The sequence below is a fragment of the Actinokineospora pegani genome (assembly GCF_009745975.1).
Taxonomy (GTDB): Bacteria; Actinomycetota; Actinomycetes; order Mycobacteriales; family Pseudonocardiaceae; genus Actinokineospora; species Actinokineospora pegani.
Window position 1 is genome coordinate 57,284 of the sequence record NZ_WHOL01000121.1, and the last position, 57,128, is coordinate 114,411.

At 72.6% G+C, this 57,128-nt stretch carries 51 protein-coding genes (2 of these 51 running past the window's edge); 16 read left to right on the forward strand and 35 right to left on the reverse strand.

The genetic code is table 11. The annotated features are described in order from the left end of the window. The 3 genes in view from GCL84_RS26375 to GCL84_RS26385 are tightly spaced (at most 2 nt apart) and all read left to right on the forward strand, a layout consistent with a single transcriptional unit that may run on beyond the window. Positions 1–1,315, forward strand: the 3' end of a protein-coding gene (locus GCL84_RS26375; RefSeq protein ID WP_156758263.1) for a DEAD/DEAH box helicase. It extends 1,745 nt beyond the left edge of the window; the window shows 1,315 of its 3,060 coding nt (coding positions 1,746–3,060); its start codon lies off the left edge, out of view; it ends in the stop codon at positions 1,313–1,315. 2 nt (positions 1,316–1,317) lie between these two features. Then, on the forward strand, positions 1,318–2,166 hold the full coding sequence (locus GCL84_RS26380) for an SWIM zinc finger family protein (protein ID WP_156758264.1): 849 nt from the start codon (positions 1,318–1,320) through the stop codon (positions 2,164–2,166). Further along, the gene (locus tag GCL84_RS26385; protein ID WP_156758265.1) at positions 2,163–3,221 is read left to right on the forward strand and encodes a DUF2293 domain-containing protein; all 1,059 of its coding nucleotides are present in this window, start codon (positions 2,163–2,165) and stop codon (positions 3,219–3,221) included. The genes GCL84_RS26380 and GCL84_RS26385 overlap by 4 nt, the downstream gene beginning before the upstream one ends. Before the next feature lie 176 nt (positions 3,222–3,397). Here the strand turns inward: GCL84_RS26385 and GCL84_RS26390 are convergent, their stop codons facing one another. From GCL84_RS26390 to GCL84_RS30380, 6 genes are all read right to left on the reverse strand, one after another. Beyond that, positions 3,398–4,210: a neutral zinc metallopeptidase gene (locus tag GCL84_RS26390; protein WP_197523521.1), complete on the reverse strand. Its 813-nt coding sequence runs from the start codon at positions 4,208–4,210 to the stop codon at positions 3,398–3,400. Between the two features lie 811 nt (positions 4,211–5,021). Further along, positions 5,022–5,450: a cytotoxic translational repressor of toxin-antitoxin stability system gene (locus tag GCL84_RS26395; RefSeq protein WP_156758267.1), complete on the reverse strand. Its 429-nt coding sequence runs from the start codon at positions 5,448–5,450 to the stop codon at positions 5,022–5,024. Next, positions 5,447–5,863, reverse strand: a complete 417-nt coding sequence (locus tag GCL84_RS26400; protein ID WP_156758268.1) for a prevent-host-death protein — start codon at positions 5,861–5,863, stop codon at positions 5,447–5,449. The genes GCL84_RS26395 and GCL84_RS26400 overlap by 4 nt, the downstream gene beginning before the upstream one ends. 170 nt (positions 5,864–6,033) lie before the next feature. Continuing rightward, positions 6,034–8,850 (reverse strand): vitamin B12-dependent ribonucleotide reductase, encoded by a 2,817-nt coding sequence (locus tag GCL84_RS26405; RefSeq protein WP_156758269.1) that lies wholly within the window; start codon positions 8,848–8,850, stop codon positions 6,034–6,036. 160 nt (positions 8,851–9,010) lie between these two features. Next, positions 9,011–9,484, reverse strand: a complete 474-nt coding sequence (nrdR, locus tag GCL84_RS26410; protein ID WP_156758270.1) for a transcriptional regulator NrdR — start codon at positions 9,482–9,484, stop codon at positions 9,011–9,013. A gap of 517 nt (positions 9,485–10,001) precedes the next feature. After that, on the reverse strand, positions 10,002–10,502 hold the full coding sequence (locus GCL84_RS30380; RefSeq protein ID WP_156758271.1) for a LysM peptidoglycan-binding domain-containing protein: 501 nt from the start codon (positions 10,500–10,502) through the stop codon (positions 10,002–10,004). 289 nt (positions 10,503–10,791) lie between these two features. Here GCL84_RS30380 and lexA point away from each other — a divergent pair, with 289 nt between their 5' ends. Then, the gene (gene lexA, locus GCL84_RS26420; protein WP_197523522.1) at positions 10,792–11,487 is read left to right on the forward strand and encodes a transcriptional repressor LexA; all 696 of its coding nucleotides are present in this window, start codon (positions 10,792–10,794) and stop codon (positions 11,485–11,487) included. Positions 11,488–11,493: 6 nt separating this feature from the next. Here lexA and GCL84_RS26425 read toward each other — a convergent pair whose 3' ends face one another. The 5 genes from GCL84_RS26425 to GCL84_RS26445 all read right to left on the reverse strand — a co-directional run bounded on the left by GCL84_RS26425 (position 11,494) and on the right by GCL84_RS26445 (position 16,604). Continuing rightward, on the reverse strand, positions 11,494–12,525 hold the full coding sequence (locus GCL84_RS26425) for a hypothetical protein (RefSeq protein ID WP_156758386.1): 1,032 nt from the start codon (positions 12,523–12,525) through the stop codon (positions 11,494–11,496). A 70-nt stretch (positions 12,526–12,595) separates the two neighbouring features. Further along, positions 12,596–14,047 (reverse strand): GTPase HflX, encoded by a 1,452-nt coding sequence (gene hflX / locus GCL84_RS26430; protein WP_235926742.1) that lies wholly within the window; start codon positions 14,045–14,047, stop codon positions 12,596–12,598. Between the two features lie 95 nt (positions 14,048–14,142). Then, positions 14,143–14,982 (reverse strand): diaminopimelate epimerase, encoded by an 840-nt coding sequence (dapF, locus tag GCL84_RS26435; protein WP_156758274.1) that lies wholly within the window; start codon positions 14,980–14,982, stop codon positions 14,143–14,145. 9 nt (positions 14,983–14,991) lie between these two features. Beyond that, complete coding sequence (gene miaA / locus GCL84_RS26440) at positions 14,992–15,891, reverse strand: tRNA (adenosine(37)-N6)-dimethylallyltransferase MiaA (protein ID WP_156758275.1); 900 nt, start codon at positions 15,889–15,891, stop codon at positions 14,992–14,994. After that, a complete protein-coding gene (locus GCL84_RS26445; protein ID WP_156758276.1) occupies positions 15,888–16,604 on the reverse strand; it encodes a class III extradiol ring-cleavage dioxygenase family protein in 717 nt (238 codons plus the stop codon). The genes miaA and GCL84_RS26445 overlap by 4 nt, the downstream gene beginning before the upstream one ends. A gap of 238 nt (positions 16,605–16,842) precedes the next feature. Between GCL84_RS26445 and GCL84_RS26450 the strand changes: the two genes are divergently transcribed. Next, the gene (locus tag GCL84_RS26450) at positions 16,843–18,285 is read left to right on the forward strand and encodes a DUF349 domain-containing protein (RefSeq protein WP_235926744.1); all 1,443 of its coding nucleotides are present in this window, start codon (positions 16,843–16,845) and stop codon (positions 18,283–18,285) included. A gap of 99 nt (positions 18,286–18,384) precedes the next feature. Here the strand turns inward: GCL84_RS26450 and GCL84_RS26455 are convergent, their stop codons facing one another. After that, a complete protein-coding gene (locus GCL84_RS26455) occupies positions 18,385–18,849 on the reverse strand; it encodes an Rv2732c family membrane protein (RefSeq protein ID WP_156758277.1) in 465 nt (154 codons plus the stop codon). After that, a complete protein-coding gene (gene miaB / locus GCL84_RS26460) occupies positions 18,846–20,318 on the reverse strand; it encodes a tRNA (N6-isopentenyl adenosine(37)-C2)-methylthiotransferase MiaB (protein ID WP_156758278.1) in 1,473 nt (490 codons plus the stop codon). Before miaB ends, GCL84_RS26455 begins: the two co-directional genes overlap by 4 nt. 55 nt (positions 20,319–20,373) lie before the next feature. Between miaB and GCL84_RS26465 the strand changes: the two genes are divergently transcribed. Beyond that, a complete protein-coding gene (locus GCL84_RS26465) occupies positions 20,374–21,309 on the forward strand; it encodes a TAXI family TRAP transporter solute-binding subunit (protein ID WP_156758279.1) in 936 nt (311 codons plus the stop codon). Here the strand turns inward: GCL84_RS26465 and GCL84_RS26470 are convergent. Together GCL84_RS26470 and GCL84_RS26475 are read right to left on the reverse strand one after the other, a co-directional pair. Further along, the gene (locus GCL84_RS26470) at positions 21,306–22,703 is read right to left on the reverse strand and encodes a sensor histidine kinase (protein WP_156758280.1); all 1,398 of its coding nucleotides are present in this window, start codon (positions 22,701–22,703) and stop codon (positions 21,306–21,308) included. The two genes, GCL84_RS26465 and GCL84_RS26470, sit on opposite strands and share 4 nt — an antisense overlap. A 31-nt stretch (positions 22,704–22,734) precedes the next feature. After that, positions 22,735–23,415 carry a response regulator transcription factor gene (locus tag GCL84_RS26475; RefSeq protein ID WP_156758281.1) on the reverse strand — a complete coding sequence of 227 codons (681 nt, stop codon included), beginning with the start codon at positions 23,413–23,415 and terminating at the stop codon, positions 22,735–22,737. A 202-nt stretch (positions 23,416–23,617) separates the two neighbouring features. On the opposite strand from GCL84_RS26475, the gene GCL84_RS26480 reads away from it, so the two are divergent. The 4 genes from GCL84_RS26480 to GCL84_RS26495 all read left to right on the forward strand — a co-directional run bounded on the left by GCL84_RS26480 (position 23,618) and on the right by GCL84_RS26495 (position 26,933). Further along, entirely contained in the window at positions 23,618–24,346 is a 729-nt protein-coding gene (locus tag GCL84_RS26480) for an amino acid ABC transporter ATP-binding protein (RefSeq protein WP_156758388.1), read from the forward strand. A gap of 80 nt (positions 24,347–24,426) precedes the next feature. Then, on the forward strand, positions 24,427–25,308 hold the full coding sequence (locus GCL84_RS26485; protein ID WP_156758282.1) for a glutamate ABC transporter substrate-binding protein: 882 nt from the start codon (positions 24,427–24,429) through the stop codon (positions 25,306–25,308). 84 nt (positions 25,309–25,392) lie between these two features. Next, positions 25,393–26,043, forward strand: a complete 651-nt coding sequence (locus GCL84_RS26490) for an amino acid ABC transporter permease (protein WP_156758283.1) — start codon at positions 25,393–25,395, stop codon at positions 26,041–26,043. After that, positions 26,040–26,933: an amino acid ABC transporter permease gene (locus tag GCL84_RS26495; RefSeq protein WP_156758284.1), complete on the forward strand. Its 894-nt coding sequence runs from the start codon at positions 26,040–26,042 to the stop codon at positions 26,931–26,933. Before GCL84_RS26490 ends, GCL84_RS26495 begins: the two co-directional genes overlap by 4 nt. A gap of 67 nt (positions 26,934–27,000) precedes the next feature. Here GCL84_RS26495 and GCL84_RS26500 read toward each other — a convergent pair whose 3' ends face one another. The 7 genes from GCL84_RS26500 to GCL84_RS26530 form a co-directional block, all read right to left on the reverse strand. Beyond that, positions 27,001–27,750 (reverse strand): succinate dehydrogenase/fumarate reductase iron-sulfur subunit, encoded by a 750-nt coding sequence (locus GCL84_RS26500; protein ID WP_156758285.1) that lies wholly within the window; start codon positions 27,748–27,750, stop codon positions 27,001–27,003. Positions 27,751–27,753: 3 nt separating this feature from the next. Then, positions 27,754–29,652 (reverse strand): fumarate reductase/succinate dehydrogenase flavoprotein subunit, encoded by a 1,899-nt coding sequence (locus tag GCL84_RS26505; protein WP_156758286.1) that lies wholly within the window; start codon positions 29,650–29,652, stop codon positions 27,754–27,756. Between the two features lie 19 nt (positions 29,653–29,671). Then, positions 29,672–30,454, reverse strand: coding sequence for a hypothetical protein (locus tag GCL84_RS26510; RefSeq protein WP_156758287.1), 783 nt, complete (start codon positions 30,452–30,454; stop codon positions 29,672–29,674). A gap of 110 nt (positions 30,455–30,564) precedes the next feature. After that, positions 30,565–30,849 (reverse strand): hypothetical protein, encoded by a 285-nt coding sequence (locus GCL84_RS26515; protein ID WP_156758288.1) that lies wholly within the window; start codon positions 30,847–30,849, stop codon positions 30,565–30,567. A 432-nt stretch (positions 30,850–31,281) separates the two neighbouring features. Further along, complete coding sequence (locus GCL84_RS26520; protein WP_156758289.1) at positions 31,282–31,902, reverse strand: regulatory protein RecX; 621 nt, start codon at positions 31,900–31,902, stop codon at positions 31,282–31,284. 11 nt (positions 31,903–31,913) lie between these two features. Next, a complete protein-coding gene (gene recA, locus GCL84_RS26525) occupies positions 31,914–32,966 on the reverse strand; it encodes a recombinase RecA (protein ID WP_156758290.1) in 1,053 nt (350 codons plus the stop codon). A gap of 169 nt (positions 32,967–33,135) precedes the next feature. After that, positions 33,136–33,330 carry a DUF3046 domain-containing protein gene (locus tag GCL84_RS26530; protein ID WP_156758291.1) on the reverse strand — a complete coding sequence of 65 codons (195 nt, stop codon included), beginning with the start codon at positions 33,328–33,330 and terminating at the stop codon, positions 33,136–33,138. On the opposite strand from GCL84_RS26530, the gene GCL84_RS26535 reads away from it, so the two are divergent. Next, complete coding sequence (locus tag GCL84_RS26535; protein ID WP_156758292.1) at positions 33,323–33,505, forward strand: hypothetical protein; 183 nt, start codon at positions 33,323–33,325, stop codon at positions 33,503–33,505. The two genes, GCL84_RS26530 and GCL84_RS26535, sit on opposite strands and share 8 nt — an antisense overlap. Positions 33,506–33,512: 7 nt before the next feature. On the opposite strand, the gene GCL84_RS26540 is transcribed toward GCL84_RS26535, so the two are convergent. The 6 genes from GCL84_RS26540 to GCL84_RS26565 form a co-directional block, all read right to left on the reverse strand. Beyond that, entirely contained in the window at positions 33,513–35,369 is a 1,857-nt protein-coding gene (locus GCL84_RS26540; protein WP_156758293.1) for an Hsp70 family protein, read from the reverse strand. Between the two features lie 76 nt (positions 35,370–35,445). Further along, positions 35,446–37,410 (reverse strand): Hsp70 family protein, encoded by a 1,965-nt coding sequence (locus GCL84_RS26545; RefSeq protein ID WP_156758294.1) that lies wholly within the window; start codon positions 37,408–37,410, stop codon positions 35,446–35,448. 156 nt (positions 37,411–37,566) lie between these two features. Further along, the gene (locus GCL84_RS26550; RefSeq protein ID WP_156758295.1) at positions 37,567–38,538 is read right to left on the reverse strand and encodes a glycine betaine ABC transporter substrate-binding protein; all 972 of its coding nucleotides are present in this window, start codon (positions 38,536–38,538) and stop codon (positions 37,567–37,569) included. A 1-nt stretch (position 38,539) separates the two neighbouring features. Then, positions 38,540–39,256: an ABC transporter permease gene (locus GCL84_RS26555; protein WP_156758390.1), complete on the reverse strand. Its 717-nt coding sequence runs from the start codon at positions 39,254–39,256 to the stop codon at positions 38,540–38,542. A gap of 35 nt (positions 39,257–39,291) precedes the next feature. Then, on the reverse strand, positions 39,292–40,494 hold the full coding sequence (locus GCL84_RS26560; protein ID WP_235926746.1) for an ABC transporter ATP-binding protein: 1,203 nt from the start codon (positions 40,492–40,494) through the stop codon (positions 39,292–39,294). Further along, on the reverse strand, positions 40,487–41,134 hold the full coding sequence (locus GCL84_RS26565) for an ABC transporter permease (RefSeq protein WP_156758296.1): 648 nt from the start codon (positions 41,132–41,134) through the stop codon (positions 40,487–40,489). Before GCL84_RS26565 ends, GCL84_RS26560 begins: the two co-directional genes overlap by 8 nt. A 148-nt stretch (positions 41,135–41,282) precedes the next feature. Between GCL84_RS26565 and GCL84_RS26570 the strand changes: the two genes are divergently transcribed. Together GCL84_RS26570 and GCL84_RS26575 are read left to right on the forward strand one after the other, a co-directional pair. Further along, complete coding sequence (locus tag GCL84_RS26570; RefSeq protein WP_156758297.1) at positions 41,283–45,857, forward strand: ATP-dependent helicase; 4,575 nt, start codon at positions 41,283–41,285, stop codon at positions 45,855–45,857. A gap of 72 nt (positions 45,858–45,929) precedes the next feature. Beyond that, the gene (locus GCL84_RS26575) at positions 45,930–47,171 is read left to right on the forward strand and encodes a PIN-like domain-containing protein (protein WP_156758298.1); all 1,242 of its coding nucleotides are present in this window, start codon (positions 45,930–45,932) and stop codon (positions 47,169–47,171) included. Between the two features lie 88 nt (positions 47,172–47,259). Here GCL84_RS26575 and GCL84_RS26580 read toward each other — a convergent pair whose 3' ends face one another. The 5 genes from GCL84_RS26580 to GCL84_RS30385 all read right to left on the reverse strand — a co-directional run bounded on the left by GCL84_RS26580 (position 47,260) and on the right by GCL84_RS30385 (position 51,270). Then, positions 47,260–48,126 carry an SGNH/GDSL hydrolase family protein gene (locus GCL84_RS26580; protein ID WP_197523523.1) on the reverse strand — a complete coding sequence of 289 codons (867 nt, stop codon included), beginning with the start codon at positions 48,124–48,126 and terminating at the stop codon, positions 47,260–47,262. Between the two features lie 91 nt (positions 48,127–48,217). Next, positions 48,218–48,916 carry a VOC family protein gene (locus tag GCL84_RS26585; protein ID WP_156758299.1) on the reverse strand — a complete coding sequence of 233 codons (699 nt, stop codon included), beginning with the start codon at positions 48,914–48,916 and terminating at the stop codon, positions 48,218–48,220. A gap of 355 nt (positions 48,917–49,271) precedes the next feature. Further along, positions 49,272–50,027 carry a VOC family protein gene (locus GCL84_RS26595; protein WP_156758300.1) on the reverse strand — a complete coding sequence of 252 codons (756 nt, stop codon included), beginning with the start codon at positions 50,025–50,027 and terminating at the stop codon, positions 49,272–49,274. A 104-nt stretch (positions 50,028–50,131) separates the two neighbouring features. Further along, entirely contained in the window at positions 50,132–50,899 is a 768-nt protein-coding gene (locus GCL84_RS26600; RefSeq protein ID WP_156758301.1) for a maleylpyruvate isomerase family mycothiol-dependent enzyme, read from the reverse strand. Next, positions 50,896–51,270, reverse strand: coding sequence for an SAV_6107 family HEPN domain-containing protein (locus GCL84_RS30385; RefSeq protein WP_235926747.1), 375 nt, complete (start codon positions 51,268–51,270; stop codon positions 50,896–50,898). Before GCL84_RS30385 ends, GCL84_RS26600 begins: the two co-directional genes overlap by 4 nt. 1,273 nt (positions 51,271–52,543) lie before the next feature. Here GCL84_RS30385 and GCL84_RS26610 point away from each other — a divergent pair. Continuing rightward, positions 52,544–53,065 (forward strand): YbaK/EbsC family protein, encoded by a 522-nt coding sequence (locus GCL84_RS26610; RefSeq protein WP_156758302.1) that lies wholly within the window; start codon positions 52,544–52,546, stop codon positions 53,063–53,065. Then, on the forward strand, positions 53,062–53,631 hold the full coding sequence (locus GCL84_RS26615; protein ID WP_197523524.1) for a GNAT family N-acetyltransferase: 570 nt from the start codon (positions 53,062–53,064) through the stop codon (positions 53,629–53,631). Before GCL84_RS26610 ends, GCL84_RS26615 begins: the two co-directional genes overlap by 4 nt. A gap of 297 nt (positions 53,632–53,928) precedes the next feature. On the opposite strand, the gene GCL84_RS26620 is transcribed toward GCL84_RS26615, so the two are convergent. Further along, positions 53,929–55,623, reverse strand: a complete 1,695-nt coding sequence (locus tag GCL84_RS26620) for a DUF885 domain-containing protein (RefSeq protein WP_156758303.1) — start codon at positions 55,621–55,623, stop codon at positions 53,929–53,931. Between the two features lie 89 nt (positions 55,624–55,712). Here GCL84_RS26620 and GCL84_RS26625 point away from each other — a divergent pair, with 89 nt between their 5' ends. Next, entirely contained in the window at positions 55,713–56,411 is a 699-nt protein-coding gene (locus GCL84_RS26625; protein ID WP_156758304.1) for an LppM family (lipo)protein, read from the forward strand. On the opposite strand, the gene metF is transcribed toward GCL84_RS26625, so the two are convergent. Beyond that, a protein-coding gene (gene metF, locus GCL84_RS26630; RefSeq protein ID WP_156758305.1) for a methylenetetrahydrofolate reductase [NAD(P)H] crosses the window boundary here: on the reverse strand, positions 56,408–57,128 show its 3' portion. The gene runs 164 nt beyond the window's last position; 721 of the gene's 885 nt are visible here — the last part of the coding sequence; the start codon falls outside the window, past its right edge — the gene reads right to left on this strand; the stop codon is at positions 56,408–56,410. The two genes, GCL84_RS26625 and metF, sit on opposite strands and share 4 nt — an antisense overlap.

Consider the following 57,128-nt stretch of genomic DNA (forward strand, 5'->3'; position numbering starts at 1 on the left):
CGCGCTGGAGGCGCTGTGCCGCCATGGGCGCTCGCGGCCGCCGACGCTGCTGGTCTGCCCGATGTCGTTGGTGGGCACCTGGTTGCGGGAGGCCGAGCGGTTCACCCCGGGGCTGCGGGTGCACGTGCACCACGGCGCCGACCGGGCCGCCGGGTCGGCGCTGGCCGAGCGGATCGACGGCGTCGACCTGGTGATCACCACCTACACCACCGCCACGCGCGACGCCGAGGAGCTCGCGGAGCTGCGGTGGGACCGGGTGGTGCTCGACGAGGCGCAGAACATCAAGAACAGCGCGGCCAGGCAGTCGCGGGCGGTGCGGACGCTGCCCGCGCGGCACCGCGTCGCGCTCACCGGCACCCCGGTGGAGAACCGGCTGGCCGAGCTGTGGTCGGTGCTGGACTTCGCCAACCCGGGCATGCTCGGTCCGCTGCACACCTTCCGCGCCCGGTACGCGGTGCCGGTGGAGCGCCACGGCGACGAGGAGGCGGCCGGGCGGCTGCGGCGCATCACCCGGCCGTTCGTGCTGCGGCGGGTCAAGACCGACCCGACGGTGATCTCCGACCTGCCGGACAAGCTGGAGATGAAGCAGCTCTGCACGCTGACCGCGGAGCAGGCGTCGCTGTACAAGGCCGTCGTGGACGACATGATGTCCCAGGTCGACGAGAGCGAGGGCATCCAGCGCAAGGGCCTGGTGCTGGCGACGATGAGCAAGCTCAAGCAGGTGTGCAACCACCCGGCGCAGTTCCTCGGCGACGGGTCGCGGGTCGCGGGCCGGTCGGGGAAGCTGGCCCGCTTGGAAGAGCTGTTGGATCAGGTGCTCGCCGACGGGGACCGGGCGCTGTGCTTCACCCAGTTCGCGGCGTTCGGCGGGATGCTGGTGCCGCACCTGGCCGCCCGGCTGGACACCGAGGTGGCGTTCCTGCACGGCGGCACGCCGGCGCGCCAGCGCGACCGGATGGTGGAGCGGTTCCAGTCCGGCAAGGGGCCGTCGGTGATGCTGTTGTCGCTCAAGGCCGGTGGCACCGGGCTGACGCTGACGGCGGCGAACCACGTGCTGCACCTGGACCGGTGGTGGAACCCGGCGGTGGAGGACCAGGCGACCGACCGGGCGTTCCGCATCGGGCAGCGGCGGGCGGTGCAGGTGCGCAAGTTCGTCTGCGTCGGCACGCTGGAGGAGCGCATCGACACGATGATCGAGCAGAAGAAGGCGTTGGCGCGGATGGTGGTCGGCGCGGGCGAGTCCTGGCTCGGCGACCTGTCCACAGCGGAGATCCGGGAACTGGTCGCCCTCTCGAGCGAAGCGGTGGGTGAGTAGCCGTGCCCGACGACGAGTGGTGGCGCGACGACCCGCCGAGCCCGGCGATCCGGGTCGAGGGCGGGGTGCGGGCGCGCAGCCAGCGCGGCGAGATCGCCCGCACCTGGTGGTCGCGGCGGTTCCTGTCGGTGTTGGAGTCCCTGGGCCTGGCCGGGCGGCTGGACCGGGGTCGCCGGTACGCGCGGCAGGGCCAGGTGCTGAGCATGAACCTGTCGACCAGCATCGTGGTGGCGCAGGTGCAGGGGTCGCGGCCGGAGGCCTACCGGGTGCGGATCGGGATGCGGGCGTTCACCCCGGAGCAGTGGGCGGAGGTGGAGAAAGCGCTTGCGGGCCAGGCGTTGTTCCTGGCGAAGCTGCTGGCGGGCGAGATGCCCGAGGACATCGAGGCGGTCTTCGCGCAGGTCGGCCTCACGCTGTTCCCCAACGACGTGCGGGACCTGTCGATGGACTGCTCGTGCCCGGACTGGCAGGTGCCCTGCAAGCACCTCGCCGCGGCGACCTACCTGCTCGCCGAGTCCTTCGACGCCGACCCGTTCGAGTTCCTGGCCTGGCGGGGCCGCCGCCGCGGTGAGCTGCTGGACAACCTGCGCGCTCTGCGCGACCAGGCGCCCGCCACACCGCAGGATGAGCTCGAACGGCCGCTGTCGGCGCTGGTGGACGAGTTCTGGGGCGCGCCCGCCACTGCCCCGCCGCCCCCGGCCCCGGCCCTCGCCACCGCGCCGGACGCGGTGCTCGACCAGGTCGACGCGCTGCCCGTGACAGCGCGCGGCAGGCCGTTCGTGGACTGGTTGCGCCCGGCGTACCGGGCCATGACGACAGATCCCGAGGTGGAAGGGACGACGGACGGGTGAGTGGCCGGTTGGCCCGGCGGGTTGCCGAGGTCGCGGAGGAGTTGTTGGGGCGCAAGGGGGTTGTCACACCGCTGGACGTGCTCAACGGCCTGGGTTGGTTGAGCAGCCGCGTGGTGCGGTCCTGGGAGCTGGGGGCGGTCCCGGTGCTGGACGCGACCGCGGCCGTGCCCGCGGAGCGGATCGCCGAGGCCGTGGCGAGCCTGCACGAGTGGGCAGCCGGACGTGGGCTCACGGTGTCGGAGGCGGAGTTCGTCGCGGCGACCCGCGACCGCAGGGCGCTGCGGTTCACCGACGGGGGCGACGAGCGCCGGTTCCACGTGCGCTGGGTCGATCCCGGCCTGTCGGGGGCGAAGCTGGCGAGGGCGACCGCGCCGAAGGCCCCCGAGCTGATGGTGCTCATCGCCGAGCGCGGCTGGCACTGCGGCCTGTGCGGGGAACCCGGCGCTGCGGACGGGCACCACTTCGTGGAGGACGAGAAGCCGGTCTGCCTGGACTGCGCCGACTTCGGGCACCTGGTCTTCCTGCCCTCCGGCGACGCCGCACTGACCAGGCGGGCGCGCAAGGCCACCGGCCTCGCCGCCGTGGTCGCCAGGTGGAACCGCTCGCGCAAACGCTTCGACCGGCGGGGCCTGCTGGTCGAGCAGGCGGCGCTGGAGGAAGCCGAGCGTTCCTGCCTGGCCGACGAGGACGCCAGGGAGCGCCGTCGCGAGCGCGACCGGGTGCGCCGCGCGGCCGAGGACGTGGACTTCCAGGCCGCCTTCGCCCTGCGCATCGCCGAACTGTTCCCCGCGCTGGAGCGCTCCCGCGCCCACGCCATCGCCGAGCACGCGGGCACCCGGGGCAGCGGCCGCGTCGGCCGGTCGGCACAGGGCCGCGCCCTCGACGAGCACGCCGTCACCCTGGCCGTGGTCGCCGCCATCCGCCACGAGGAGACCGACTACGACGCCATGCTCATGGCGGGCGTCCCCCGAGCTGAGGCCAGGGAACGCATCCGCGACGAGATCGACCGCGTGCTCGTCCGGTGGCGCGAAGGTCTCGTTCGACGAGGGTCGTGATCGGTGCCGTCAGCGGTCGCTCTGGCGCGGCTATCGCAGGCAGGGCTTGAGGCGTTTGCCCGGTATCCGCGGTTCCACAGCACTGCTGGGCGGGTGCCGGGAGGATCGAGTACTGGTTCCCCGGCAACCCGGCCAGGCGGGTCGCGACGGGGTGGGCGTCCTGGCTGGGCCGGCCGCTAGCTGACCTCGTGGTCGGGAGCGGACCAGGTGTCGCAGCCCGCGGGGGTGGCCGACCGCTTGCCCGCCGCCGCCCAGTGGACCTGGTTCTCGGCGGAGCCGTGGGAGTCGCTGCTGGTGGTGTCGGCGAAGCTGCTGTCGGCGTCGTCGACCAAGTTGGGGGCGAGTCGCGCCGCGGCGAGAAACACGCCCGCCAGGCAGTTGGCCTGGAGTTCGGCGCGTCTGCTCACCTCGGCGGCGCCTGCCTCGTCCAGGTCGAACTCCAGGAGCGCGGCGTCCTCGAGGATGCCGCTGAGCAGTTGGAGGTGGTGGCCGTACTCGTGGGCCAGGACGGCGAGGTGGTAGCCGGCGTTGTCGTCCGCGGTGCGGATCATGCGGCTGTGCGGCATGGCGATCATGCGGTCGCCGGGGCAGTAGAACGCCAGCGCCTCGTCCTCGGCTGGGGTGAACCCGCAGCGGGTCGACGACCACTCGGTGACCGTGACCCTGGGGACGGTGAACGGCACGCCGCGCGCTGCGAGGACCGGCCGCCACGTCGCGTCGAGGCAGGCCAGGGCAGCCTGGTAGAAGGCCAGCAGCCCCGGCTCGGTGGTGTCGATCGCGGGCAGGGGGCAGTCACCCCGGGGCGCCGGGGCGCCCTCGGCCATCAGCTTGTTGGCCGCGAGGTCGTCGAGGGTCACCGCGCCGGGGCGCGAGCGGGCCGACCGCTCCCCCACCGCGAACGCCTGACCATAGACAACGGTCGTCTTGCCGCCGTTGATGATCCGCCCGGCGGCGCCGATCGAGAAGACCGACACGGCCAGAATGACCATCACGGCCACGATCACGAACGGGTTGTTGCCCTTGTGATCCGGGGCGGGCCCGATCATCCCTGCGACTTGCACAGGCGGGACGGGCGCGCGGCGGGCTCGAGCGCCGGAGCGCCCTCCCCCGCACTCACCTGCGGATCAGGCCAGGCCAAGCTCGCCATCACCAGGCTCACGGTCATCTCGATATCCTCCCAGTCACGTGCTCTGGACGCCATCGTGGCACCGCGCACCGACAAGCCGCGAGAGTTTTCCGCCCGGGAGCCAGCGGATTCACGAAAATCTCCGCAGGTACCCCATTTCAGGTGGGGATAACCCAACTTTGGGGTCGATCCGTCACCACGTCCAGACGCCGCTGCGCCAGTGGCGTGCGCTCCAGTGTCCACAACGGTCCAACGAAGCCTGCCACGCTCTCTTCGAGTTCAGCCGGGGATCTCTCGGTTCATGCGGCAAGCGGTTGTCCGCAGCAGCGACCTGGTCTGCGGTGGGGGCATTGTCCGGGTCTGTGAGCCACTGCAAGGCCACCCCGACGAGCAGCGAATAGTCTCGTCCAGTCCTGCGAATGCGGCGGCAAGGGCCTCACGGGAACGGCGAACGCGCTCGGCGCGTTCCTCGGCAGCCGCGCGCGGGTTAATGGAGGATCGGATGCCGGAAGGGATGCCACGGTCGGATCGTCGGCGCAGGATCGCCGCGGGCGCCGCGATCCTCGCCGGCTTGGGGGCGTCGAGCGCGTCGGCGGACCGCCACCAATGCCTGACCGGCTCAGCCGAGGGCTTGGTGGAGCAACGTTCCCCAAGCCAGGGTTACCGCCGCGTGGTCAACCGGCCTCTGTCCAATAGCGCTGGAGCCTGGCGACCGCCTCGTCCTTGCTCATCACCGCCACCTCGGACTCGTCGAGGCCGACGCGTGAGATCAACATATGCACGAGGTCGGCGGGTAGCGCTTGCGTTGGCGGGTCAGGCGTTCCACGAGGTGGTTTGACACCGTCCTGGGCGCAAGCCCAGAAAGCTGGCTCTTCGACGTCGAGTTGATCGCGGAGGATGTGCTTCCACAGGTCCTGCCCGTAGTCGCTGCGGTCTACCGGGTGCGAAATCCGAGTGCGCAGGACTCTGCCGTCGGGGAGGTCGAGCTCGTAGGTGACGTGATGCGTGCCGGTTCGCCCCCGCGCGTCGCGCACCTTCCGCCACTCTTCGTTCTGGCAGAACGCGTCGTGGGCCTTGCGCGTCGGCTGCGGCCAGGAAGTCACCGCGCGGCACCAACCAGCCACTCGCGCAACTGGTCGTCGTCGCTGAAAACGATCAAGTGCACCAGACCCCAGTTGTCACGGTGGTTCGGAGCGTTGAGGAGGCGTTCCTGCCAGTCGTCGGCGTACTCCCGCAACGCGCCGACCATCTCGGCGATCGCTTCATCGAACGACGCCCCGTCAGCCGACACCGGCAGCCCTGGGATGAACACCGACCAACCGCCAGTCTCCGGCACGACCTGCGCGCGCGAGGGGACGATCGAGGCGAGAAAGTGGCGCAGTCGTCGGACGTCCACGACGGCGCTAATGGCGGAGTCACGTCGGACGGTGGCGGTCACCCCCTTCTCGGCGGCGTTCAGCAGGTCTTTGAGATGCGCGCGGGCCTCGGTGAAGCTGTCGTAGTGAACAGCGGTCATGCCAGCCTCCTGGAGTGGTCCGCGTTCAGAGTGCCACACAAGTCCAAGTACGTCAAGTACGTCAAGTACTTACACGGCGGATCTTGCCGAGACAGAAACGGCTCTGGCCGGGTGGATGACGGGAGGTCATCCACCCGGCCAGTGTCCCTGGACCGGAGTCGCGTTCAGGCTCAGCTGCAGCCGGAGGTGGAGCCGCAGCCCTCGCACAGGTAGCAGGAGCCCGCGGGGCGCATCTTGGTGCCGCAGGTCATGCAGAGCGGAGCGTCGGCGGCCTTGCCGAGGTGGAGTTCCAGCAGCTCGGTGGAGCTGTGGGCCTCGGTGGGCTTGGCCTTGGCCTCCTCGATGGCGGGAGTGGCCGGGGAGGCCTCCACCGAGGTGCGCAGGCCCTCCAGGTCGTAGTCGGTGGAGCCGCCGCCGTATTCGGCCTCGACCATGGCGGTGCGCTCGTTGGCGGTGAAGATGCCCAGTTCGGCGCGGCGGTCGTAGCTCAGGTAGTCCAAGGCCAGCCTGCGGAACAGGTAGTCCATGACACTGGTCGCCATGCGGACGTCCGGGTCGTCGGTCATGCCCGCGGGCTCGAAGCGCAGGTTCTGGAACTTCGAGACGTAGAACTCCAGGGGGATGCCGTACTGCAGGCCGACCGAGATCGACATGGAGAACGCGTCCATCACCCCGGCCAGGGTCGAGCCCTGCTTGCCCAGCTTGACGAAGATCTCGCCGAGGCCGTTGTCGGGGTAGGAGCCCGCGTGCAGGTAGCCCTCGGCGCCGCCGACGGTGAAGGAGACGGTCTGGCTGGGGCGCTTCTTGGGCAGGCGCTTGCGGATCGGCTTGTACTCGACGATCTTCTCCGGCTCGGCCTCGGCCTTGGCCGCGTTGCCCTTGCCCGCCGACAGCGGCTGGCCGACCTTGCAGTTGTCGCGGTAGATGGCCAGGGCCTTGATGCCCAGCTTCCAGCCCTCGTAGTAGATCTCCTCGACGTCGGCGACGGTGGCCGACTCCGGCATGTTGACCGTCTTGGAGATCGCGCCGGAGACGAACGGCTGCACCGCGGCCATCATCTTCACGTGGCCCATGGGCGCGATGGAGCGCTCGCCCATGGCGCAGTCGAACACCTCGTAGTGCTCGGTGCGCAGGCCGGGGGCGTCCACGACGTGGCCGTGCTCGGCGATGTACTCGACGATGGCCTCGACCTGCTCGGCCTGGTAGCCCAGGGCGGTCAGCGCGCGCGGCACGGTCTGGTTGACGATCTGCATCGAGCCGCCGCCGACCAGCTTCTTGAACTTGACCAGCGCCAGGTCCGGCTCGATGCCGGTGGTGTCGCAGTCCATCATCAGGCCGATGGTGCCGGTGGGGGCGATGACCGAGGCCTGCGCGTTGCGCCAGCCGTTGGCCGCGCCGATCAGCAGGGCGTTCTGCCACTCGCGGGTGGCCGCCTTCTGCACCTCGGTGTCGATGTGGTCGAGGGTGCGGATCGCGTCGTTGGCCGCGGCGTGCTTGCGGATGACCCGCTGGTGGGCGTCGGCGTTGCGGGCGTAGCCCTCGTACGGGCCGACGACCCCGGCCAGCTCCGCGGAGCGGCGGTAGGAGGCGCCGGTCATCAGCGAGGAGATCGACGCGGCCAGGGCGCGGCCGCCGTCGGAGTCGTAGGCGTGGCCGGTGGCCATCAGCAGCGCGCCGAGGTTGGCGTAGCCGATGCCCAACTGGCGGAACTTGCGGGTGGTCACGCCGATCGGGTCGGTGGGGAAGTCGGCGAAGCAGATGGAGATGTCCATCGCGGTGATGATCAGCTCGACGGCCTTGGCGAAGCGGCGGGCGTCGAAGGTGCTGTCCTCGGTGAGGAACTTCATCAGGTTCAGCGACGCCAGGTTGCAGCTCGAGTTGTCCAGGTGCATGTACTCGCTGCACGGGTTCGACGCGGTGATCCGGCCCGACTCCGGGCAGGTGTGCCAGTCGTTGATCGTGTCGTCGTACTGGATTCCGGGGTCGGCGCACTCCCACGCGGCCTGGGCGAGCTTGCCGAACAGCGCCTTGGCGTCGACCTTCTCGATGACCTCGCCGGTGGTGCGCGAGCGCAGGCCGAACTCCCCGCCGGAGGTGACCGCGTTCATGAACTCGTCGGAGACGCGGATGGAGTTGTTGGCGTTCTGGTACTGCACCGAGGTGATGTCGGAGCCGCCCAGGTCCATGTCGAAGCCCGCGTCGCGCAGCACGCGGATCTTCTTCTCCTCCTTGGCCTTGGTCACGATGAACTCCTCGACGTCGGGGTGGTCGACGTCGAGCACGACCATCTTCGCCGCGCGCCGGGTGGCGCCGCCGGACTTGATGGTGCCCGCGGACGCGTCGGCGCCGCGCATGAACGAGACCGGGCCCGACGCGGTGCCGCCGGAGGACAGCAGCTCCTTCGACGAGCGGATGCGCGACAGGTTCAGGCCCGCGCCGGAACCGCCCTTGAAGATCAGGCCCTCTTCCTTGTACCAGTTGAGGATCGAGTCCATCGTGTCGTCGACCGCCAGGATGAAGCAGGCGCTGACCTGCTGCGGCGAGGACGTGCCGACGTTGAACCAGACGGGCGAGTTGAAGCTGAACACCTGGTGCAGCAGCATCCAGGTCAGCTCGTGCTCGAAGACCTCGGCGTCGGTGTCGGACTCGAAGTAGCCGTGCTCCACACCGGCCCTGACGTACTTGCCGACGACGCGGTCGATGAGCTGGCGCAGGGAGTTCTCGCGCACCGCGGTGCCCACCGCGCCGCGGAAGTACTTGCTGGTGACGATGTTGGTGGAGTTGATCGACCAGAACGACGGGAACTCCACGCCGCGCTGTTCGAAGTTGACCGTCCCGTCGCGCCAGTTGGTCATCACGACGTCGCGGTGCTCCCAGGTCACCTCGTCGTAGGGGTGCACGCCCTCGGTGGTGTGCACGCGCTCGACCCGCAGGCGGCCGCGCGCCGCCCCGTCGCGTGTGGCCGTGGTCTCGACGGTCTCGGTCATGACCGTTCCCTCTCGTTCGTCAATCCGCTGCTGTGCCGTGGCCACGGCCGTGCTCGCCGTCCGCTGCGACCCCGTGGGTTCTGTGCTCTTGCTGCCCGTCTTCGCCCCGCGCTCGAACCGGGGGCGCGACGGCTCGAGCCGTCGCTTCTTGCCGCTCTTGCTACTCATCCTGGTGCGCCTCTCCGCCCGCCATGGCGGCGCGGAGGTCGGCGATCTCCTTCTCGAAGTCCTCGACAGAAGAGAAAGACCGGTAGACGCTCGCGAACCGGAGGTAGGCCACGCCGTCGAGCTCGCGCAGCGGCCCCAGGATCGCCAGCCCCACCTCGTGGCTGGGGATCTCGGCGCTGCCGCCCGCGCGGATGCTCTCCTCGACCTTCTGCGCGAGCAACTGCAACTGGTCCTCGTCGACCGGCCTGCCCTGGCAGGCCCGCGCGACGCCGCGCACGACCTTGTCGCGGCTGAACGGCTCGGTCACCCCCGACCGCTTGACCACGGCGAGCACCGCCTCCTCGACCGTGGTGAAGCGCCTGCCGCACGCGGAGCAGGAGCGCCGCCTGCGGATGCCCTGGCCGTCGTCGACCTCGCGCGAGTCCACGACCCGCGAGTCGCCGTGCCTGCAGAACGGACACCGCACCGGACGTCTCCCCTTCCTCGTGCCGAACACCTGGTGGCGACCACGGCAGCCACCACGCATGGTGATCAAACTGTGGACAACCCTGTGCATAGCCGGTGGATAACAAACCCCAACCTGTGGACTACCCATGATAGGGGAACCACCAGATGTTGTGGTGAACAGTAGAGCTCGACCCCAGCGGAGACAAATCGACGCGCCGCCCCGAACCGGGCCGAAAAATCACCCAGCGTGATCAACGACGAAGGGGTGAGCACCAGGTGAACGCGCGGAACCGCGACACCACGGCGGGAACGCACACCGTGGACGGGCTGTCGCCCGCAAAGCCCGCACCGACTAGGCGCCCAGGGTCCCGCGGGCGGGCGACCACGCACGGTGAGTCAGGCCAAAAGTGACTCCCGCCACTTCACCCGACCGGTGGCGACGATCATGCGGAGCGCCGCGGCGCGTCCTCGGTGGACGGCTCTCGGTGGACGGCTCTCGGTGGACGGCTCTCGGTGGACGGCTCTCGGTGGACGGCTCAGCGCTCGAAGGGGACGGTCAGCGGCTGCCCGGCCCGGACGGCGCCGCCGGGAAGGCGGTTCAGCTCGCGGATCTTGGCGACGACCGCCTCGACGTCGTGGCCGGGGGCCATCCGCTGGGCGAGTTCCGAAAGGGACTCGCCGGGGCCCACGCGGACCACCGTCGTCGTCTGCGGCACGTCGGGGCCCGACACCGCCCCCGCGAAGAGCCCGAGACCGTAGACCGCCCCGGCGACCAAGGCCGCGAGCCCGAGCAGCAGGGCCGTCGGGATCGGCCGCCTGCGGGCGCAGTGGCGGGTCTCGAGCACGTGCGGGGCGCCGGGCAGCGGACGGCGGGTGGGCGGGCGCACCCCGCCCCGCCCCGCGCGCCTGCGCTCCAGCGGGCCGTGGGCCGGCGGGCTCGCCGGTATGGCGTGCGGTGGGGCGACCGGCGCGGACAGGCCGCCGCGCTCGTCCTCCGTCAGCTCCGAACCCCTGGCCGCCGCCACCGGTGCTGCCACCGCCGCCTCCTCGAACCGCTCTCGACCTGCTGTGACGTCGTTCCGAGCCCGCTTGCCGAGCCCTTCGATCGAACTCGCGTTCGATCGAACGTCCGTGCGAATGTCTACCACCACCGACCGATGGATTCCAGACTTGTCCGGCGTGTCGCTCGAACAGGTGTTTGATCTCCGCAGGTCGGCGGGCTACCGTCAGTGACGCAGTTGATCGACAGGAGGCGGAGCAGTGGCAGGCACACCAGGTCGGAAGCCCGCGGGGGCGCCGAGGCGCAAGCCGTTGACGGGAGGCACCGTGCGCAGCTTCCCCGATCTCGCGCAGACGGCCGACGGGCAGGAGCTGCCGCTGCGCCAGCGCCAGGTCCTGGAGGTCATCCGAAGCTGGGTGCAGCGCTTCGGGTACCCGCCCAGTGTGCGCGAGATCGGCGAGGCGGTGGGCCTGACCTCGACGTCCTCGGTCGCCTACCAGCTCCGCGCGCTCGAGGAGAAGGGGTACCTGCGCCGCGACCCGAACCGGCCGCGCGCGATCGGCGTGCTGCCCGCGGACGCCACCCCGGCGCAGCTTCGCGGCGAGCAGGTCGACCCGGCCGCGGTCGAGCAGACCGCCGCGGGCCCGCTCCCCACCTACGTCCCGATGGTCGGCCGGATCGCCGCCGGTGGGCCGATCCTGGCCGAGCAGGCGGTGGAGGAGGTCTTCCCGCTGCCCAAGGAGCTGGTCGGCGAGGGCTCGCTGTTCATGCTCAAGGTCGTCGGCGACTCGATGAAGGACGCCGCGATCACGAACGACGACTGGGTCGTGGTGCGCCAGCAGCAGACCGCCGAGCAGGGCGACATCGTGGCCGCGATGATCGAGGGCGAGGCGACGGTCAAGACCTTCAAGCGCCGCGACGGCCATGTCTGGCTGATGCCGCACAACGACGCCTTCGAGCCGATCCCCGGTGACGAGGCGACCATCCTGGGCAAGGTCGTGGCGGTCCTGCGCAGGCTCTGACCGGCGTCAGGCGCGCCGCTTGGCCCTGCGGTGCATCACGAGCAGCACCCCGCCGACGACCACGGCGCTGATGCCGAGCGCGGGGATGGTGGCCATGCCGTTGTCCGACTCGGCCGCGGCGGTGGTGTCCTCGGCGGTGGTGTCCTCGGCGCCTGCCTGCGGCGCGTCCTCGGTGCCCGCGGCCCGCTGACCGGGCGAGGGCGCGAGCGCGGCCGCGCCCTCGACCAGGCGGATGGGCTCGCCGGTGCCCTCGGACGCGGAGACGAGCGTGCCGTCCGGCTCGAAGGCGATGGCCTCGCCCTGCTTCTCAGCGGGCAGCGGCACGCGCGCGGGCGTGCCCTTGGTGAGCGCGGTGGCGATGTCGCCGTCGGGGGCGGAGAACAGGTACGCGTCGGTGTAGGTGCGCAGGGCGACGACCGCGCCGTCCGCGCTCACGGCGCCACCGGTGATGGTCATGGACCCGACCATTTGGTTGATGGGCCCGCCCTGGGTGTCGGTGCTCTTGATCTGGACCGTGCCCACGTTCTCCAGCGGGGTGGGTCCGGGGCTGGCCAGCGGGCCGGTGGGCCGGAAGATGTCGGAGACGCCGAACACGCTCTTGGTGACCAGGTAGGGCACGCCGTCGCGGTCGAGCAGCAGGGCCTCGGTGTCGCGCGGGCGGTCGGGGTAGGTCAGCCGGTACAGCGTTGTCTCACCCGAGGGAGTGAGGGCGATGAGGGCGACGGACTCCCGCTGGGCCCGGTTGTCGCCGGTGTCGGCGAGCCAGAACGTGCCGTCGGCGCCGCGCGCGAGGTCCTCGACGTCGTAGGGGTCGGTCGGGCCGTTGATGACCCGCTCGACCGCGCAGGTGGTCCGGTTCAGGACGTAGACCGTGGTGCGGGTGCCCCCGTCGTTGACCGCGTACCAGCGCTTGCCGTCGGAGACCAGGCCGGACAGCTCGGCCAGGCGCTTGTCGGTGACCGCGCAGACATCCCGGGGCGCGGGCTGGGCCGCCGCCGTCCCGGGCGTGAGCCCGAGGACGGCGGCGGCGACGGCCAGCGCCGTCCCGGGCGTGAGCCCGAGGACGGCGGCGGCGACGGCCAGCGCCGGGAGGAGCTGGCGCACCTGGTTACGCGGTGGTGCCGTGGACGGCGAACCGCTCCAGGGCGCCCGCCAGGTCCGGCTTGACCATGGCGCGCAGCTCGGTGCCCGCCTCGGTGTGCCGCTCGACGAGCACCTCGCCCTCCTGGTAGACCCGGGCCACGAACTCGCCCCGGTCGTAGGGGACGAGGATGTCGACCTCGTGGTCGGGGCGGGGCAGCAGCTCGGCGATCCGCACGCGCAGCTCGTCGAGGCCCTGCCCGGTGCGCGCGGAGACGAACACCGCGCCGGGCAGCAGGTGCCGCAGCCGGGCCAGCGCCAGCTCGGAGGCGGTGTCGACCTTGTTGACCACCACCAGCTCCTGCGGCATCGCCGTCTCGTGGCGCTCGCCGATCTCGTTGAGCACCTCGCGCACGGCGGTGACCTGCCACTCGGGCATCGGGTCGGACCCGTCCACCACGTGCACCACCAGGTCGGCGTCGGCGACCTCGTCCAGCGTCGAGCGGAACGCCTCGACGAGCTGGTGCGGCAGGTGCCGGACGAACCCGACCGTGTCGGTGAGCGTGTAGGTGTTGCCCTCCGGGGTCTCGGAGCGCCGCGTGGTCGCGTCGAGGGTGGCGAACAGCGAGTCCTCCACCAGCACACCCGCGCCGGTCAGCGCGTTGAGCAGGCTCGACTTGCCCGCGTTGGTGTACCCGGCGATGGCCACGCTGGGCACCTCGTTGGCCACCCGGCGCCCGCGCTTGGTCGCGCGGACGGTGGCCATGTCCTTGATGTCCTTGCGCAGCTTGGAGATCTTGGTCCGGATCCGGCGGCGGTCGGTCTCGATCTTGGTCTCACCGGGACCGCGCAGACCCACACCGCCGTTGGCGCCGCCCGCGCGGCCACCGGCCTGCCGGGACAGCGCGGAACCCCACCCGCGCAGGCGCGGCATCAGGTACTGCAACTGCGCCAGCTCGACCTGGGCCTTGCCCTCCCGCGAGCGGGCGTGCTGGGCGAAGATGTCCAGGATCAGCGCGGTGCGGTCGATGACCTTGACCTTGAGCCTGGCCTCGAGCTGCTGCAACTGCGACGGCGAGAGCTCGCCGTCGGCGATGACGGTGTCCGCGCCGGTGGAGCGCACGACCTCGGCCAGCTCGTTGACCTTGCCGGAGCCGATGTAGGTCGCCGGGTCGGGCCGGTCGCGGCGCTGCACGAGGCCGTCGAGCACCTCGGAGCCCGCGGTCTCGGCGAGCCGGGCGAGCTCGGCCAGCGAGCTCTCCGACTCCAGCGCGGTGCCCTCGGTCCACACCCCGACCAGGACGACGCGCTCCAGGCGCAACCGCCGGTACTCGACCTCGGTGATGTCCTCGAGCTCGGTCGACAGGCCGACGACCCGGCGCAGCGATGAGCGCTCCTCGAGCTCGAGTTCACCCAGGGAGAGCTCAGCCGGATCGGTCGCGCTGCCAGGGATCTCGTGCTGGAAGCTGTCCTCTGTCACGTGGTGAACCCGTCCTCTGCCTCGGGGGAGCAGCCCGCGGTCGCGAGCGTGCCGTGCACCCATGTTCCCACGTCACAACGCCCATTTCGACCTGGTTATTCCAGACCGTCCCACCACGCCCGCGACAGCTCGCCCTCGGCGACGAAGACGGCGGGACCGGTCAAGGTGCTCCCGACCTGCGTGATCTCGACGGTGACGGCCCCGCCGGGGATGTGCACGACGCGGGTCCCGGTCGCCGCACCTTCAGCCTCCAGAGCGGCCGCCACGGCCGCCACGGTGCCGGTGCCGCAGGAGCGGGTCTCCCCCACGCCGCGCTCGTGCACCCGCATGCGGACCTCGCCGCCGCCGAGCGGCTCGACGAACTCCAGGTTGACCCCGTTCGGGAACAGCGCCGGGTCGAAGCCGGGCTGGGCGCTCAGGTCGAGGTCGGCGACGCCCGCGGTGACGCAGGCCAGGTGCGGGTTGCCGACGTCGATGCCCAGGCCGGGGTAGTCGCGGCCCGCCACCCGGGCGGTCGAGTGGCCGGTGCGGCGCACGGGCCCCATGTCCACGGTGACCTGCCCGTCGGGGCGGACCGTGGCCGGGCGCAGACCCGCGCGGCTGCCCACGGGGACCTCGGGCCCGTCGACCATGCCGTTGTCGGCGAGGTATCGGGCGAAGACGCGCACGCCGTTGCCGCACATCTCCGCGATGGAGCCGTCGGCGTTGCGGTAGTCCATGAACCACACGTCGCCCTCGATGCCCTCGATGCCCTCGGGCGCGTCGGGCAGGGCCTTGGTGCGCACGACCCGCAGGACGCCGTCGGCGCCGAGACCGCGGCGGCGGTCGCACAGCGCGCGGACCCGGGCCGGGGTCAGGTCGAGGTCGCCGTCGGGGTCGGGCAGCACCACGAAGTCGTTCTCCGTGCCGTGCCCCTTGCTGAACCGGATTCCCACGCGCCCAGATTACGGGCAGGCCAGCGCGCTGGCGGCGGCGACCAGGTCCGGACGGGCGGCGTCGAGCCACGTGACGCGCTTGTCGCGGCGGAACCAGGAGCGCTGGCGGCGCACGAACCGGCGGGTGGCCCGCGCGGTCTCCTCGGCGGCGGCCGCCATCGGCGTGCAGGCGTCGAGCGCGGCGATCACCTGCTGGTAGCCCAGCGCGCGCGAGGCGGTGCGCCCCGCGCGCAGGCCGACCTCGCACAGCGCCCTCACCTCATCAACGAGGCCGTCGTCGAACATGCGGGCCACGCGAGTGTCCACGCGGGAGTCCAGCTCGGCCGGGTCGCGGTCGAGGCCGATGAGGACGGCGCCGTAGCGGGCCGGGCCGGGCTTGGGCATCGTCGCGGAGAAGGGGCGCCCGGTCAGCTCGATGACCTCCAGCGCGCGCACGACGCGGCGGCCGTTGCTGGGCAGGATCGCCGCCGCGGCGACCGGGTCGAGGCCGGTGAGCCTGCGGTGCAGCGCCTCGGGGCCGACGTCGGCGACCTCGTGCTCGAGTCGAGCGCGGATGGCCGGGTCGGTCCCGGGGAACTCCAGGTCGTCGAGGACCGCCTGGACGTAGAGGCCGGAACCGCCGACCAGGACCGGGACGCGGCCGCGGCCCAGCACGTCCTCGACCACGGCGCGGGCGTGGCGCTGGTAGGCCGCCACGGAGGCGGGCTCGGTGACGTCGAGGACGTCGAGCTGGTGGTGCGGGACGCCGCGCCGCTCGGCCGCGGTCGCCTTGGCGGTGCCGATGTCCATGCCCCGGTAGAGCTGCATGGCGTCGGCGTTGACGACCTCGCCGCCCAGCCGCTCGGCCAGGGCCACCCCGAGGTCGGTCTTGCCGGTCGCGGTGGGGCCGACCAGGGCGATGGCGGTCACGCGGGCTCCCACTCGGCCACGTGGTAGGCCACGCCGTAGGGCAGGAACGTCCGCGCGCGCACGCCCCGCCACCGCCTGCCGTCAGCCCGCAGCGCCGCCGCGGCGACCTGCCACGGCGCGCGGCCGACCGCGCCCAGCTCGGCGGCCAGGGCGGGGTCGAGCCCGGCGAGCGCGTCCAGGTCGGCGGCGGCCAGGGCGCGGGACACGGTGGCGTCGAAGGCCTCGGCCCGCCCGTCCGGCCTGCCCACGGCGTGGTCGCCGTGGCGGTGCGAGCCGTCGCCGACGACCAGCAGGCCGACCGGTTCCGGCCCGGCGAGCAGTGCGGCGAGCCCGACCCCGTCGGCCGCGCAGCCGCCGCTGTCGCGGTCGCCCGGGACCAGGCGCACGGTGACCTCGTCGGCACCCGCGCGGTCGCGCAGCCACCCCGCGACCAGCACCGGTAGCGGCAAACCGCGGTCGAGTTGGCCGGACTTCACCCGGGAGAGTGACACGGGGATGTCGACACCGAAGGGCGCGAAGGTGCCGCCGGTCGCCGGGTCGAAGGTGGCGGGCCCGCCCGCGCCGACCGCGACCCAGCGCGCCGCGCTCTCGGCCAGCGCCGACGCGGCGGCCAGGCTCGCCGTGCGGACCTCGTCGGCGCCGGCGTCCGGCCCGCCGACGAGTTCGGGGACGAGCAGGGGCGGCTGGGGCACCACCGCGACGCGGGATATCACGGTGGCGAGGTTACTGACCGTCGCACTATCTTGGCCGCCTCGACCCACTGGTGGACGATTTGCGGCACCATGAAGCACAGAGCGGCCCTGGACGTACCGGCGTGGGCGGTGACCTGTTTGAATGCGCCCAGGTACGCCACGGCCCTCACCGGCCCGTGGGCCGTGCGCAGAGTGCTGGGCCCCGTGCGAGCGGGGCGCCCGCGGGGACGCGGGCAACGCAGGCGGGAGGAGCCGGCCAATGACCGACAACAACGACAGCGCCACGACGGAGACCGGGGACGACGTGTCCACCGGGTCGACCGCCGCCGGCAGCGCTGCCCCCGAGACGACCGGGGCGGCTGCGCCTGGTGCGACGGCTGAGACCGCCGGGACTCCCGCCCCGGCCCCCGGACCGGCCGTGGTCCCGCCCCCGGCGCCCGCCCCGGCCGCCGCCGCGGGCTCCGCGCCGGTGGTGCCCGCCGCGTCGAGCGCCCCGGGCAAGTGGGGCCGGGTCGACGCCGACGGCACCGTGTACGTCACGACCGCCGACGGCGAGCGCGCGGTCGGCTCGTGGCAGGCGGGCGAGCCGGCGGAGGGGCTGGCGCACTTCGCCCGCCGCTTCGACGACATCCGCACCGAGGTCGAGCTGCTCGAGGCCCGCCTGACCTCGGGGTCCGGCGACCCCAAGCAGGCCGCGACGGCGGCCAAGCAGATCCGCGACAGCCTGGACGAGGCGCACGTCGTCGGCGACCTCGCGGGCCTGGCCGCCCGCATCGACCACGTCCTCGCGCACGCCGCGGTCGCCGTCGACAAGGCCAAGGCCGCCCGCGACGAGGCCCGCGCCGCCGCCGTCGCGCGCAAGCAGGCCCTGGTCGAGGAGGCCGAGGCGCTCGCCGAGGAGTCCACCCAGTGGAAGGTCGCCGGTGACCGGCTGCGCGGCATCCTCGACGAGTGGAAGACGGTCAAGGGCGTCGACCGCAAGTCCGACGAGCAGCTCTGGCGCCGCTTCTCCAAGGCCCGCGACACGTTCAACCGCCGCCGCGGTTCGCACTTCGCCGACCTGGACCGGCAGCGGTCCACGGCCAAGAACCGCAAGCAGGAGCTGGTGGAGGAGGCCGAGGCCCTCTCCGAGTCCGACGACTGGGGCCCGACCGCGGGCAAGTACAAGGACCTGATGACCGAGTGGAAGGCGGCGGGCCGCGCCCCCAAGGACGCCGACGACCAGCTCTGGCAGCGCTTCCGGGCCGCCCAGGACAAGTTCTTCTCCCGCCGCTCCGCGGTCTTCGACGAACGCGACGCCGAGTTCGCCGACAACGCCAAGGCCAAGGAGGCGCTCCTCGCCGAGGCCGAGAAGATCGACCCGTCGACCGGCCTGGAGGCCGCCCGCTCGGCCCTGCACAAGGTGCAGGAGCGCTGGGAGGAGATCGGCAAGGTCCCGCGCGAGCGCATCCGCGAGCTGGAGGGCCGCCTGCGCGCCGTCGAGGACAAGGTCCGCACCGCTTCCGACGCCCAGTGGCGGCGCACGGACCCGGAGGCCGAGGCTCGGGCCGCTCAGTTCCGGGAGCGGGTGCAGCAGTTCGAGGCGCAGGCGGAGAAGGCCCGTGCGGCGGGGGACAAGCGCCGGGCGGAGCAGGCTGAGGCTCAGGCCGCTCAGTGGCGTGAGTGGCTGGCTGCTGCCGAGCAGGCTGTCGCCAGCCGGTAGATCGTGCGAGACGAACCGCCCGTGGGCTTTTGGCCTGCGGGCGGTTCGCTTTGTGGGGGCTGCTGGATTGGGCGATCCTGGGTGGGCGTGGGCCTTGGCTCAGTCGCGGGACCAGGCGGTGCGCATCCAGAGGATGGCGATGACGATCATGGCCACCTCGGCGAGGATCATGCCGATGCCCAGGGAGGGGCCGGTGTCGCCGCTGTCCAGGGCGGTGGACTGGCGGCTCCAGATGGCCAGGAGGCCGTCTACGGCGGCGAACCAGCCGCCGAGGGCGCCTGCCCAGGTCAGGACCCAGCGGCGGGTGATGAGGGCGGCGGCGGAGGTGAGGACGCCGAAGAGGAGGGCGGTGGCGGCGAACAGGCGGGGGACGGCGCCGACCTTGCCCGCGGACTCGCCCTCGCCGAGCAGGACCTGCCACCCGGCGGCGTCGCCGAGCCAGGGCAGGACGAAGCCGACGATGAGGACGAACACGGCGATGGCGAGCACGAAGCCGCGGGTGCCGAGGTCGACCAGGCGGGAGGCCCGGGGGGGCTGCTGGGTGGTGGGGGCTGGCTCGGTCATGGGATGGCGCACCCTCCGGTCGTGGCCGGCAGCGGCGGCGGGGCGCCGAAGGCGGGCAGGCCCAGGCCGATACCGGTGGTCTTGGGGCGCAGGCCCGCCTCGTGGTTGTCGCCCGCGCGGGTGCGGCGGTGCGAGACCAGGGCGCCGTCGGCGACCAGGTGGTGCGGGGCGGCGTAGGTGACCACGGCCTCGACCACGTCGCCGGGGCGGACGTGGGCGGTGCCGGGGGCGAAGTGGACCAGGCGGTTGTCCCTGGCCCGGCCGCTCATGCGGTGGGTGTCGGCGTCCTTGCGGCCCTCGCCGGTGGCCACGACCAGTTCGACGGTGCGGCCGACCTGCTCCTTGTTCAGCTCCCAGGCGATGTCGTTCTGCAGCGTGACCAGCCGGTCGTAGCGCTCCTGCACGACCTGCTTGGGAACCTGGTCCGGCATTGACGCGGCCGGGGTGCCGGGGCGCTTGGAGTACTGGAAGGTGAACGCGCTGGAGAAGCGGGACTCGGCGACGACGTCCAGGGTGGCCTGGAAGTCCTCCTCGGTCTCGCCGGGGAAGCCGACGATGATGTCGGTGGTGATGGCCGCGTCCGGCATGGCCGCGCGGACCTTCTCGATGATCGACAGGTACCGCGCGGAGCGGTAGGAGCGGCGCATCTGCTTGAGCAGCCGATCCGACCCGGACTGCATCGGCATGTGCAACTGGTGGCAGACGTTGGGCGTCTCGGCCATCGCGGCGATCACGTCGTCGGTGAAGTCCTTGGGGTGCGGGGAGGTGAACCGGACCCGCTCCAGGCCCTCGACCTCGCCGCAGGCGCGCAGCAGCTTGCCGAAGGCGAGGCGGTCGCCGAACTCCACGCCGTAGGAGTTGACGTTCTGCCCGAGCAGCGTCACCTCCAGCACGCCCTCGGCCACCAGCGCCCGCACCTCGGCGAGCACGTCGCCGGGGCGGCGGTCGCGCTCGGTGCCGCGCAGCGAGGGGACGATGCAGAAGGTGCACGTGTTGTTGCAGCCGACCGAGATCGACACCCAGCCCGCGTACGCGGAGTCGCGGCGGGCGGGGAGGGTGGAGGGGAAGGTCTCCAGCGACTCCTTGATCTCGACCTCGGCGCGCTGGTTGTGCCTGGACCGCTCCAGCAGGGCGGGCAGCGACCCGATGTTGTGCGTGCCGAACACGACGTCGACCCACGGGGCGCGCTTGACGATCTCGCCGCGGTCCTTCTGCGCCAGGCAGCCCCCGACGGCGATCTGCATGTCGGGGTTGTCGGCCTTGTGCGGGGCGAGGTGGCCGAGGTTGCCGTAGAGCTTGTTGTCGGCGTTCTCCCGCACGGCGCAGGTGTTGAACACGACCACGTCGGCCCGGTCGCCCTCGGCGACGGCGACGTAGCCCGCGTCCTCCAATAGGCCCGAGAGCCGCTCGGAGTCGTGGACGTTCATCTGGCACCCGTAGGTGCGGACTTGGTAGGTGCGCGCGCTCATCTCGCTGTCCGAGGGTACGCGCGTGTTCTGGCGCACTGTCTGGCACCATCGGGCAATGGTGCGCACCCACGGCACGGTCCGACGGCTGGCCGCGCTGCTCGTGGGTCTCGCGACCGCCGCGTCCCTGGTCAGCGGGTGTGACGCCACTTTCCCCGGGACCACGGTCCGGGTCGCCGCGGGCTCCCCCGCCGGGGTCTACAACGCGCTGGGCGGCACGCTCGCCGAGGTGTGGCGGGCCGACCTGGGGCTGGCCGGGGTCGAGGTCCAGCAGACCGGCGGGTCGGTCGACAACCTCAACCGGCTGCTCTCCGGCGCGGCCGACGTGGGGTTCAGCGCCGCCGACGTGGCCACCCAGCCCCGCGGCGGCGGCGAGCGGCTGCGCGCGCTGGCCCGCATCTACGACGACTACCTGCACGTCGCCGTGCGCGCGGACAGCGCCATCACCGACCTCGCCGGGCTGGCGGGCAAGCGGGTGGCGGTGGGCACCGCCGACTCGGGCACGGTCGTCATCGCCCAGCGGGTGCTGCGGGTGGCGGACCTGGCCACCGACCAGGTGCCGGTCAACCTCGACGCCGCCGGCCAGATGCTGCGCGAGGGCACGATCGACGGCCTGTTCTGGTCCGGCGGCCTGCCCAGCCTCGGCATGGCCAAGCTGGCCGGGGCGGGCCTGCTGCGGCTGCTGGACCTCGGCGACGTGCTGCCCGAGGTGCGCAAGCAGTACCCGGTCTACAACACCGCCTCCATCGCCGCGACCACCTACGACACCGAGCGCGCGGTGACCACGCTGGCGGTGCCGAACTTCCTCCTGGTGACCGACGCGATGGCCGACGAGGTGGCGCAGGAGCTGACCCGGGGGCTCTACGAGGCCCGGCAGCGGCTGGTGGCGGTGAACAAGGCGGCGCTGGCGATCGACGAGCTGCCCGGGATCGAGACCGACCCGGTGCCGCTGCACCCGGGGGCGCTGCGGTACTACCAGGAGCAGAAGATCTAGACCGCGGGGACCTCCACGATCACCGCGAGGCCGCCGCCGTCGGGCAGGGCCAGGGTGAGGTCGCCGCCGACGCGGTCGACGAGGCGGGCGACGATGGCCAGGCCGAGTCCGGAGCCGGGGACGTTCTGGTGGCTGGGGCTGCGCCAGAAGCGGTCGGTGGCCCTGGCCAGCTCGTCGGGGCGCAGCCCGGGGCCGTGGTCGCGGACGGTGAGCCGGACGCGGTCGTCCTCGACGGTGGCGGTGACCTCGACGGCGCTGCCGCGGCCGGTGAACTTGAGGGCGTTGTCGAGCAGGGCGTCGAGGATGGCGTCGACGCCGCGCGGGGGCACCAGGGCGCGGGCGGGCGACACCGCGGTCTCGACGTCGAGGGCGATGTCGTTGGCCTCGGCGACCACCCGCCAGTCCGCGGCCCGGTCGGTGACGACGGTGTCCACGTCGACCGGGACCAGCTCGCCGTCGGCGTTCTCCGCGCGGGCCATGGACAGCAGCTCGTCGAGGATGCGGTTGAGCCGGTCGGACTCGGCGATGGCGGCGACCCGGTGGTCGTCGGCGTCCCGGTCGACGTGGCCCTCCAGGTTGACCAGGCGCAGCTTGAGCGCGGTCAGCGGGTTGCGGAGCTGGTGCGAGGCGTCGGCGACGAACGCGCGCTGGGCGGCGAGGGTGTCGCCGACGCTGGCGGCCATCCGGTCGAACGAGCGGCTGAGCTTGCGCAGCTCCGGCGGGCCCTTGGCCTCGCCGACCTGGTCGACCGACCGGCCGCTGACCACCGCGCTGACCAGCTCCCCGGTGGCCTCGTCGAGCCTGCGCACCGGGCGCAGCACCCACTGCACGACCGGCACCGCCAGCGACAGCGCCAGGGCGAAGGCGAGCAGGCCGCCCGCACCGACGGCGATCCACCACCAGGTGATCCGGGTGCGGCTGCGGTCGGTGGGCGAGACGGTGATGATCGCGCCGCGCACCTCGCCGTCGGCCAGGACCGGGCAGGCCAGCACCAGCGGGTCGGTGTCCCAGGGCATCAGCAGGGTGGCTGGCTCGGCGCGCCTGCCCGCGAGCGCGACGTCGAGCTTGGGCCGCACCGCGTCGTCGTCCAGGTCGAGGTCGGGGCGCCCGCCGCCGGGCGCCGAGACCACCGCCGAGCCGCGTTCGGAGGTCACGACCAGCACCGTCACCCCGTAGGTGTCGGCGTAGCGGTCGAGCTTGCCGCGCAGCAGCCGCGGCTGGTCGTCGGTGAGCGGCTGCTGGGCCAGCGAGGCGAACCGCTCGAGGTCGGTCAGCCGGTCGAGGAACAGCCGCTGCCCCTCCGCGCCCGCCACCGACAGCGCCAGCGGCACGCCGAGCCCGGACACCAGCAGCGCGACGAGGAACCACACCATCCCCAGCAGCCGCGTGCGCACAACACTCCCCCAGACCTGTCAGTAGGACGACTCAGTCGAGTCCGCCGGGCTGCCCGGAGAGCCGGTAGCCGACGCCGCGGACGGTCTCGATGAGCGAGGGCCTGCCCAGCTTGGTCCGCAGGGTCGCCACGTGCACGTCCAGCGACCGGTTCTCCGCCGCGCCCGCCCTGCCCCACACCTCGGCCAGGATCTGCTCCCGCTCGCACACCGCGCCCCTGGCCGCGACGATCTGGGCGAACACCTGGAACTCCTTGCGCGACAACGACACCGGTACTCCGTCCACTGTGACCTCGTGCCGGTCGAAGTCGACCCGCACCCCCGCCAGCTCGGCGCTTCCGGTCGGCCCGGGGCCGCGGTCGGCGCGCCTGCGGCGGACCGCGTGCACCCTGGCGACGAGCTCGTCGACGTCATAGGGTTTCACGAGGTAGTCGTCCGCCCCCGCGCGCAGGCCCAGTATGCGGTCGTCGACCTCGCCGCGGGCGGAGACCACGATGACGGCGACCTCGCCGGAGGCGGCCCTGATCTGTCGACACAGGACGATGCCGTCGACGTCGGGCAGCCCGAGGTCGAGCAGGATGACGTCGACCTCGCCGACCAGGTCCAGCACCCCGGCGCCCGCCGCCAGCCTGCGCACCGCCAGGCCGCGGCGCGCCAGCGCGGGGGTCAGCGCCTCCGCCACCCGGTCATCGTCCTCAACCAGCAGCACCCGCACGCGTGTCCTCCGCTTCCCCCGATGACCATGTGACAGAGTTGAGACCCTAAGTGTTGCTCAAGCGACATGGACATGGGCACGCGCGAGGGTAGGTTTCCGCCATCGCGAGCCAGCATCCACCGTCACACCGTCACGAAAGCCCTCGTGGGAGGACTCAATGACCGCCTCTGACCCCGCCGCCGGGTCGACGTCGACAGAGCCGATGATCCGCATGCAGTCGGTCGACAAGCACTTCGGGCCGCTGCACGTGCTCAAGGACATCAACCTGGAGATCCCCCAGGGCCAGGTGGTCGTCGTCCTCGGTCCGTCGGGGTCGGGCAAGTCCACCCTGTGCCGGGCCATCAACCGGCTCGAGCCGATCGACTCCGGCGTGATCGAGATCGACGGCAAGCCGCTGCCCGCCGAGGGCAAGGACCTGGCCCGGCTGCGCGCCGAGGTCGGCATGGTCTTCCAGTCGTTCAACCTGTTCGCGCACAAGACGATCCTCGAGAACGTCATGCTGGCGCCGGTCAAGGTCCGCAAGCAGGACCAGGCCACGGCCCGCAAGACCGCGGTGGACCTGCTGGAGCGGGTGGGCATCGCCAGCCAGGGCGACAAGTACCCGGCCCAGCTCTCCGGCGGCCAGCAGCAGCGCGCGGCGATCGCCAGGGCGCTGGCCATGCGGCCGAAGGTGATGCTGTTCGACGAGCCGACCTCCGCACTGGACCCGGAGATGGTCCAGGAGGTGCTCGACGTGATGACCGGCCTGGCGGGCGAGGGCATGACCATGCTGGTGGTCACCCACGAGATGGGCTTCGCCAGGAAGGCCGCCAACCGGGTGGTGTTCATGGCCGACGGCGAGATCGTCGAGGACAGCACCCCCGAGAAGTTCTTCACCGCGCCCGAGAGCGCGCGGGCCAGGGACTTCCTTGGCAAGATCCTGACGCACTGACCCCGGTCGGGGGCCAACCCGACCAGTGCAGTGCAGCGACAGTTCGGCTCCGACGGGGCCGACGACAAGAAGGAGCAGACATGCGACTCCGGAGCCTGATGGCCGGCGCCGTGTCCACCGCCCTCGCCGTCACCCTGACCGCCTGCGGCGGTTCGAGCGACACCTCGAACCAGCCGTCGGTCAACGCCGAGGCGAACTTCGAGGCGGGGACGACGATGGCCAAGCTCAAGGATGCGGGCAAGGTCAAGATCGGCACCAAGTTCGACCAGCCGCTGTTCGGCCTCAAGGGCCTCGACGGCACGCCGACCGGCTTCGACGTCGAGATCGCCAAGCTGATCGCGGCGAAGATGGGCCTGTCCGCGGACAAGATCGAGTGGGTCGAGGCCCAGTCGAAGGTCCGCGAGGAGTTCATCGAGCAGGGCAAGGTCGACTACGTGGTGGCGACCTACACCATCAACGACAAGCGCAAGGAGCGCATCTCCTTCGCGGGCCCGTACTACGAGGCGGGCCAGGACCTGATGGTCAAGTCCGACGACTCCACCATCACCGGCCCGGACACCCTCAAGGCCGCCAACGCCAAGGTCTGCTCGGTCATCGGGTCCACCCCGGCCGAGAAGATCAAGGAGTACGTCGACCCGGCGAACGTCGTGCTGTTCGACGGGTACTCCAAGTGCGCCGACGCGCTGCGCACCGGCCAGGTGCAGGCCGTGACCACCGACAACGTCATCCTGCTCGGCCTGGTCGACGGCTCGAACGACGAGTTCAAGCTGGTCGGCAAGCCCTTCACCGAGGAGCCGTACGGCATCGGCATCAAGAAGGGCGACACCAAGTTCTGCGAGTTCATCAACAAGACGCTGACCGACGCGGTCGCCGACGGCAGCTACGACAAGGCGTGGAAGGACACCGCGGGCAAGGTCTCCCCGGAGACCCCGAAGCTGCCCGAGCTGGACACCTGTAGCTGACAACTGTTTGATCCCGTGCTCGGGGCGCCCGCCTTCCCGCCGGTCGGCAGGCGCCCCGAGCCGTGACCGGGCTCGGAGACCACGTTGAACGTCATCCTCGACAACTTCGCCCAATACCGGGACGGGTTCCTCACCACGCTGGAGTTCTGCGCGTACGCGTTCGTCGGGGCGCTGGTCCTCGGCACGGTCATCGCCGCGTTCCGCGTCTCCCCGGTCCCGCCGCTGCGCTGGGTCGGCACCTCGTACGTGAACGTCTTCCGGAACTGCCCGTTGACCGTGGTGCTGTTCTTCTGCGCCTTCGGCCTGCCCGAGATCGGGGTCAACGGCCTGTACTTCTGGTTCGGCGTGGCCGCGCTGGTGCTCTACACCGCCGCGTTCGTCTGCGAGGCGATCCGCGCGGGCATCAACTCGGTGCCCGCGGGCCAGGCCGAGGCGGCGCGCGCGGTCGGCCTGACCTTCACCCAGTCGCTGTCGAGCATCATCCTGCCGCAGGCGCTGCGCACCGTGGTGCCGCCGCTGGGCAGCGTGATCATCGCGATGGTGAAGAACTCCGCCATCGCGGGCGCCTTCGGCGTCGGGGGCGACCTCTTCGCGGTCAGCGACACGCTGACCAGCTCGCGCGGCGAGGCCATCCTGCCGGTGCTGATCGGCGTCACGATCGGCTACCTGATCCTCACCATCCCCGGCGGCATGCTGCTGAACCTGCTCGAGCGCAAGGTGGCGATCGCCCGATGAGCACCACATCCGTCCTCTACGACGTCCCCGGTCCGCGTGCCAAGCGCCGGGTGTTGATCTTCAGCGTCCTCACCGGGCTGGCCTTACTGGCCGGGCTCGCCCTGGTCGCGATGCGGCTCGACGACCAGAACCAGTTCGCCGCGGAGAAGTGGGCCCCGCTGTTCGACCCGACCGACGCCCAGTTCCCCCTGGTGTGGCAGCGGATCGGCACCGCGCTCGGCGCCACCCTGACCGCCGCCGCGCTGGCGATGGTGTTCTCGCTGGTCATCGGCACCCTGCTGGCGGTCACCCGGGTCACCGCGGCCCGCTGGTACCGCTGGGCCGTGGTCGGGCTCGTCGAGCTGCTGCGCGGCATCCCGGTGGTCGTGGCCATCTTCTTCGCCGCCCGCGTGCTGCCCACGCTGGGCGCGGACATGGACCCGATGTGGTACCTGGTGATCGGCCTGACGCTGTACAACTCGGTGGTCATCGCCGAGATCGTGCGCGCGGGCATCAACTCGCTGCCGCGCGGGCAGCAGGAAGCGGCCGCCTCCCTGGGCCTCACCAGGGGCCAGGTGCTGCGGATGGTGCTGCTGCCGCAGGCGTTCCGGGCGATGCTGCCCGCGTTGATCAGCCAGTTGGTCGTGGTCCTCAAGGACACCTCGCTCGGCTTCATCATCAGCTACGAGGAGCTGGTGCGCGTCGCTGGTCAGATCAAGGAGGTGCTCGGCAACCCGATCCAGACCTACCTGCTGATCGCCATCATCTTCATCGTGCTCAACTACGCGCTGAGCAGGCTCGCCGTCTACACCGAGCGCAGGCTCAGCCAGGGCAAGAAGACCGCTCGCACAAAGGACGGGCGCGCGGCGACGCTGCCCGCGACCACCGGAACGGGCGCGGTGGGGTCCTGACCGCCTCGCTGAACAGCACGGTGGCCCGGTCCTCCTGGACCGGGCCACCGCTCCTTCCGCGAAAGTCCTACCCCCGCCGGAAAAGCTTGTCGCCGAGCCACACGATCGGGTCGTACTTGCGGTCGGCGACGCGTTCCTTCATCGGGATCAGTGCGTTGTCGGTGATGGCGATGTGCTCGGGGCAGACCTCGGTGCAGCACTTGGTGATGTTGCACAGGCCCAGCCCGTGCTCGTCCTGCGCCTCGCGCACGCGGTCGCGGGAGTCGAGCGGGTGCATCTCCAGTTCGGCGACGCGCATGAGGTAGCGGGGGCCCGCGAAGCTGTCCTTGTTGTCCTCGTGGTCGCGGACGACGTGGCAGGTGTCCTGGCACAGGAAGCACTCGATGCACTTGCGGAACTCCTGCGAGCGCTCCACGTCGATCTGCTGCATGCGGTACTCCCCCGGTCCGACGCCGGGGGGCGGGGCGAACGAGGGGATCTCGCGGGCCTTGGTGTAGTTGAAGGACACGTCGGTCACGAGGTCGCGGATCACCGGGAACGCGCGCAGGGGTGTGACGGTGATGGTCTCCTGCTCGGTGAAGGTGGACATGCGGGTCATGCACAGCAGGCGGGGGCGGCCGTTGATCTCCGCGGAGCAGGAGCCGCACTTGCCCGCCTTGCAGTTCCAGCGCACGGCGAGGTCGGGGGTCTGGGTGGCCTGGAGGCGGTGGATGATGTCCAGGACGACCTCGCCCTCGTTGACCTCCACGGTGTAGTCCAGCAGTGAGCCGTCGGCGTCGTCGCCGCGCCAGATCCGGAACTCGGCCTGGTACGCCATCGCCTACTCCCCCCGTCCCGGGTGCGCGGTCAGTTCGGCGCCGGTGTAGTACTTCTCCAGCTCCGGCAGGTCGAACAAGGTCAAGAGGTCCTCGCGCATGGGGGTCTGCTCCTTGCCGACCACCGCGACGCCGGAGTCCTCGGCGGTGCAGACCAAGAGGGTGTTGCGCCACTGGGAGTCCATCATCGGGTAGTCGTCGCGGGTGTGGCCGCCGCGGCTTTCGGTGCGGGTGAGCGCGGCGCGGGCGACGCACTCGCTGACCAGGAGCATGTTGCGCAGGTCGAGGGCGAGGTGCCAGCCGGGATTGAACTGGCGGTGGCCCTCGACGACCAGGTTGGGCAGGCGGCGCTTGAGCTCCTCGAGCTTGTCGAGGGCCTGCTGCATCTCCTCGGCCTTGCGGATGATGCCGACGAGGTCGTTCATCGCCTGCTGCAACTCGTTCTGGATCGTGTAGGGGTTCTCCGGGGGGCCTGCCACGTCCGGGTCGAAGGAGTCCACGGCCGCCTTCGCCGCGGTGTCCACGGCCTCGGCGGGCACGGTGGGCCGCGAGGCCAGGCCCTCCACGTAGGACGCGGCGCCGAGGCCCGCCCGGCGGCCGAAGACGAGCAGGTCCGACAGCGAGTTGCCGCCCAGGCGGTTGGAGCCGTGCATGCCGCCCGAGCACTCCCCCGCCGCGAACAGCCCCGGCACGGTGGCCGCGCCGGTGTCGGGGTCGACCTCCACGCCGCCCATGACGTAGTGGCAGGTCGGCCCGACCTCCATCGGCTCGGCGGTGATGTCGACGTCGGCCAGTTCCTTGAACTGGTGGTACATCGAGGGCAGCCTGCGCCGGATCTCCTCGGCGGGCAGCCTGCTGGCGATGTCGAGGAACACCCCGCCGTGCGGGGAGCCGCGCCCCTCCTTGACCTCGGTGTTGATCGCGCGCGCCACCTCGTCGCGCGGCAGCAGGTCGGGGGTTCGGCGGTTGGCCTCCTGGTCCTCGTACCAGCGGTCGGCTTCTTCCTCGCTCTCGGCGTACTGGCCCTTGAACACGTCCGGCACGTAGCCGAACATGAACCGGTCGCCGTCGCTGTTCTTGAGGACCCCGCCGTCGCCGCGCACGCCCTCGGTGACCAGGATGCCCTTCACGCTGGGCGGCCAGACCATGCCGGTGGGGTGGAACTGGACGAACTCCATGTTGATCAGGCTCGCCCCGGCGCGCAGGGCCAGCGCGTGGCCGTCGCCGGTGTACTCCCAGGAGTTCGAGGTGACCTTGAACGACTTGCCGATGCCGCCGGTGGCCAGCACCACCGCCGGGGTCTCGAAGAGCACGAACCGGCCGGTCTCGCGGTAGTAGCCGAACGCGCCCGCGATCCGGTCGCCGTCTTTGACCAACTCGGTCACGGTGACCTCGGCGAAGACCTTGATCCGGGCCTCGTGGTCGCCGGACTCGGCGAAGTCCTCCTGCTGCAACGACACGATCTTCTGCTGCATGGTGCGGATCAGCTCGAGGCCGGTGCGGTCGCCGACGTGGGCCAGGCGCGGGTAGGTGTGCCCGCCGAAGTTGCGCTGGCTGATCCGGCCGTCCTTGGTGCGGTCGAACAGCGCGCCGTAGGTCTCCAGCTCCCAGACCCGGTCCGGGGCCTCCTTGGCGTGCAGCTCGGCCATGCGCCAGTTGTTGAGGAACTTCCCGCCGCGCATGGTGTCGCGGAAGTGGACCTGCCAGTTGTCGTTGGGGTTGGCGTTGCCCATCGAGGCCGCGCAGCCGCCCTCGGCCATCACCGTGTGCGCCTTGCCGAACAGGGACTTGCACACCACCGCGACGCGCAGGCCGCGCTGCCTGGCCTCGATCACCGCCCGCAGCCCGGCGCCCCCGGCCCCGATGACGACGACGTCATAGGCGTGCCGCTCGACCTCGGTCATGGTGTCCTTTCTCGCGGGGTCAGATGATCCGCAGGTCGGAGATGGCGCCACTGGCCACCAGCATCACGTAGAGGTCAGTGATCACCAGCGTCGCGAGTGTCGTCCAGGCGAGCTGCATGTGGCGGGTGTTGAGCTTGGAGATGAGCGTCCACGCCTTGTAGCGCACGGGGTGCTTGGAGAAGTTTTTGAGCCGACCGCCCACGACGTGCCTGCACGAGTGGCAGGACAGCGTGTAGGCCCACAGCAGGGTCACGTTGACGAGCAGGATGAGGTTGCCCAGGCCGAGTCCGTGCGTGAGCGCCAGGACCGCGTCGTAGGAGTTGACCACGCTGATGACCACGGCGACGTAGAAGAAGTACCGGTGGGCGTTCTGCACGATCAACGGCAGCCGGGTCTCCCCCGAGTAGCTGCCGTGCGGCTCGGCCACCGCGCACGCGGGCGGGGACTGCCAGACCGACCGGTAGTAGGCCTTGCGGTAGTAGTAGCAGGTCAGCCGGAAGCCCAGCAGGAACGGCAGCGCCACGAACCCCAGCGGTATCCAGCCGGGCAGCTCCGGCAGCGGGGTGCCGAAGTGGCTGGCCCCGGGCAGGCAGGAGTCGCTCAGGCACGGCGAGTAGAACGGCGTCAGGTACCCGAACTCGCCGACCCAGTACCACTTCCCCATGAACGAGCGGACCGTCGCGTAGGCGATGAAGGCGAACAGGCCCAGGTTGGTCAGCAGCGGCGGCAGCCACCACCGGTCGGTCCGCAGCGTGCGCGCGGTGATCTTCGCCCGGGTGGGGCCGCCAACGCCTGCCGTCATGGTGTCCTCTCGTCGGTGGAAGGACCGCTCGTGGGACGCCTGCCCGCCGCCTCGTCGGTGTTCGTGCCGCGGCGGCGGGCCCGGTGTCGGGTCGGCGAGCCGGGTGGGCGCTACCGCTGGTAGCCGCCCACACCCTCGTCGTCGGCGCCCTGCCACAGCGCCGGGTCGTACGGGGTGTCGGGGATGTGCACGACCTCCCGCTCGACCAGGACGGGCACCCGGGGCTCGGGGGCCCGCGGGCTGATCAGGTCCCCAGCGTCGATGTCCATCCGCTCGACGTCGTTGGTGAGCCGCCGCACCGCGGGGATGTCGCCGTACACGCCGCGCAGCGCGCCCACGCAGTGGCGAAGCTGCCCGAGGGTCCGCTGCAGCTCACCCAGCTCCGTGCTCGTCATGTCAGCACCTCCGTCTACCGATTGTTCGCGGCCTCGTGGCCGATACGCCGCTGTACCGGTGCCGCTCACTGCCGACTGTGCCCGGCAAGAGCAGATGTGACAAGTACCACAGACCAGGACGTGTCCCCACCCCGACAGGCGTTGGTGGCGCAAAAGCGCGTATGAGGTGCGCCACACAGTGGGTACCCCAGATGGCCGACAAGAGGGAATAAGCGCAGCTCAAGCGTTGTATCTGAACATTTGAACCAATTGTGATGTCACGCACGCCATATTGGGTGCCAGGCACGCCTGAAATCCCCGGAAAGTGGTTCGGGATCGTCTCGGAGTGCGGGACAGCGCCAGGCGGCGGGGAGTGCCCGGGGCGGCCCCGATCACGACGCGTGGAGGCGTGGATCGGGGCCTGCCCGTCATGGCGGCGGGGCCGGCGGGCGGTCAGGCCGAAGTGGGGTCCCAGTCCGGGACGTCCTCGTCCTCGGTGGCCAGCTCGGCCTTGACCACCCGGAAGGCCAGCCCCTCCGAGTAGCCGCGGCGGGCGAGCATGCCGACGAGGCGGCGGAGGCGGACCTCGGCGGCCAGGCCCCGGGTGGCGGGGAGCTTGCGGCGGACCAGCTCGCGGGCGCGGGACTCCTCGGCGTCGGCGTCGACCACCTCGAGGGCGTCATCGGCGATGGTCTGGTCCACGCCCTTGCGGCGCAGCTCCTGAGCGATCGCGCGGCGGCCGAGGCCCTTGTTCGCGTGGCGGGCGCGAACCCACGACTCGGCGAAGGCCTCGTCGTTGATCAGCCCCGCCTTGTCGAACTTGGCCAGCACCTCCTGCGCGACCTCCGGCGGGATCTCGCGCTTGTGCAGGCCCTGCTCGAGCTCGAGCCGGGTGTGGTCGCGCATGGCCAGCAAGCGGTAGCAGATGTCCCTGGCCCTGGCCGCCGGGTCCTGGTCCTGGGCGGACCCGGACCGGCGGGACGAGCCGGGCTCCCCCGGCCCGGCGCCGGGTGCCCGGGAGGTCGAGTCCGCGCCCGACCCCCCGGTCCTGCGTGGGTACTTGCGACCGGTCATGACCGGTCCGCTCAGAACTCGACCGGGGCGGCGGCGTCGGCGGCCGTCTCCTCGACGTCCAGCTTGGCCCCGATGCCGAGCTTCTCCTTGATCCGCTTCTCGACCTCGTTGGCCACGTCGGGGTTCTCCAGCAGGAACTTGCGGGCGTTCTCCTTGCCCTGCCCCAACTGGTCGCCCTCGTAGGTGTACCAGGCGCCGGACTTGCGCAGGATTCCCTGGTCGACGCCCATGTCGATCAGCGAGCCCTCGCGGCTGACGCCCTTGCCGTAGAGGATGTCGAACTCGGCCTGCTTGAACGGCGGCGCGACCTTGTTCTTCACGACCTTGACCCGGGTGCGGTTGCCGACCGGCTCGCCGCCGTCCTTGAGGGTCTCGATCCGGCGCACGTCCAGGCGGACCGAGGCGTAGAACTTCAGCGCCTTGCCACCGGTCGTGGTCTCCGGGGACCCGAACATCACGCCGATCTTCTCGCGGAGCTGGTTGATGAAGATGGCCGTGGTGCCGGTGTTGCTCATCGCGCCGGTCATCTTGCGCAGCGCCTGGCTCATCAGCCGGGCCTGCAGGCCGACGTGGTTGTCGCCCATCTCGCCCTCGATCTCGGCGCGGGGCACCAGGGCCGCCACGGAGTCGATGACGAGGATGTCGAGCGCGCCGGAGCGGATCAGCATGTCCGCGATCTCCAGCGCCTGCTCGCCGGTGTCGGGCTGCGACACCAGGAGCGCGTCGGTGTCGACACCCAGCGCCTTGGCGTAGTCCGGGTCGAGCGCGTGCTCGGCGTCGATGAACGCCGCGATGCCGCCCAGGCGCTGGGCGTTGGCCACCGCGTGCAGGGCCACCGTCGTCTTACCGGAGGACTCCGGGCCGTAGATCTCGACCACGCGCCCGCGCGGCAGGCCGCCGATGCCCAGGGCCACGTCCAGGGCGATGGCCCCGGTCGGGATCACCTGGACGGGGGCCCGGCCCTCGTCGCCCAGTCGCATGACCGAGCCCTTGCCGAAGTTCTTGTCGATCTGGGCCAGGGCGAGTTCGAGCGCCTTGTCCCGGTCGGGTGCTGCTGGTGCCATCTTCGATCCACCTCGAGTCTGTTTCGTGCTCACGCGCCAGACGCTACGGGCAGGGACCGACGTTTTTCGCCAGGCGCCGCCGTCCTGTGGACAACTCGGCGCGGTTGGCCCCGTGCCGACAGGGTAACGAACAGGTGTTCGACCCCGGGCACCGACACGCCCGTCCTGCTCAGCGCCGCTCGGCGGGGACCTCGAACGCGTCGCAGACCGCCTGCCAGATCTCCCTGGTCGACAAGCCGGCGTCCAGCGCCTGGTCGACGGTGCGGCCGCCGAGGGCGGAGAAGACGTGGTCCTGGGCGATGGTGTCGGCCCGCAGGGCGCCGAACTCCTCGGCGAGCCTGGACCGGAAGGCGGTGATGCGCATCGACGCCGAGTCTAGAACGGGCGGGAACTGGCAGAATGGCGGCATGCACCTGATCGCCATCGAAGGGCCGACCGCGGCCGAGAGCCTCTGGCTCGACATCGGGGTGGCGGCCGCCTGCCTCTCCGCGCTCCTGTTCGGGATCGGCTACCTGATCCGCAACCGCCGGGGCCGCTGACCCCGGCTCACGTGCCCGGCTGGACGGTCTTGGCGAAGTAGTCGGCGAGCCCGTCGGGGGTCAGGTCGTCGCCGCTGCGCGAGACCCAGCCGACCAGCGGCCGGTCCTTGACCGTGAACACCAGCACCCCGGTGCTGCCGGACACCCCGGCCCGGTAGCTGCCGTCGAGACCGTTGCCGCCCCAGTCGGCGAGGACGTGGTCGCCGTCGGTCATCGCCCCCAGCTCCTCGCGCAGCACCCCTTGGACCTCGTCCTGCGAGCCGAGTTGGGCGTAGCTGACGGTGTAGGACTCCGGCAGCGCGCAGGTGACGTCGGCGAGGGCGTCGGCCTCGGCGGCCCGGCAGGTGTCGCCGTCGGGGACCGTGCCCGCGAGCTGGCGCAGGCACTCGGTGAAGCCCTGCCCGTCGCGGGCGCCCGCGCTCTGGCAGGCCTCGGCGGTGGGCAGGTCGTCGCCGGAGAGCAGGAAGAAGCCGCCGACCGCCGCCGCGACGACGACGACCGCCGCGCCCACCGCCGCGACGACCTTGCCGCGCCCGCCCGTCCGCCGCGGCGGGGTCGGGAAGTCGGTGCCCATCGGCGTCGGGAAGTCCGTGCCGAGCGGGGCGGTGTACTGGGCGGTGAACCCGGGCGGCGGGGTGGGGTAGCCGGGCTGCTGGTGCTGGGGCTGGTGGTGGACGGGCTGCTGCGCGGTCGGGTGCTGCGCCGGGAACCCGCCGGTGGGCGGCGGGGGCGTCGGCAGGCCCGCGGGCGCGGCCGGGGCGGTCGACTGGTTGACCCCGCCGGTGCGCAGGCTGATGCCCTCCTGGGTGACCTGGTGCGCGCCCAGCGCCACCGCGGTCTCGGGCTGGTCGAGGCTGGTCGGCACGACCCGCAGCTGCTCGGCGATGAGCTGGGCGACCAGCGGGATGCGGCTGGACCCGCCGACGAGGTAGATGCCGCTGAGCCGGTCGGTGCTCAGGCCGGTGGCGCGGATCGTGGCCGCCAGCAGCTCCACGCTGCGCAGCATGTTGGGCCGGATCAGGCCCTCGAGCTCGCTGCGGGTGACGAGCACGTCGTCGAACGGCTCGGGCAACGGCACCTCGGTCTGCGGGTGCCGCGACAGCGCCTCCTTGCCCGCCTTGACGTCCTCCTGCAGCGCGCGCCTGGCCCGGCGGTCGGCGGTGGTCTCCGGGCGCAGCAGGTGCTGCCAGCCCGCCGGGTCGCGGTGCGAGACCTGGCGGCCGACGTGCTCGAGCAGGGTCTGGTCGACGTCCATGCCGCCGAGGTCGGGCAGGCCGCCCTCGTCGAGCACGGCGAACCCGGACTGGGTCGCGGCGACCACGGCGACGTCGAAGGTGCCCGCGCCGAGGTCGTAGACGGCCAGCGCCTGGCCGGGCAGCAGGGTGTGGCCGAGCGAGGCGAAGTGCGCGGCGGCGGCGACCGGCTCGGGGACGAGCACCAGCGCCGAGCCCAGCCCGGCGAGGCGGGCGGCGGAGAGCAGCACGTTGCGCCGCACCGGTCCCCACTGCGCGGGGTGGGTCAGCCGGACCTCGTCGGGGGCCGCGCCGCCGAGCTGGCGGGAGGTCTCGTCGGCGACTCGCTTGAGGACCGCGGCCAGCGCCTCGGAGACCGGGACGACGGTGTCGCCGAGCAGCAGCGTGCCCTCGTCGATGCGGCGCTTGGGGTTGGGCTCGAAGCGCGAGGGGTCCAGCCGGGCGCGGCGCTCGGCGTCGCGGCCGACCACGATCGAGCCGTCCTCCTCGGCGAACACCGCCGAGGGCATCGTCGCCGAACCGTCCACTTCGACCACCCGGGGTGGGCGGCCGTGCGCGGAGAGCACCGCGACGGTGTTGGACGTGCCGAGGTCGACTGACAGAACCCGCATTCTTCCCCTCCCGCTGGGGACCGCCCGGGTCCCGCCCCGGTCAGTCTCGCACAGCGCCCCGGCGGGGCACGGCAGGTCAGGCGCCGGGTTTGACCGTGCTGGTGAAGTAGTCGACCAGCGGGGTGCTCGAGCCGCCGCCGATGCTCACGACGGCGCCCAGCAGCGGGGTGTCGTCCACGGTGAAGAAGAGCAGACCCTGGCCGCCGAGGTCGACGGCGTAGTAGGTGCCGGTGAGCCCCGCACCGCTCCACTTGGCGCTGGTCGAGGCCGAGCGCGACGAGCCCATCTCGGTGAACGCCTGCTCGATGTTGGACATCACCTGGTTCTGGTTGGGGAACTGGTAGTACAGCGCGCTGTACCCGTTGCCCAGGTCGCAGGTGACCGCCGCGGCGCCGTCGGTGTCGAGGGTCTCGCCGTTGATCCGCATGCCCGACTGGCAGTTCCGCTCGGCGACCTGGCTGGCGAGCTCGCGCATGCAGCCGGTGAAGCCCTGCGAGTCGGTCTTGGTGTCGGAGCAGTCCGCGACGTCGCTGCCGCCGGTGGTGGCCAGCACGACGCTGAGCACGAGGACGAGGGCCAGCCCGACCGAGCCCAGGACGACCCACAGCTTGGTGTTCGACCCGGCGCGCTGCTGCGGGAAGTGCGGCGCCTGCTGGTGCGGCCCGGGTTGCGGCTGGCGCTGCTGGGGCAGGGGCTGGGAGTTCATCCTCGGCTGCTGGTTCTGCGCCGGGACGGGGTTCGACTGCGGGTTGCGCGGGGCGGCGGCGTGGGGGCCGGGGTTCTGCGCCGGGACGGGCCGCGACGGGGGGTTCTGCTGGGCGGGCCGCTGCTGCGGGCCGCTGGGGAACTTGGGGTGCTGGACCGTGGCGGTCTCGCCCGAGGTGAAGCCGCCGGTGCGCGGCGGGATGACCGCGCGGGTGCGGGCGACGGCGTCGACCGCGCCGGACATGTCGCCGGTGCGCAGGGTGATGCCCTCCTGGGGCACGTGGTGGGCGCCGAGGGCGACGGCGGTCTCGGGCTGGTCGAGGCTGGTCGGCACGACCCGCAGCTGCTCGGCGATGAGCTGGGCGACCAGCGGGATGCGGCTGGACCCGCCGACGAGGTAGATGCCGACGAGCTGCTCGGGGGTCAGGCCGGTGGTGCGGATCGTGGCGGCCAGCAGCTCCACGCTGCGCAGCATGCCCGGCCGGATCAGCGCCTCCAGCTCGACCCGGCTGACCAGCACGTCGTCGAACGGGTCGGGCAGCGGCACCTCGGTCTGCGGGTGCCGCGACAGCGCCTCCTTGGCGGCCTTGACGTCCTCGCGCAGGGTGCGCTGGGCGCGGCGGTCGCTGGTGGACTCCGGACGCAGCAGCCGCTGCCAGCCAGCCGGGTCCCGGTGCGACACCGCGCGGCCGACGTGCTCGAGCAGTGCCTGGTCGACGTCGAGACCGCCGAGGTCGGGCAGGCCCGCCTCGGCGAGGACGGCGAACCCGCTCTGGGTGGCGCCGACGACGGCCACGTCGAAGGTGCCCGCGCCGAGGTCGTAGACGGCCAGCGCCTGGCCCGCGGCGAGGGTCTGGCCGGGGAAGGAGGCGAAGTGCGCGGCGGCGGCGACCGGCTCGGGGACCAGCGCGAGGTTGGAGCCCGAGCCCGCCTGCCTGGCGGCCGACAGCAGCACGTTGCGCCGGACCGGGCCCCACTGGGCGGGGTGGGTCAGCCGGACCTCGTCCGGCTTGCCCCCGCCGAGCTGGCGGGTGGTCTCGTCGACGACGCGGCGCAGCACGCCCGCCAGCGCGTCGGTGACGGGCACGACCTGGTCGCCGAGCAGCAGGGTGCCCTCGTCGACGCGGCGCTTGGGGTTGGGTTCGAAGCGGGCGGGGTCGAGCCGGGCGCGGCGCTCGGCGTCGCGGCCGACGACGAGCTCGCCCCCCTCGGCGGCGAACACGGCGGAGGGCATCATCGACGCGCCGTCCACGTCGACCACGCGCGGTGGGCGACCGTGCGCGGCCAGTACGGCGACCGTGTTCGAGGTGCCGAGATCCACCGACAGGACGTTCACTGCTCTCCCCTCATCACCACCACGGCGCCAGGCCCACGCGCCAGGTGTGTCGCTGATGCTCCCACGAGCGATACGCGCGGCGGTCGGGGTCCGCCCATCTCGCGGGTGTGCGGGATCTGCCGGGGCCCCGGGCGGCGCGGCCCGGGGCCCCGGCGGTCACGGCAGGGCGATGACCCCCTCCTCGAGCAGGTAGTCGCGGGCGACCTCGACCGGGTCGGCCCCGTCGACGTCCACCTCGGCGCTGAGCTCCTGCATGGTGCGGTTGTCCATGCGCTCGACCAGGGGCTCGAGCACCTCCCGGATCTGCGGGTTCGCCTCGAGGAACTCGGTGCGGACCACCGGGGCGATGTTGTACTGCGGGAAGAACTTCCTGTCGTCCTCGATGAGCACGAGGTCGAGCGCGATGATGCGCCCGTCGGTCGTGTAGACCTCGCCGAAGTTGCACGCCCCGTTGCCCAGTGCCGCGTACACCGCGCCCGAGCCGAAGATCTTCACGTTGCCCGGCGGGACGGTGAACCCGTAGGCCTTCTGCACGCCGGGGAACCCGTCGTCGCGGCTGATGAACTCGGTCTCCAGGCAGAAGGTGCCCTCCTGCGGCTGGGACTTGACCAGCTCCGCGATCTGGCTGGTGTTCTCGACGCCGAGTCGCGCGGCCACCTCCTTGCGCATGGCGAAGGCGTAGGTGTTGTTCAGCTCCGCGTAGTCGAGCCACTCCAGACCGTTCTCGCGGTCCATCTCCCGCACGGCCTCGAACTGCTCTTGCTCGTCGGGGATCGGCGCGCTCTGCCCGAGGTAGCTGACCCACGCGGTGCCGGTGTACTCCCACTGGATGTCGATGTCGCCGGACACCAGCGCCTGCCGGGAGCTGTTGGAGCCCTGGATGTTGGTCAGGTCGACGACGTCGGCGCCCGCCGCGGCGAGCACGAACTCGGTCAGGTGCCCGACGATGATCTGCTCGGTGAAGTCCTTGGACCCCACGATGATCTGCACGCCGGACAGGTCGCCCTGCCCCGCCTCGGCCCCGCGCACCACGTCGAGCGGCAGCGCGAAGTCGCTGGAGAGCCCGCAGCCGGCGAGCGTGGCGCAGACCGCGGCGACAGCGGCGGTCCTGAGCTTGAGTTTCGGCATGTCAGCGCAGCCCCTTCGGTCCGAGCCAGCGCTCGGCGAGCGCGCCGAGCCAGTCCACGAGCAGGGCCAGGCCGACCGCCAGCACCGCGCCGGTGATCAGCACGGTCGGGCGGTTGAGCTTGTACCCGGTGTCGATGAGCAGGCCGAGGCCGCCGCCGTTGACGAAGGCGCCCAGGGTCGCGGTGCCCACCGCGAGGACCAGCGAGGTGCGCAGGCCCGCCAGGATCAGCGGCACGGCCAGCGGCAGCTCGATCCGGCGCAGCACCGCCGAGCCCGACATCCCGGTGCCGCGGCCCGCCTCGACCAGCGCGGGCTCGACCGACTGGATGCCGACGACCGTGTTGCGCAGGACGGGCAGCAGCGAGTACACCGCGATGGGGATCGCCGCGGCCCAGAGGCCCTCCCACTCGGTCCAGAGGAAGAACAGCACCAGCACGCCGATGGCGGGGGCCGCCTGGCCGACGGTGGCCACGCCGAGCACCACCGGGGCCGCCCAGCGCGCCCAGGTCCTGGTCACGATGACCCCGAGCGGGACGGCGATCACCACGACCATGGCCGTCACCACGAACGAGATGACCAGGTGGTCCCAGGTGTCGCGGAGCAGCTTGGCGGCGTTGATGTTGGCCTTCTCGATGGAGTCGAGCTCACCGGAGAACGCCCAGACCAGCACGGCGCCGACGATGACGACCACGGCGATGGGCTGCCCGAGCATCCGCATCCGCTCCGCGCGCCTGGCGCGGGTGTCGACCGTCGTCACGCCGATTCCCCCTCGGTGGTGGGCTCGTCGGTGTACTCCTCGCGCAGGGCGGCGATGGCCTCGGTGACCGTCTCGAGGCCGATGGTGCCCAGGTACTCGCCCTTGGCGCCGGTGACCGCGGCGTTGCCGCCCTCGGTGAGGATGGCCTCGAGCGCGTCGCGCAGGGTGGACTTGAGCGAGACCAGGTCGCCGACGGGCTTGCCCGCCTCGGCCAGCGAGGTGGCCGAGACCAGGTCGCGCACGTGCACCCAGCGGACCGGGCGGTTGCGCCGGTCGAGCACCAGGGCGAAGTGCAGCTTGCCCCTGGTCAGCCGCTCGCGCAGCTCCGGCACGGAGTCGTCGAGGGTGGCGGTGATGGCCTTGTCCCGGTCGAACTCGACGTCGCGCACGCGCAGCAGGGACAGCTGCTTGAGCGAGGCGCCCGCGCCGACGAAACCGGCGACGGTGTCGTCGGCCGGGTTGGCGAGGATCGCCTCGGGGGTGTCGAACTGCAGCACCTTCGAGCGCGCGCCCAGCACGGCGATCCGGTCGCCGAGCTTGACCGCCTCGTCGAAGTCGTGGGTGACGAAGACGATCGTCTTGCCCAGCTCGCCCTGCAGGCGCAGCAGCTCGTCCTGCAGGTTGCCCCGGGTGATCGGGTCGACGGCGCCGAAGGGCTCGTCCATCAGCAGCACCGGCGGGTCGGCGGCGAGCGCGCGGGCGACGCCGACGCGCTGCTGCTGGCCGCCGGAGAGCTGGCGGGGGAAGCGGGTGGCGAAGTCGGGGTCGAGGCCGACGAGGTCGAGCATCTCCTCGACCCTGGCCGCTGTGCGCTTCTTGTCCCAGCCGAGCAGGCCCGGGACGACGCTGACGTTCTGCGCGACCGTCATGTGCGGGAACAGGCCCGCCTGCTGGATGGCGTAGCCGATCTTGCGCCGCAGCCGGTCCGGGTCGATCTTGAGCACGTCCTCGCCGCCGAGGTCGATGCGGCCCGAGGTCGGCTCGATCAGCCGGTTGATCATCTTCATGGTGGTCGTCTTGCCGCAGCCGGACGGGCCGACGAACACGGTGATCTGCCCCGCGGGCAGGGTCATCGACACGTTGTCGACCGCGGGCGCCTTCTGCCCGGGGTAGCGCTTGGTGACGTTCTCCAGCGTGATCTCGACGCCCGTGTGGTCGGCGGGGCCGGGCTGGTCCGAGTCGGTGGTCTGGTCAGTCACGGATCCCCCTCGGGATGGTCAGTCGGCCGAGCAGGACGAAGGCGCCGTCGACGATCAGCGCCAGGATGATGATGCCGAGGGTCCCGGCGAGCGCCTGGTTGGTGGCGTTGGCGCTGCCCGCGCGGACGAGCCCGGAGAAGATCTCGGTGCCCAGGCCGGGCCCCTTCGCGTAGGCGGCGATCGCCGCGATGCCCATGAGGAGTTGGGTGGCGACGCGGATGCCCGCGAGGATCGCGGGCCACGCCAGGCGCAGCTCGACGCGCGTCAGGACGCGCGTCCGGTTCATGCCGATGCCCTTGGCCGCGTCGGTGATCGCGATGTCCACTCCGGACAACCCGACGATCGTGTTACGAACGATGGGCAGCAGCGCGTAGAGGACGAGCGCCACCACGGTGGGCGCCACCCCGAGGCCGAGCACCGGGATCAGCAACCCCAGCAGGGCGAACGAGGGAACGGTGAGGATCGCGCTGGTCAGCGCCGTGGCCACGGCCGACCCGGCCGGGCTGCGGTAGACGCCAATGCCGATCGCCACCCCGATCACGGTGGCGATGGCGGTGCACTGGATGACGGCGCTGGCGTGCAGCGCGGCTTCCGGCAGCAGACGATCCCACCGGTCGACGATGAAATCCCACAGGTTCATTCGGGCTGCCTCCCTTCGGTTGTCGCGACAGCATTCCGGCAACCGCCGCGACCCGGCAACCCACTGTCCACAGGTGCGGCTCGACATTCACCCCCATCCCTGTGGATGGATTCGAGCGGATGTCAGACCGTTCGGACACCATGTCCCCATGCGCCCAGACGTGCTCGAGCTGTTCACACCGGCGACCCGGCAGTGGTTCACCGGGGCGTTCGCCGCGCCCACGGACGCCCAGGCCGGGGCGTGGCGGGCGGCCGCGGCGGGGCAGCACGCGCTCGTGGTCGCCCCGACCGGGTCGGGCAAGACGCTGGCGGCCTTCCTCTGGGCGCTGGACCGGCTCGCCGCCGAAGGCCCGCCCGCCGAGCGCCAGCACCGCTGCCGTGTGGTGTACGTCTCACCGCTGAAGGCGCTCGCGGTCGACGTGCGGCGCAATCTGCGGGCTCCCCTGGCGGGTATCCGCCAGGCCGCGCACCGGCTGGGGGCGCCGGAACCGGACATCACGGTGGGCACCCGGACCGGTGACACGCCCGCCGACGAGCGCCGGGCGTTCGCCCGCACACCCCCCGACGTCCTGGTGACCACCCCGGAGTCGCTGTTCCTGATCCTCACCTCGGCGGCGCGGGAGTCGCTGCGCGGCGTGCGCACGGTGATCGTCGACGAGGTGCACGCGGTCGCGGGGGCCAAGCGCGGCTCGCACCTGGCGCTGTCGCTGGAGCGGCTCGACGCGCTGCTGCCCGAGCCCGCCCAGCGGATCGGCCTGTCGGCGACGGTGCGGCCGGTGGAGGAGGTCAGCTCGTTCCTGGGCGGCGGGCGGCCGGTGACGCTGGTGCAGCCCAAGCTGCCCAAGACCATCGAGGTGCGGGTGGAGGTGCCGGTCGAGGACATGTCGTCGCTGACCGAGCAGCCGCGCGCGGTCCCCGACGACCCGGACGCCCCCGAGGCGCCGAGGCAGGCCTCGATCTGGCCGATGGTGGAGCGCCGGGTGCTGGAGCTGGTGGGCGGGCACCGGTCCACGATCGTGTTCGCCAACTCGCGGCGCCTGGCCGAGCGGATGACCGCCCGGCTCAACGAGCTGGCCGCCGAGCAGGCCGGGGCGGCGGTCCCGGTGGCGACCTTCCCGGCCGCGGCGATCGGGCAGTCGGGGCTGACCACGGGCGCGGAGCCGGTGGTCGCGCGGGCCCACCACGGGTCGATGTCGCGCGAGCAGCGGACCATGGTCGAAGAGGACCTCAAGTCCGGGCGGCTGCCGTGCGTGGTGGCGACCTCGTCGCTGGAGCTGGGCATCGACATGGGCGCGGTCGACCTGGTGGTGCAGATCGAGGCGCCGCCGACGGTGGCCGCCGGGCTGCAGCGGGTGGGTCGGGCCGGGCACCAGGTCGGCGCGGTGTCGCGCGGGGTGATGTTCCCGAAGTTCCGCGGCGACCTGGTCTCCTGCGCGGTGGTCGCGGAGCGGATGGCGGGCGGGGCGATCGAGGCCGTGCGCTACCCGCGCAACCCGCTGGACGTGCTGGCCCAGCAGGTCGTGGCGATGGTCGCGCTGGAGCCGTGGACGGTGACCGACCTGGCGACCCTGGTGCGCCGCGCCGCGCCGTACGCGTCGCTGCCGGAGTCCGCGCTGCACTCGGTGCTGGACATGCTGGCCGGGCGCTACCCGAGCGAGGAGTTCGGCGAGCTGCGGCCGCGGATCACCTGGGACCGGGTGACCGGCGAGCTCAACGGGCGGCCGGGAGCGCAGCGGCTCGCGGTCACCTCCGGCGGCACGATCCCCGACCGCGGCCTGTTCACCGTGATGACCCCGGGGGACGAGGGCGGGCGCGGGTCGCGGGTGGGCGAGCTGGACGAGGAGATGGTCTACGAGTCCCGGGTGGGCGACACGTTCCTGCTCGGCACCTCGGCGTGGCGCGTGCAGGACATCACCCACGACCGCGTGATCGTCACCCCGGCCCCCGGCGAGCCCGCGCGGATGCCGTTCTGGAAGGGGGACTCCCCCGGCCGCCCGCTGGAACTGGGGCGGGCGCTGGGCAGGTTCGTGCGCGAGGTGTCCGCTTTGGACGAACCGGCGGCCAGGCTGCGGGCGGGCGCGGCGGGCCTGGACGCGTGGGCGACCGACAACCTGCTGGCGTACCTGTGCGAGCAGCGGGAGTCGACCAGGCACGTGCCCGACGACCGCACGATCCTCGTCGAGCGGTTCCGCGACGAGCTCGGCGACTGGCGGCTGGTGGTGCACTCGCCGTTCGGCGCGCAGGTCAACGCGCCGTGGGCGCTGGCGATCGCGGCCAGGCTGCGCGAGCGGCGCGGGGTGGAGGCGCAGCTCGCGCACGCCGACGACGGGATCGTGGTGCGGCTGCCGGACGCGGTGGACGACAGCGGGCAGGAGGTCGTCGCGGGCATCGAGGACGTGCTGCTCGACCCGGACGAGGTGGAGCAGGTGGTGGTGGCCGAGGTGGGTGGGTCGGCGCTGTTCGCGTCCCGGTTCCGCGAGTGCGCCGCCCGGTCGCTGCTGCTGCCCAAGCGCGACCCGCGCAAGCGCTCGCCGCTGTGGCAGCAGCGGCAGCGCTCGGCGCAACTGCTGTCTGTGGCGGCGAAGTACGAGCAGTTCCCGGTGGCGCTGGAGGCGATGCGCGAGTGCCTGCAGGACGTCTACGACCTCGGCGGGCTGCGGGAGCTGATGTCGGACGTGCGCGGGCGCAGGGTGCGCGTGGTGGAGGTGGAGACACCGTCGCCGTCGCCGTTCGCGCGCAGCCTGCTGTTCGGCTACGTCGGCATGTTCCTCTACGGGGCGGACGTGCCGCTGGCGGAGCGGCGGGCGGCGGCGCTGTCACTCGACAGCGCGCTGCTGGCCGAGCTGCTGGGGTCCGAGGCGATCCGCGAGCTGCTCGACGAGGACGTGCTCGCCGAGGTCGAGCGGTCGCTGCAGCGGCTGACCCCGGACCGGCACGCCCGGCACGCCGAGGACGCCGCCGACCTGCTGCGCTTCCTCGGCGACCTGTCCGGGGCCGAGGCGAGCGCGCGCGGGGTGGCCCCGGAGTGGCTGGCGGAGCTGGAGTCCGCGCGGCGGGCGCTGCGGGTGCGCATCGCGGGCGAGGAGCGGTTCATCGCCATCGAGGACGCGGGCCGGGTGCGCGACGCGCTGGGCACGGCGCTGCCGGTGGGGGTGCCGGAGGCGTTCACCGAGCCGGTGGCCGACCCCCTCGGCGACCTGGTGGCCCGGTACGCGCGCACGCACGGGCCGTTCCCGGCGGCGGAGGCGGCGGCCCGGTTCGGGCTCGGCGTGTCGGTGGTGACCGGGGTGCTGGAGCGGATGGCGGGCACGGGCAGGCTGGTGCGCGGGGAGTTGCGGCCAGGCGGCACGCACACCGAGTACTGCGACGCCGACGTGCTGCGGCGGGTGCGGCGCGGGTCGCTGGCCAAGCTGCGCGCGGAGGTGGAGCCGGTCGAGCGGGCCGCGCTGGGCCGGTTCCTGCCGGGGTGGCACGGCATCGGCGGCAAGTCCCGGGGCGCGCCGACGGCCGACGACGTGCTGGCGGTGGTCGAGCAGCTCGCCGGGGCGCCGCTGCCCGCCAGCGGGCTCGAGTCGCTGGTGCTGCCCTCGCGGCTGCCCGGCTACTCCCCCGCCCTGCTCGACGAGCTGACCGCGGCGGGCGAGGTCACCTGGTGCGGCAGCGGGGCGCTGGCGGGCGGCGACGGGTGGGTGGCGCTGGCCCCGGCGGACGTGGCCGACCTGCTGCTCCCCGACGTGGAGGAGGCGGTGCCGGACACACCGCTGCACGCCGCCGTGCTGTCCAGTCTGGACGGTGGGGCGCTGTTCTTCCGCCAGGTCGCCGACCGGGCGGGGGCCGTCCTGCTCGACGGTGGCGCGGTGGCGTCCAACGACGGCGACGTGGTCACGGCGCTGTGGGACCTGGTCTGGGGCGGGCTGGTCACCAACGACACCATCGCCCCGCTGCGCGCTCTGGTGGCCGGGCGCGGGGCCGCGCACAAGACCCGCCGCGCCGCGCCGCGCGGCCGGTACGCGCGGCTGCGCACCGGCCGTCCCACCATGCCCAGCCGCTCCGGCCCGCCCACGGCGGGTGGGCGCTGGTCCCTGGTGCTCCCCCGCGAGCCCGACGCGACCCGCCGCGCGCACGCCCGCGCCGAGGCCTTCCTGGAGCGCCACGGCGTGCTCACCCGCGGGGCCCTGGACACTGAGCGGGTCACCGGCGGGTTTTCCGGTGTCTACAAAGTACTGCGGGCCATGGAGGAGTCGGGGCAGATCGTCCGCGGCTACGTCGTGGAAGGCCTGGGCGCGGCCCAGTTCGCCGCCCGGGGCGCGGTCGACCGCCTGCGCGCGTTGTCCAAACCGGACGCTGACAGCTCAGCCCCCGCGGTCATCCTGGCCGCGGCGGACCCGGCCCAGCCCTACGGCGCCGCCCTGGCCTGGCCCTCCCCCGTCGGCGATGGCAAGCACCGGCCCGCCCGCAAGGCAGGGGCGCTCACCGTCCTCGTCGACGGAGTCCCGGCCCTCTACGTCGAACGCGGCGGCAAGTCGCTGCTGTCGTTCACCGAGGACGCGGTCCCCCTGCGCACCGCGGCTGAGGCGCTGGGCACCGCTGTGCGCGAGGGCTGGTTGGGAGCGCTGTCGGTGCAGAAGGCCGACGGGGAGCAGGCGCTGACGTCGGCGCTGGGGTCCGTGCTGCGCGACGCGGGCTTCCGGGCCACACCGAAGGGGCTGCGATTGCGCGGGTGAGACGGGCGTAACGGCTCTGGCGGGGCGGGCGATCAGGCTCTTGGCATGCCACCACGGGAGCGGAGTCGACGGATGACCAAGGGCGGGCTCTACTCCGACTTCGAGGCGTACCGGCCCAGCACCGACGCCGGCTTCCAGGAAGCCCTGCGCGAGGGCGTCCTCGCCGTCGACACCAACGTGCTGTTGAACCTCTACCGGTACAACAAGACGACGGTGCAGGACCTGTTCAAGGTCCTCGGGGCCGCCAGGGAGCGCCTTTTCGTGCCGCGGCAGGTGCTGGCCGAGTTCTGGCGCAGCCACCAGTCGGTGATCGGCAGCCTGGGCTCAGCCCGCAAGGAGGCCACCACGGCGCTGGCCAAGAACAAGGCGTCGGTGGGCAACGCGATCCGGCAGTGGGCCAAGGTCGTGGCCCTGCCCCAGGAAGCGCAGAACGGGTTCGTGGACGAGGTCGAGGCGTTCTTCGGCGAGTTGGAGCGCAAGATCCTGGCCACACCGTCCTCCGTCGCGGTGGCGCAGGGCCAGGAGGACACGGTGCTCAAGCGGCTGGAGGACCTGCTGGAGGGGCGCGTGGGCCCGGCGCTGTCGGAGCAGGAGTGGGCGGCCGCGGTCGCGGAGGGCGCGCGCCGGGTGGCGAACTCGGAGCCGCCGGGGTACTGCGACGCGGCGAAGGCCGACTCCGACCTGCCGGAGGGCGCAGCCGGGGACTACCTGGTGTGGCGGCAACTGCTCGACGAGGGCGCCGCGCAGGCGAAGGACCTGGTCCTGGTCACCTCCGACACCAAGGAGGACTGGTGGAACCACACCGGCAACGGCCGCAGGAGCGGCCCGCGGCGCGAACTGGTGCGCGAGTACCTGGACGCCACCGGCAGGCGGTTCCACCTCGTCGAGCCCAAGGACCTGCTGGCCGTCTCCGCCGTGCTGGGCGTGGGCACCGACGTCCAGTCCCAGACCGACGTCGGCCGGGTCGAGGACCTGGGCAGCCGCGGCAGCGCCTGGACGGCCGAGGCCGTCGAGATGGTGCTCGCGGGCTTGGACCAGTCCGAGCACGTCCAGGCCGAGGTGATCCGCGAGGCGATCCGCAACGGCGGGCGCATCCCGCGGTGCAGGCTCTACGAGGTCATCAAGCGCCCCGAGACGACCTCGCTCAAGGGCTTCACGAAACCGGTCAACCGGGTCACCGAGTACTTCCAGGCGGTCGGGGTGGTCCCCGAGGACGCGTCGGCGCTGCTGCGCGCCGAGTACACCGACGCCACCATGAAGGCGACCCACTTCAGCGTGCCCGACGACGTGATGGCGCTCGACCTGCAGTTCTGAGCTGCCGCGACCTGGTGCGCCCACCGATCACCAGGACCATCCACACCGGACCGGCGTCTGGGCGCGGTGCGAGCCCGGGTGATCGCGGTCAGGAGCCCAGGGAGTCCTGGACCAGTCGGGCGACGTTCTCCATGCCCAGGGCGTTGGGGTGCACGGGGGCGGCGCCCTGGACGTCGACGAGGCCCTCGATCCAGCGCGTGCCCTCGGCGGTGCAGGCCTCGTGGCCCTTCGACGCGGAGTGGATGTCGACGAAGTCGGCGCCGTTGGCCGCGGCGGTCTCGCCGAGGAGGGCGGCGAGGGCCGCCTCCTTGCCTGCCAGGTAGGGCAGGTCGCCCTCGGCGAAGACCGCGTTGTTGGGGTTGTCGGGGGCGCAGTCGGCCTTGGCCGCGGGGAGGATCGCGAGGTAGCCGACCAGGACGACGCGGGCCTGCGGGGCCTTGGTGTGGATCGCCCGCAGGGTGGCGGCGATCTTGGGGGCCTTCTCGGCGAAGGTCTCCTCGATCTGGTCGACCCCGCCGGAGGTGTAGTGCTCGGTGCACGGCCTGCCCGCGGGGTCGGTCTGGGCGAGCGCGACGCAGGTGCCGACGATCGAGCCGAAGCCGACGTCGTTGCCGCCGATGCCGATGGTGACCAGCTCGGCGTCGGCGGGCACCGCGTCCAGTTGCGGGCCTGCCGAGCCCTGCGGGCCGGTGATGTTGTCGGTGATCGCGCCGCTGCAACTGACGTCGACGAACGTCGCCGGGTCCAGCGCGCCCGCGAGCAGCGTCGGGTAGTTGTGGTCCGAACGGGCGCACGCGCCGGAGCCGGGGTCCTGGACGGGGATGCCCGGCCCGGCGGTGAAGGAGTCGCCCAGCGCCACGTAGGTCCCCGTCGCGGCCTGCGCGGGCGCGGCCAGGACGGCGGCGGTCACGGCGGCGGCGATCGCCGCACCTGCCCCTGTCAACACTCGGCGCACTCGCTCCTCCTCAGCTCGGTGATCTGCCAACAGACTCGCCGAGCACCACGGGAGGAGTCAACGAGGTGATGAAGATTGCCGGCCTCGGACCTCAGACCGGGGCCGCCACCTGGAATTCATTGCCCTCTGGGTCACAAAGACCGTCCCCGACCCGTCGCGCGCCCTGGGCCAGCAACCGGTCCACCTCGACGCGCAGCGGCCCCTCGGCCACCAGGTCCAGGCGCAGCCGGTTGCGCGACCGCTTGGGCTCGGCGCTGGCCAGCAGCTCCAACCACGGCCCGCGCCCGTCCGCCGCGCGCAGCGACGCCACCGGCGGCGCGTCGCGGACGATCAGGTGGCCGGTGGCCTCGGCCAGGAACCCGACCAGCGCGGACGGGTCGGCGCTGAGCAGCACCACAGCGGCGACCGCGCCGGTGTCGGCGTACTCCGGACGCGGTTCGAGCACGCAGAACTCGTTGTCCTCCGGATCGGCCAACACCACCCAGGGCCGCTCGCCCTGACCGATGTCGACCCGCCGGGCGCCCAGCGACACCGCCCGGTCGACCAGGGCGAGCTGATCGGCCTCGGAGACGCTGGGCAGGTCCAGGTGCCAGCGGTTGACCCCGGCCTTCGGCCGCGCCCCCCGCACGAAGGTCAGGTCCCCGTGGAACCCGTCCTCGGCCGACGGGGTCAGCGCGACCACGTCCCCGGCCGTCGCGGTGACCGGCCAGCGCAACAGGTCCGACCAGAACTGGGCCAGCACAGCGGGTTCCTCGGCGTCGAACACGAGACCCGCGAGACGGGTGGGCATCGCGCCACGGTAGCCGGACACCACCGCGAAACCCCGCACGCGCGCCGGATTCCCGCCGTGGAGTTGTCCACAGGCAAGATCCACTTCGGGGGTACCGAAAGGGTTAAGCCGGTAGAATGGATCTCGGGACGCCCCCAGAGGTGTGGCGGGGTTTGGTGTGGCGGGGTTTGGTGTGGCGGGGTTTGGTGTGGCGGGGTTTGGTGTCGCGGGGTTTGGTGTCGCGGGGTTTGGTGTCGCGGGGTTTGGTGTCTGCTGCCTGGATTTTGTTCGTTGGTTGGGGCTGCTCGTCGAGCCCGTCCGCCGCACCGCGCCGTCATGGCGTGAGCGACAGGTTGGTGTTGCGGGCGGGGGGTGCTCAGGCGCGGACGTGTGCTGGGACTAGGCGGAACTGGTTGCCCTCCGGGTCGGCCAGCCAGGTGATGCCGTCGGCGTCGCGTTCGCCGAGTTCGGTGGCGCCCAGTTCCAGGAGGCGGTCGAGGTCGGCGCCGCCGCCGTCGGCGGTGACGTCGAAGCGGATGCGGTTGCCGCCTCGGCGGGCGGTGCGGCGGGTGCGCCACTGGACGTCGGGGACGCGCAGGAACTCCAGCCAGGGGCCGCTGGTCTCCGAGGAGCGCAGCGCGGCGGCGCCGTCCTCGCCGCTGGGGACCAGGGGCCAGCCGGTGGCCTCGGACCAGAACTCGGCCAGCGTCGACGGGGTGGCGGAGTCGACGACGAGCGCGGCCAGCGGTCCGGTCCGCGCGTAGAGCTCGCCGGGCTCCAGGATGCAGAACTCGTTGCCCTCGGGGTCGTGGAAGACCGTCCACGGCACGTCCTCGCCCTGTCCTACCTCGGCCTCGCGGGCGCCCACGTCGGCGGCCAGCGAGGTCAGGACCTGGTACTCGTGCGGTGACTCGGTGGCCAGGTCGAGGTGGATGCGGTTCTTGGCCGACTTGGGCGCCGCCGCCGGGGTGAACAGCAGGTCCAAGCCGCTGCCGCCCACGTCGGGGGCCAGCAGCCTGCGGCAGCCGCCGGGCTCCGGGGTCGCGGTCCCGCCGAGCATGATGTACCAGAACCGGGCGGCCGCGGCGGGGTCGGTCGCGTCGATCACGAGACTCACCAGCCGGGTGCACATGGTCGACACGGTAACCGCGTCCACGGGTCGCGTGCCGCCGCACAGCCGTGACCAGCGGTGTTGCCGACGGGCGGGCGCCAGATACCCCCTGGCGCCCGCCCTGCTCACCGGGTCGCCAGCCGCAGCAGCGCCCACAGCTGGGCCACGGCGTCCATGTCGCCCTCGCTGCGCACGGCCCGGTCGAACACCGCCGACCGGCCCCACAGCCACAGGTAGAGCAGCGCGGGCTCGGCGGTGACCACCGCGTCGGCGGTCTCGGCGGCCAGCGGCGAGACCGGCCCGGCGCTGGTGCGGTCGACGCCCATCTCCGCGAGCCAGGTGTGCCCGGCGGTGCGGACGACGACGGTGGCCCGGCGGGTGCCCGCGACGCCCAGCTCGGCCAACCGCTGGGTGAACCAGACCGCCAGCACCTCGTCGATGCCGTCGACGGCCACGTCCCGCGGGACCGGGTCGTGGCCGCCGCCGTTGGCCGCGCTCTGCACGTCGACGCGGTGCACGGTGGCCTCGTGCGCCATCCTCCGCCGCCAGAACCGGTAGTCCTGCCGGTCGGGGTGCCAGGTCGGGCACGGCGCGTCGGGTCGGTGCGCGGCCAGCTCGCCCAGCAGCGACCGCAGGCTGTCGCGCAGCCAGTCCTCGACGCCGGTGCCCGGGTCGGGCTCGCGCTCCCACCCGGCGGGCCGCCGCCCCGTGCGCACCCACGAGACGACCATCCGCTGCACGCTGCCCAGGTGCCGGGCCGTCTCGCCGACCGTCAGGCCGGGACAGGCGGGCACCGGCCGGTCGTGGTCGGCGCCCTCGGCCGAGGACGCCAGCAGCAGTGTCTCGGTCTCCAGCACGTCGAGCAGGCGGTCGTCGTCGATCAGCCCCGTCACCGCCCGCCGCCGTGCACGGCGAGGTGCGCCAGCCCGACGAACTGCCGGGTCTGCCGGTAGAGGTCGTCCGCTGCCCGCGGCCCGACCCGGTTGGACACGCCCGCCTGCACGGCCGCCCTGGTCGCCGAGCAGGAGGCGAAGAACGCCGCCCACTCCCGGAACTCCGGCGCGACCGACGACAGCAGCGTCCAGACGCTGGTCGGCTTCGCCCGCCCCCGGTGCGGTCTGCCCCGCACCGCCAGCACGGCGGCCGCGGCGCGCAGCGCGCACAGGTAGGAATCGACGAACAGGTGCGCGGGGTCGCCCTCCCCGGCCACGGCGAGCAGACCCTGCTCGGCCTGGTCGAGCAGCGAGAGGGCGGACTGCGGCACCGGCGCCGCGGCTCCTCGGGGCAGGGGGCGCGGACGCGGGCGGACCGGCTCCGGACTGACAGGCAAGGCGGACTGGGCGGACCCGGCCGCCGATCGCCCCGCGGGCTCACCAGAACTCGGGCGAACCGACTCGGCACCAACCGGCGGAACAGACCGCGCGGCCCCGGCCGCGCGGTGCTCCCGGACCGGCCGGGGCACGGACTCACCGGAACCAGCAGACCCGGAACGCGAGCGAGCCGCCTCCGCCTTGCGGCCGACGAGCAGAGCCGACTGGGCAGGCCCAGCCGAGCGGCGCTCCCGCACCGACCGCCCCACAGGCTCACCGGAACCAGCAGACCCGGAACGCGAGTGAGCCGCCTCAGAGCCAACCGGCAGCGCCGACTGAGCGGACCCAACCGCACCGCGCTCCCGCGCCAGCTCACCGGAATCGACAGACCCGGAACGCGAACTCGAGCGAACCGGCTCGGAGCCGACCGGCAAGGCCGACTGGGCAGGCATGGCCGCCCGACGCTCACACGCCGACCGCCGCGCGGACTCAGCAGCCCCAAAACCCGAACTCGAGCGAACCGACTCCGAGCCAACAGGCAAGGCCGACTGGGCAGGCATGGCCGCCCGACGCTCACACGCCGACCGCCGCGCGGACTCAGCAGCCCCAGAACGCGAGCGCGGGTGCACCGGCTCCGGGCCGACCGGCAGGGCGGACTGGGCGGACCCGGTCGCACGGTGGTCCCGGACCAGCCGTCGCGCGGGCTCAGCGGGCCGGGTGCGCGGGGTCGTCGAGTGCTCGATGGCTCGCGGGGCGGGGGACCTCTCGGGCCGCTCCGCGAACAGCGCCTGGTCGGCGGGCGGCTCCTCCTGCCTGCCGATCGGCGCGACCGGCGGCCACGTCGAGGTCTGGTCCTCGGGCTCGACCGGGAGTTCGGTCTGGGCGAGGCGGGCGGCCGCGGCGTTGAAGCGGTCGTGGCGCGTGTCGGGGGCCGGGTCGGGGCGGTGCTGGGCACCGCGGCGGGGGTGGGGCGGCGGGGTGACAGGGAAGTCCAGCGTGCTGGTCATCGGGGCCTCCTCGCGATCGTGCCGTTGGGCTGGCGCGCGCCGAGGGGAAGCCGGCGGCGTCCGGTGGTGAGGCGCTTCCCCCGCCCCACCACCGGACACTACTCGAACACTTGTTCGAGTATGGCCAGGTTAACCTGGCCAGGGCAGGGGTTCAAGCCGGTCCGGGGTGAGCCGCGATACCGGGTGGCCCCGACGTCGGCGCCGGTGATGTGATGGAGCGGTGAGCACACTCGCGCACCCGGCGGTGGCCGGGGTGGTGCGCGCGCTGCGGGCGGCGGGACTGGACTCGGCCGCCGACGGCGTGCGCGTGCTGGACGGCGAGGCGCGCACCGCGGCGCTCGCGGCGGCGGCGCTGGGGGTCCCCGTGGGGGCCATCGCCAACAGCCTCGTCTTCGCGGCGACGATCGATGGGCGCGAGCACCCCCTGCTCGCGCTCACCTCCGGGGCGCACCGGGCGGACACCGCCGTGCTGGCGCGGCGGGTCGGGGCGGACGCCGTCGGCCGGGCGACCCCGGCGTTCGTGCGCGAGCACACCGGGCAGGCCATCGGCGGCGTGGCGCCCGTCGGGCACCCGGCTCCGCTGCGCACGCTGGTCGACAAGCACCTGGAGCGCTACCCGGTGGTCTGGGCGGCCGCGGGCCACGCCAAAACCGTCTTCCCCACCTCGTACAAAGATCTGGTGACGCTCACCGGGGGCGCGGCTGCGGACGTGTCCGGCGAGGAGGATGATCCCGACTCGTGACCGCCGCTCCCACCCCCCGCGTCGCCAGGTTCGCCGAGCTGTCCGCCGACCAGCTCCGCGGCGGCCTGCGCGAGGCGCTGGCGCTCTACGTCACCGCCATGGGCTACCCCAGGGGCACCGCCGAGCAGCGGGCGCCGATGTGGCTGGCGCACATGCTGCGCGCGGGGTGGCGCTGCGTCGCCGCCTACGACGACGACGGGGCGATGGCGGGCATCGCCTACGGCTACCGCGGCGCCCCCGGCCAGTGGTGGCACGAGCAGGTGCGCCGCGGCGTCACCGAGCGGCGCGGGCCCGAGGTCGCCGAGGCCTGGATGGCCGACTACTTCGAGCTGACCGAGCTGCACGTGCGCCCGGACACCCAGGGCCGGGGCACCGGCGCGGAACTGGTGCGGCTGCTGCTCTCCGGAGCCACCAACCGCAACGTGCTGCTGTCGACGCCGGAGGGCCCCTCCCGGGCGTGGCGGCTCTACCGACGGCTCGGCTTCGACGACGTGCTGCGCGAGTACCAGTTCGCAGGTGACCCACGCCCGTTCGGCGTACTCGGCAGACCGCTCCCGCTGGACTGACCGCGAGCCACCCCGATCACCAGCAGCCCCGGCCCCACCTCTACAGCCACCCCACGCCCACTCGACTGACCGGCAGAGCAACGAAACGCCCCCACCAAGCCCCACCCAAGCAAGCACCGGTTCACGGCAACCTGCGCCCAGTCGGGCCCATTCCCGACCCGAACCCCGGGCCCTGCCACACCTAGGCCGGGACCCAACACCGGCCGCCCTTAACTCCGGGAGTAAACACTCGCGGCAACTGGGCACGGCCCACCGCCACACCCCGCAAGGCGAAGCGCGCCGACCCCCAACCACCCCTCACAGAGCAGCCAACCGCTCGGTAAGCGTGTCCAGCCCCATCGCCCCCATCTCCAGGGCGTCCTGGTGAAAACGCCGCAGGTCGAACGCATCCCCCCGACGGCCCTTCACCTCGTCGCGAGCACGCAGCCACAGCCGCTCGCCGAGCTTGTAGGTGGGCGCCTGCCCCGGCCAGCCCAAGTAGCGGTCCACCTCGTCGCGCACGTGAGCCGGGTCGGTGATGGTGCGGGTGAGCAGGAACTCCAGGCCCAGGTCCGGGGTCCAGCGCTCGCCCTCGTGGAAGCCGGTCCCGCGCGGGATCTCCAGCTTGAGGTGCATGCCGATGTCGATGATGACCCGGGCGGCGCGGAACAGGTGCGCGTCGAGCATGCCCAGCAGGTCGCCGTCGTCGTCGAGGTAGCCGAACTCGCGCATGAGCCGCTCCGCGTAGAGCGCCCAGCCCTCGCCGTAGGCGGGCACCCAGCACAGCAGCCGCTGGAACCGGTTGAGGTGCGCGGCCTGGTTGACCGCGGTGCCGATCTGCAGGTGGTGGCCGGGGACGCCCTCGTGGTAGACGGTGGTGACCTCGCGCCAGGTGGAGAAGTCCGCGCGGTCGGCGGGCACCGACCACCACATCCGGCCCGGCCGCGTCCAGTCGTCGGTGGGGCCCTGGTAGTAGGCGCCGACCGTGCCGCCGGGCGGGGCGATGCGGCACTCCAGGGCCATCAGCCGGTCGGGGATGTCGAAGTGCACGCCGCGCAGGTCGGACAGGGCGCGGTCGGACAGCTCCTGCATCCAGCGCCGCAGGGCGTCCTGACCGGTGACCTGGTAGCGCGGGTCGGCGTCGAGGTGGGCGGCGGCCTCGGCGATGGTCGCGCCGGGCTTGACCCGGTCGGCGACCCGCCGCATCTCCGCCTCGATCCGGGAGAACTCGTCCCAGCCCCACGCGTAGGCCTCGGCGAGGTCGAGCCGGGCACCGGTGTAGAGCTGGGAGAACAGCCGGTAGCGGTCCTCGCCCACGGCGTCCTCGGCCGGGGCGGCGGGGGCGAGTTCGGAGGTGAGGAACCCGGCCAGGTCGGCGTAGGCGCGCTCGGCGGCGGCGACCCCGGCGGCCAGGTCCGGCCCGGCCAGCTCGCCCGCGCCGTCGGCCAGCCCGGCGAAGAAGGAGCGCGCGCCCGACAGCCCGGCCCAGGTGCGGCACTGCTCGGCGACCTTGACGACCTGGCGCAGCGCGGGGACGTCGCCGCGGGCGGCGGCGGCGCGCAGGGAGGCCTCGTAGCCCTCGAGGCACTCGGGGACGGCGGAGAGCCGGGCGGCGATGGTGGCCCAGTGCTCGGCGGTCTCGGTCGGCATCAGGTCGAAAACCTCGCGCACGTCCTGCGCGGGGCTGGCGATGACGTTGAGGTCGAAGTCGACCAGCCCGGCCTCGTGCAGGTCGTGGGTGCGCCCGACGCGCTCGACGAACACCGCCTTGGCGTTGGCCGACGCGGTGTCCACCGGCTCGATCCCGGCGATCTCGGCGAGGGCGGCCGTGGCCAGCCGCCCGCGCTCGGCCACACCGTCGGGGGACAGGTCGGGCAGCAGGTGGTCGTGGCCCGCCTCGCCGAAGTAGGTGGCCTCGATGGGGTTGGCCGCCGCCACCGCCGCGACGTAGGCGTCGCTGACGCGGTGGATCTCGCCGGACGGGCCTGGGCTGGGGTTCGCTGGGGTCGCCATGCGGCTGCACGCTAGCGAACCGGCCCGGACCCCGGCGAACGGTTAGTGCCCGGGAGCGCGAACCGGCCCGGGTACGGCAGGATGGCCCGGTGCCCCACGCCACGTCCCGTTCCAGTGACCGTTCGCGCAGGTGGTTGGCCATCGTCGCGCTCGCCCTGCTGTCGATGTTCACGTTGTCGGGCTGCCTGCGGGTGCAGGCGGCGCTCACGGTGTCCGAGGCGGACCTGGTGTCCGGCACGCTCGTGGTGGCCTCGGTCGCGGGCAAGCAGGGCGACCTGGGCCCGGAGCTGACCATCCCGCCGGAGCTGCGCGGCAGGGTGCGCACCGAGATCTACACCGGCGACGACTACGTCGGGCAGACCGTGCGCTTCCAGGACCTCACCTTCGCCGAGGTCAGCCTGCTCGGCGACTCCATCACCTCCGAAGAGCAGTACCGCCTGACCTTCCGCCGGGTCGGCGACCTGGTCACCCTCGCGGGCTCGGCCGACCTCACCCAGCTCCCCGCCGACCGCGCCGACATCCAGCTCGAGATCGCCTTCCCGGGCACCGTGACGCGCACCAACGGGGACAACGACGACGACACGGTCAGTTGGTCGCCCAAGCCGGGCGCGGTCTCCGAGTTCACCGCGACCGCCCAGTACTCCGGCGCCTCCGGGGCGTCGTGGACGCAGTGGGTGGTCATGGTGGGGGCGGCGGCGGTGGGGGTCTCGATGATCGTGCTGGCGCTGGCGCTGTTCTCGCACCGGCGGGCGCAGCGGGCGCTGGGGCCGCCCCCTGCCCGCGCCTAGGCGCGGGCGGGGACGAGGCCCAGGCGGTTGACCACCTCGCGGGTGGCCCGGGACTGGTTGAAGGTGTAGAAGTGCAGGTCGGTCACGCCCTCGGCCAAGAGGCGCTCGCTGGTCTCGGTGATGACGTCGATGCCCTCGGCGCGGAAGGCCTTGGGGTCGTCGACCAGGGGTTGCAGGCGGGCGGCCAGGCCTGCGGGGAGCTGGGCCCCGGAGAGCTCGACGGTCTTGGCGAGCATCTTGGGGGTGGTCAGCGGCATGATGCCGGGGATGACGAGGTTGTCGCAGCCGCGGGCGGCGACGAGGTCGCGGAAGCGGAGGAAGTCCTCGGCCTCGAAGAAGAGCTGGGCGATGGCGAAGTCGGCGCCCGCGGCGAACTTGCGCAGCAGGAAGTCGATGTCGCGCTCCGGGGACTCCGCGCTGGGGTGGCCGTAGGGGAACGCGGCGACGCCGACGCAGAAGTCGCCGAGGTCGCGGATGAGGGTGACGAGCTCCTCGGCGTAGTTGAGGCCCTGCGGGTGCTGCACCCAGGTGCCGTTGGGGTCGCCGGGCGGGTCGCCGCGCAGGGCGAGGATGTTGCGGATGCCGTGGGCGGCGTACCAGCCGATGACGTTGCGCAGCTCGGTGACCGAGTGGTCCACCGCGGTCAGGTGCGCCATCGGGACCATCGTGGTCTCGGTGGCGATGCGCCCGGTGGTGCGGATGGTGCGGTCGCGGCTG

Bases quoted from the DNA above. Each gene is read 5' to 3' on its own strand.
- recA (WP_156758290.1), bottom strand. From the start codon at position 32,966: ATGGCACCAGCAGCACCCGACCGGGACAAGGCGCTCGAACTCGCCCTG.
- GCL84_RS26500 (WP_156758285.1), bottom strand. From the start codon at position 27,750: ATGGCGTACCAGGCCGAGTTCCGGATCTGGCGCGGCGACGACGCCGAC.
- GCL84_RS26405 (WP_156758269.1), bottom strand. From the start codon at position 8,850: ATGACCGAGACCGTCGAGACCACGGCCACACGCGACGGGGCGGCGCGC.
- GCL84_RS26465 (WP_156758279.1), top strand. From the start codon at position 20,374: ATGGTGCGCACCCACGGCACGGTCCGACGGCTGGCCGCGCTGCTCGTG.
- GCL84_RS26505 (WP_156758286.1), bottom strand. From the start codon at position 29,652: ATGACCGAGGTCGAGCGGCACGCCTATGACGTCGTCGTCATCGGGGCC.
- GCL84_RS26570 (WP_156758297.1), top strand. From the start codon at position 41,283: ATGCGCCCAGACGTGCTCGAGCTGTTCACACCGGCGACCCGGCAGTGG.
- GCL84_RS26520 (WP_156758289.1), bottom strand. From the start codon at position 31,902: ATGACCGGTCGCAAGTACCCACGCAGGACCGGGGGGTCGGGCGCGGAC.
- GCL84_RS26565 (WP_156758296.1), bottom strand. From the start codon at position 41,134: ATGAACCTGTGGGATTTCATCGTCGACCGGTGGGATCGTCTGCTGCCG.
- GCL84_RS26585 (WP_156758299.1), bottom strand. From the start codon at position 48,916: ATGCCCACCCGTCTCGCGGGTCTCGTGTTCGACGCCGAGGAACCCGCT.
- GCL84_RS26550 (WP_156758295.1), bottom strand. From the start codon at position 38,538: ATGCCGAAACTCAAGCTCAGGACCGCCGCTGTCGCCGCGGTCTGCGCC.
- GCL84_RS26595 (WP_156758300.1), bottom strand. From the start codon at position 50,027: ATGTGCACCCGGCTGGTGAGTCTCGTGATCGACGCGACCGACCCCGCC.
- miaB (WP_156758278.1), bottom strand. From the start codon at position 20,318: ATGAGCGCGCGCACCTACCAAGTCCGCACCTACGGGTGCCAGATGAAC.
- GCL84_RS26535 (WP_156758292.1), top strand. From the start codon at position 33,323: ATGCGCATCGACGCCGAGTCTAGAACGGGCGGGAACTGGCAGAATGGC.
- GCL84_RS26390 (WP_197523521.1), bottom strand. From the start codon at position 4,210: ATGGTCATTCTGGCCGTGTCGGTCTTCTCGATCGGCGCCGCCGGGCGG.
- GCL84_RS26450 (WP_235926744.1), top strand. From the start codon at position 16,843: ATGACCGACAACAACGACAGCGCCACGACGGAGACCGGGGACGACGTG.
- GCL84_RS26530 (WP_156758291.1), bottom strand. From the start codon at position 33,330: ATGCGCATCACCGCCTTCCGGTCCAGGCTCGCCGAGGAGTTCGGCGCC.
- GCL84_RS26480 (WP_156758388.1), top strand. From the start codon at position 23,618: ATGATCCGCATGCAGTCGGTCGACAAGCACTTCGGGCCGCTGCACGTG.
- GCL84_RS26510 (WP_156758287.1), bottom strand. From the start codon at position 30,454: ATGACGGCAGGCGTTGGCGGCCCCACCCGGGCGAAGATCACCGCGCGC.
- GCL84_RS26620 (WP_156758303.1), bottom strand. From the start codon at position 55,623: ATGGCGACCCCAGCGAACCCCAGCCCAGGCCCGTCCGGCGAGATCCAC.
- GCL84_RS26485 (WP_156758282.1), top strand. From the start codon at position 24,427: ATGCGACTCCGGAGCCTGATGGCCGGCGCCGTGTCCACCGCCCTCGCC.
- GCL84_RS26515 (WP_156758288.1), bottom strand. From the start codon at position 30,849: ATGACGAGCACGGAGCTGGGTGAGCTGCAGCGGACCCTCGGGCAGCTT.
- GCL84_RS26400 (WP_156758268.1), bottom strand. From the start codon at position 5,863: ATGACCGCTGTTCACTACGACAGCTTCACCGAGGCCCGCGCGCATCTC.
- GCL84_RS26495 (WP_156758284.1), top strand. From the start codon at position 26,040: ATGAGCACCACATCCGTCCTCTACGACGTCCCCGGTCCGCGTGCCAAG.
- GCL84_RS26455 (WP_156758277.1), bottom strand. From the start codon at position 18,849: ATGACCGAGCCAGCCCCCACCACCCAGCAGCCCCCCCGGGCCTCCCGC.
- GCL84_RS26575 (WP_156758298.1), top strand. From the start codon at position 45,930: ATGACCAAGGGCGGGCTCTACTCCGACTTCGAGGCGTACCGGCCCAGC.
- GCL84_RS26555 (WP_156758390.1), bottom strand. From the start codon at position 39,256: ATGCGGATGCTCGGGCAGCCCATCGCCGTGGTCGTCATCGTCGGCGCC.
- GCL84_RS26540 (WP_156758293.1), bottom strand. From the start codon at position 35,369: ATGCGGGTTCTGTCAGTCGACCTCGGCACGTCCAACACCGTCGCGGTG.